The sequence below is a fragment of the Nocardia sp. CDC153 genome, assembly GCF_035818515.1.
GTDB lineage: Bacteria > Actinomycetota > Actinomycetes > Mycobacteriales > Mycobacteriaceae > Nocardia.
Window position 1 is genome coordinate 1,712,489 of the sequence record NZ_JAYKYU010000002.1, and the last position, 50,492, is coordinate 1,762,980.

Genomic DNA, 50,492 nt, shown 5'->3' on the forward strand with positions numbered 1-50,492 from the left:
CCAGGATGCGGTCGCACAGCGCGTCGGCCTCCTCCAGGTAGTGGGTGGTGAGCACGATGGTCGTGCCCTCATCCCGCAGCCGGCGGATGTGATCCCACAGATTGGCGCGGCTCTGCGGGTCCAGTCCCGTGGTGGGTTCGTCGAGGTAGATGAGCGTCGGCCGATGCACCAGCCCGAGCGCGATATCCACGCGCCGCCGCTGCCCGCCGGACAGCTGCGAGCATTTGCGCCGCTCCAGCCCGTCGAACTCCAGGGCCTTGGCCAGCTCGGCCGCATTGGCCTTGGCCTCGGCCTTCGACAACCCGAAAAGCCGTGCCTGCAATACCAATTCGTCCTCGACCAGCTCGAGTTCATTGGTCGATCCGCCCTGCGGCACATACCCGATGCGCGAGCGCACGGTCCGCGCCTCGCCCCGCAGATCCGCCCCGACCACGGTCGCTTCCCCGGCCGTGGGCGAGAGCAGGGTCGAGATCATCCGCAGCGTGGTGGTCTTCCCCGCCCCGTTGGGCCCGAGCAGCCCGATGATCTCCCCGTAGTGCACGTCGAAGTCGATACCGGTGACCGCTTGCACGTCACCGGTTTTGGTCTTGAATGTCCGGGCCAGACCACGGACCCGGATCACCGGATCGGTGGGTTCACCACGAACGGGTGATGTCGTTTCCACGCCACAACGGTAGAAACAACCTCCCTATTAGTCAAGCTTGATTATTCAGATTTGATCGCCACCCGTGGCGTGTGGATCAGCTGACCGGAGGCGGACCACCCCAGGTGTCCGACCACACATCCAGCTCGCCGCTCTCGATCCGCGCCAGGGTCCGGCGCGACCACTCCAGATCCGCCCGAATGTGATCCGAGGTCAACCGAATTCCATCGGCCGCGTGGTGCGGGATCGCCACCCGGGGGTCTCCGCTCCCGGCCAGAATCCGCTCGGCCTCCCGGTCGTAGCGCACCAGGTCGGACTCGAACTTCAGGATGCGCGCCCGCAGGGCCGCCACGACTTCCTCGCGCGGCGCGGACGGAAACAACGCCACCGGTGCGACATACGGATGCTTCGGCGAGTCCGTGTCGTACAGCGCCTCGCGCAACATCTCACCGAACTGCTTCTCCCCCTCCGCCGTCAGCCGATACGTGGTGCGCTCCGGCCGGGCCCGCTCCTGCCCCACCCCCTCCACCGAGATGAGCCCGTCGCGTTGCAACGTCTTCAACGCGCCATAGACCGAACCTGGTTTGACGTTCGCCCAATCGTCGGCCTGCCAGGACAGCAGTTCGCGGCGAACGTCATAGCCGTGCACGGGTTGCAGCATGCGCACCACCGCCAGCACCAGCAATCGAGTTGTAGGGACAGCCATGCTCGCAGGTTAACTCCCCCGGAAACAACGATGGGCTCCCCACGGTCCGTGGGGAGCCCATCCGAGTCGCGACGACGCTCAGGCCGCTCGGCGCGATTGCTCCAAAGGCTTTGCCGCCGGGGTCTTTTCGACCTCGTTGAAGCCGGGGCGGCCGCTGCCGATGAAGGCCACCAGCCAGGAGGCGACCGCGGCGAAGCGGTTGCGGAAGCCGACCAGGTAGAACAGGTGCACGGCGAGCCAGGTCACCCAGGCCAGCATGCCGGTGAACTTCACCTTGTCATTGATCTTGGTGACGGCACTGAAGCGGCTGATCACCGCCATCGAGCCCTTGTCCCAGTAGACGAACGGGGTGGCGGCGGGCTTCTTACCGCGAATGATGTCGGCCACGTGGCGGCCCTCCTGCATGGCCACCGGCGACTGGCCGGGGTAGCCGTTGAGGAAGGTCATATCGCCGATGGCGAAGATGTCGGCGTGCCCGCCGACCGTGCAGTCCGGGTTGATCAATAGTCGTCCGGCGCGGTCGGTCTCGCAGCCGGTGGCCTCCGCCAGAATCTTGGCGAACTCACCGGCGGCCACACCCGCCGACCACACCACCGTCTCGGCGGCGATGCCGCGCTCCACGCCGTCCTTGCTCTTGACGGTGACCTTGCCCGGCTCGATATCGGTCACGAAGGTGTCGACCAGCACCTCGACGCCGCTCTTCTCGAGCGACTGCTTCGAATACTCCGACAGCCGCCCGCCGAAGGGCGGCAGCACGACACCCGCGCCCTCGACGAGAGTGACCGTATCCTCCAGGTGGAAGTACCTTTTCGCGAGTTCCTTCAACTGGCCCGCGACCTCGACACCGGTCGCGCCCGCGCCGACCACCACGAAGCTGAGCAGGCGGCGGCGGGTCTCCGGGTCGGCGGTCTTGGCCTGCTCGAAGACGCGCTCGATCTGCGCGCGCAGGCGGCGGGCGTCGTCGATGGTCTTGAGCGAGAACGTCTTGTCCGCGAAATCGTCACGGCCGAAATAGGACTGGCTGGCGCCGGTGGCGGCGATGAGCTTGCCGTACCGAATCTTGCGCGGCCCCTCGGGGGTTTCGTAGGTGAGGATCGCGTTGGGAGCGTCGATCGCGGTCACCTTGCCCAGACGCGCCTCACCGTTCTTGTGCTTGCGGAGGATGTTCTGAATCGGAGGAGCGATCTCGTCGGAGGCCAGCACACCCGTCGCTACCTGGTAGAGCAACGGCTGGAAAAGATGCTCGGGGGTACCCGAGATGAGGACGTAGCGAACTCCCGACTTGTTCAGCTGCTTCGCGGCGGCCAGCCCGCCGAAGCCCGATCCGACGATGACGACATCGGCGGTTTCGATCTCCGCCTCCAGGTTGTACATGACTGCTCCCTTCTGTCATGACTAACCGTGATTCGGAACGCGGTTGTTCCAGGGGTCAGGGCGCATAATCAAGATGACTCTTATCTACATTGATCATGAATTGGAGAGATGCCGTGGAGCTGCGCCAACTGGCCTACTTCGTGGCGGTCTGCGAGGAGCTGAGCTTCAGCCGGGCCGCGAGCCGCTGTTTCATCTCGCAGTCGGCCATCAGCCACCAGATCGCCAGGCTGGAGCGGGACCTTGGCGTGCACCTCTTCGAACGCTCGACACGATCGGTCGTCCCCACCGACGCGACCACCCGGCTACTTCCCCTTGCGAAGCAAATGCTGAGCCTGGAATCGGCCATTCGCGCAGCTGTACGGGCCTCCGGGCCGCGAATTCGCTTGGCGGCGAATATGAGTTTCGCAACAAGATCGCTCTCCGCCATCGCCGGAGCACGCGAGGCGCATCCCGGCGCGGAGATCGAATTCGTCATCAAGCCCTTCCGGCAGCGCATTCAGGCCGTGGCCGACGGGGACTGTGATCTTGCTCTCATCCGGGGCAGTGTGGACCAGCCGGGGCTGACCGTCGAACAGCTCTGGGTCGAGGATCCGGTCATCGCCACCTCGACCATGCACCCGCTCGTGCGGCGCGGCGGCGATGTCACCCTCGCGGAATTGGGGTCCTATCCGCTGCTGCTGCCGCCGGAGTCGGAACAGATCCTGCTCCACAATGTCGTGCGCGCCGCGTTCTCCGACCTTCCCACCGGACCGGTCTTCGGCCCGCCCATCCCGCCCGACCACACCGCCACCATGGAGCTCATCAACCGCCCGGACGCCTGGACCATCCTCTACGCCGACAGCCAGACCGAGGGCATCGCCACCCTCCGCCTCAGCGGCCACCCCCTGCGCATCCCGGTCTCGGCGGTGACCCGCAGCGAGGGCCGCACCTCCCCCATCGTCACCACCCTCTTGGCCGCTCTGCGCTCTTCCTGACAGAGCCTGTCCCGCGGCAGGCTTCGACCGGCGGGCTCAGACCAGGGCCGTGGCGACCGCCAGGTGCAGGCGCAGTTCCTCGGGTTCCTCGTCTTCGAGGGCCCAGACGATTTCCTCCATCGACCGCATGAACGCCCATGCCCGGGCGCGGTCGGGTGAGATCTCCAGCGCGGCGGCGGTGCGCTCGACGGCGGCGTGCGCGTGATCGGGTGTCGGATCGCTCTGTACCTGAATCATGATCAGGAATCCGGCATCGAACGCGGCCTCGCCGAGGTACGCCTTCGGATCGATGAGCAGCCACGGTTCGCGTTCGGCCGCAACGATATTGCCGAGGTGAGTGTCGCGGTTGACCACCAGCAGGGGGCCGTCCGGCACCGACAGCTCGGCGCATCGCTGCGCGGCGCGATCGCGGAGTCGCGTCGAAATCACCTCGGCGACCTCGGGTTCCGGGTTGAGGAACAGCCGCTCCCACTCGGCCACCATGCCCGCGGCCGTGGGCAATTCGGGAAACCCGTCCGGCACCGCGGTCGGCTCTCGCCGCAACCGCCGATACAACCGGCACGCCTGCTCGACCTTCGCGATGTGCTCCGGCCGCCCCTCCAGACTCGGAAATCCGGGCTGGTACAACAGTTCCGTGCCGGGTCGCGCCCACTCCAACAGCATCGCCCCACTGCTGGAATCGAATTCGAACAGCCGGACCGCGCCGTCGCCGTCATAGCAGTACAGCCCGGTCGGCTCGCCGCAGTTCTCCTCGTCGACGACCGGCACCTTGAGCACCGCCACCGACCCGTCGGCCCGCCGCACCGGCGCGACCCACGAATGCGTGCCACCTCCGAAGCTGTCGCCGATGACCTCCAACTCCCAAGCCCCGCACAGCTTCTCCACCAGTCCCGGCAGTGCCGCCAGCCAGCTCGGCCCGCGCTCCCCGAAATTCGTCGCAATGGTCTCGGCCACCTCCGGCGGCAATGAGATCGGCATCGGCCCAGCCTGCCCCAACCCGTCGCGCGCGGGCAAACACCGTCAGTCGGGCTGGGCGGTTTCGGGCACCGGCGTCTCGTGGACGGTGCGCCACAGGTAGGTCCGGCCGTCGGTCACCAGCACGGCCGTGACCGTGCGCTTGCCGGTCTTCGACTCGCCGATGCGGTTCTCCGCCACGAACCGGACCACGATCAGCTGTCCGCTGCGGGCGATCTCCTGGATCTCGGAGACCTCGATCTCCACCCCCGCCAACGCGTTTCGCGCCGACCAGATCCCGGCCAGGAAGGTCTCGCGATCCACCGCCTGCCCGGTCGTCACCACCGAGGTGAACTGCTCGTCCAGCGCACCGGAGATCCGGTCGAACACCTTCGGCAGCGCGTCGGTGCCCAACCATTCGGCCAGATCGAAATGCAGGGCCGACACCAGCTCACCCACCGTGATCTGGCCCGTCTCATCCGTCTTCTCACTGGCGACCGGCTCGACCCGCCCACGCCGAGGATCGAATCGCCCACGCACGGCCAATAGCGTGCCAGACTTCGACGACGGCGCGCATCGCCCGTCTCAGAAATGCGAAAACTCGCCAAGTCTGTTGATGCCCGACGCAACAACAGATTTGGCGAGTCGAGGGTAACTCACCGGGTACGGGCTAACCCGACCCGGCAAGATCCCCAAGTCGGCGACGCAACGTGAGTTGCGCCTGACCGGTCCGCAAAAGGCGCGGAGAGGCGGGTTAGCCCTTGTGAGCCTTCACGGCCTCGGTGAGCTGCGGGGCGACGTTGAACAGGTCGCCGACGATGCCGTAGTCGCTGATCTCGAAGATCGGGGCCTCTTCGTCCTTGTTGACGGCCACGATGGTCTTCGAGGTCTGCATGCCGGCGCGGTGCTGGATCGCGCCGGAGATGCCCAGGGCGATGTACAGCTGCGGGGAGACCGTCTTACCGGTCTGGCCGACCTGGAACTGGCCCGGGTAGTAGCCGGAGTCGACGGCGGCACGCGAAGCGCCGACGGCGGCACCGAGGGCGTCGGCCAGCGGCTCGACGACCTTGCCGAAGTTGTCGGCCGAACCGACACCGCGGCCACCGGAGACCACGATCGCGGCCTCGGTCAGCTCCGGACGGTCGCCGCCCACGATCGGCTCACGCGAGACGACCTTGGTGACGCCCTCTTCCTGCGCGGGCAGCTCGACGGCGACCTTCTCACCGGCGGCGGCCTGCGGCGCGGCCTCGATCGCACCCGGACGCACCGAGATGACCGGGACATCGCCGGTGGCCTTGGCATCCACGGTGAACGCGCCACCGAAGATGGAGTGCTGCACCGAGCCGTCACCGTTCACGGCGATGGCGTCGATGAGCAGACCGGAACCGATGCGGGCGGCCAGGCGACCCGACACCTCCTTGCCCTCCGCGGTGGCGGCGACCAGGATCGCGGCCGGGGCGGCGGACTCGGACAGACCGGCGAGGACGTCGACCTTGGGGGTCACCAGGAAGCCCTCGGCGGCGTCGCCCTCGGCGACGTAGATCTTTTCGGCGCCGGCCGCGGCCAGCGCGTCACCCAGCTTGTCGGCGGTGCCGGGGGCGGCGACCACGACGGCGGCCGGGGTGCCCAGCGCGCGAGCGGCGGTGAGCAGTTCGGTGGTGACCTTCTTGGGCGCACCCTCGGCGTGCTCGACGAGCACCAAAACTTCTGCCATTGTTTCTCTCTCCTGAAAGTCGTTGGGCCCGGGGCGCTTAGATGATCTTCTGGCCGACCAGGTAGGTGGCGATCTGGTTGCCGCCCTCGCCCTCGTCCACGATCTTCTCGCCAGCGGTGCGCGCAGGCTTCGGAGTCACGCCGGTCACCTGGGTGCCGGCGTTCGCAACGCCCACGGTCTCCGGGTCCACGCCCAGATCGGCCAGGGTGAAGGTCTGAACTTCCTTCTTCTTGGCGGCCATGATGCCCTTGAAGGACGGGAAGCGCGGCTCGTTGATCTTCTCGGTCACCGAGACGATGGCCGGGAGGGTGGCCTCGAGCTTGAACACGCCCTCGTCGGTCTCGCGCTCACCGGCAATGCGCTCACCGTCGACGGTCAGCTTGCGCAGGTGGGTCAGCTGCGGCAGGCCCAGGTACTCGGCGATGATGGCCGGAACCGCACCGGCCCGACCGTCGGTGGCCTCGTTGCCCGCGATGACCAGTTCGATGCCCTCGATCTGGCCCAGCGCCGCGGCCAGGATGTAGGCGGTCTGCACGGCGTCCGAGCCGTGGATGGCCGGGTCGTTGATGTGGATGGCCTTGTCCGCGCCCATCGACAGGGCCTTGCGGATGGCCTCGGTGGCCCGGTCGGGGCCCGCCGCCAAGACGGTGACCTCGCCGCCCTGCGCCTCCTTGATCAACAGCGCCTCCTCGACGGCGCGCTCGTTGATCTCATCGAGGATGGCGTCGGCGGCCTCGCGGTCGAGGGTGTAGTCACCGCTGGTCAGCTTGCGCTCGGACCAGGTGTCGGGAACCTGCTTGATCAGTACGACGATGTTCGGCATTGGTCTTCGTCGACCTCCTGTTCTGGTGGCACTGGGTGTGGCGGTCGCACGAGTTCGTCACGTACGTCCACAAGTAGCTCGTTCGGGAGATTACCCTACGTTAAGTTACTCGTGGGTAACTTAGAGTGTGAGTTTCCGCATCGGTCGATCCGGTCGCGGGTGTGATATGCGCAACCGCTAACGTCGGAGCAATGAGCGAGGCCGTGAGTCCTGTTGAAAACCCCACCGATCCCCTGCCTTTGACCGGTGAGCGGACCGTGCCCGGCATCGCCGAGGAGAACTACTGGTTCCGGCGGCACGAGATCGCGTATGTGCGGATGCTCGAGCAGTGCGCGGGCAAGGTCGTGCTGGAGGCGGGCAGCGGAGAAGGCTACGGGGCCAACATGATCGCGGACGTCGCGGCGCAGGTCATCGGGCTGGACTACGACGACAGCGCGGTCGCGCACGTGCGCGCGAAGTACCCGCGGGTGGAGATGATCCAGGGCAATTTGGCCGAGCTGCCGCTGGACGACGCGTCGGTGGACGTTGTGGTGAACTTCCAAGTGATCGAGCACCTTTGGGATCAGGCGCAGTTCCTTCGGGAGTGCCGGCGAGTGCTGCGGCCGGGCGGGAAGCTGTTGATCAGCACGCCGAACCGGATCACCTTCTCGCCGGGGCGCGACACCCCGCTCAACCCTTTCCATACGCGTGAGCTGAATGCCGCGGAGATGACCGAGCTGCTCGTCGAGGCCGGTTTCGGCGTGGAATTGATGGCGGGCATCTTCCACGGGCCCGAACTCGTGGCGCTGGACCGGAAATGGGGCGGGTCGATCATCGACGCCCAGATCGAGCGGGCGCTCGCGGGTGAGCCGTGGCCCGCCGATCTCGCCGCGGATGTGGCCGCCGTGCGCATCGACGATTTCGAACTGCTCGCCGACTCCGAGCGCGATATCGATGCCAGCCTGGATCTGGTCGCCATCGCGGTGAAGCCGTGAGCGACAAGGTTTCTCCGGTGCCGGGCCAGTTCACGCTGGTCCTGCACTCGCACCTGCCGTGGCTGGCGCATCACGGGCGGTGGCCGGTCGGCGAGGAGTGGCTGTACCAGTCGTGGGCGGCGTCGTATCTGCCGGTCGCGAAGGTATTGAGAACCCTTGCGGCCGAGGGGCGTTCGCATCTGCTGAGCCTGGGCATCACGCCGGTGCTGGCGGCGCAGCTGGATGACCCGCACTGCCTGAAGGGCATGCATCACTGGCTGGGCAACTGGCGCTTGCGCGCGGACGAGGCGTCCATGGCGGGCAATACCGCCCTCGGCGGGCACGAACACCGGCTCGCCAGTGCGGCTTTGGACGATTTCGAGACGCGCTGGCGGCACGGGGCCTCGCCGGTGTGGCGGGAGCTCATCGACGCCGAGGCCATCGAACTGCTGGGCGGGCCGCTGTCGCATCCGTTCCAGCCGCTGCTGGACGCGCGCCTGCGGGAGTTCGAGCTCGTCGAGGGGCTGGCCGACGCGCAGGCGCGGTGGGGGCACACCCCCGCCGGGATCTGGGCTCCCGAGTGCGGATTCACGCCGGGGATGGAACAGACCTATAGCAAGGTCGGCATCACGCACTTCATGGTCGACGGTCCCGCGCTGCGCGGCGACACGACGCTCGGGCGACCCGTGTGGGATTCGGACGTGGTGGCTTTCGGCCGCGATCTGACGGTCAGCTACCGCGTCTGGTCGCCGAAATCCGGCTACCCGGGGCAGGCCTACTACCGTGATTTCCATCACTATGATCACGCCACCGGGCTCAAGCCCGCACGGGTCACGGGCAAGACCGTCGCCGGGCCCGACAAGGCCCCTTACGATCCCGAGCTCGCGGCGGCGGCCGTCGAGAAGGACGTCGCGGATTTCGTGGCGACCGTGCGCGAACGGTTGATCTCGGAGTCGGCGCGCATCGGCCGTCCGGCGCTGGTGGTGGCCGCGTTCGACACCGAATTGTTCGGGCACTGGTGGCACGAGGGTCCGCAGTGGCTCGAACAGGTGCTGCGCGCGCTGCCCGAGGCGGGGGTCACCGTCGGCACGCTGGCCGACGCGCGGGCCCGCGGCTACGTGGGCGAACACGTCGAATTGGCCGATTCCTCGTGGGGTTCGGGCAAGGACTGGCGGGTGTGGGCCGGGGATCAGGTCGCGGATCTGGTCGAGCTCAATGCCGAGGTGGTGCGGCTCGCGCTCGACACCCTCGACAAGATGCGCGTCGACGCGGGATCACTCGAGAAAAATAGGTACGGGTTGCGTGACACCGTCGCCGATCAACTGCTGCGCGAGGCGATTCTCGCCGTCTCCAGCGACTGGGCGTTCATGGTGTCCAAGGATTCCGCGGCCGGATACGCCCGCGACCGCGCCCACGAACACGCCCACGCGGTCCGCGAGATCGCGGCGGCGGTGGCCGCCGGGCAACTCGCCAAAGCGGGGCAGTTGGCGGCAGGATGGTACGCGGCCGACGGACTCTTCCCCGCGCTCGACGCGCGCAGGCTCGGCCCCGCTTCAGAAGGACCCGCATGAAGATCTTGATGGTGTCGTGGGAGTACCCACCCGTCGTCGTCGGTGGGCTGGGCCGCCACGTCCATCACCTGGCCGTCGAATTGGCCGCGGCCGGGCACGAAGTGGTCGTGCTGGCGCGCCGCCCGATGGGCACCGACGCCACCACCCACCCGACCCACTCGTTCATCGAGGAGGGGGTGCTGGTGGTGGCGGTCGCCGAGGATCCGCCCGCCTTCGACTTCGGCGAGGACATGCTGGCCTGGACGCTGGCCATGGGACACGCCATGGTTCGTGCCGGAATCGCGTTGGACAAGCCGGGCATCGGCGAGGGGTGGACGCCGGATGTGGTGCACGCCCACGACTGGCTGGTCGCGCACCCGGCCATCACCCTGGCCGAGTATTACGACGTGCCTTTGGTTTCCACCATTCACGCCACCGAGGCGGGGCGGCACAGCGGCTGGGTCTCGGGCCGGGTGAATCGGCAGGTGCATTCGGTCGAGTGGTGGCTGGCGCACGAATCCGACGCGCTCATCACGTGTTCGGAGTCCATGAAGGACGAGGTGCACCGGCTGTACGGGGCCGAGCGGGTGCCGATGACGGTGATCCGCAATGGCATCGACGTGGGTGCGTGGACCTTCCGTGAGCGCGCCCCGCGCTCGGGGCCGCCGCGACTGCTGTATGTCGGCCGGCTCGAATACGAGAAGGGCATCCAGGACGCGATCGCCGCCTTGCCGCGCATCCGGAAGCTGCACCCGGGCACCACGTTGACCATCGCCGGTGTCGGCACCCAATTCGATTGGCTGCGTGAGCGTGCCCGCGCGCATCGGGTGGCGCGGGCGGTCAATTTCGTCGGCAAGCTCGACCACACCGATCTGCTGGGTTGGCTGCACAGCGCCGACGCCATCGTGCTGCCCAGCCGCTACGAGCCCTTCGGCATCGTGGCCCTCGAGGCCGCCGCCGCGGGCACCCCGCTCATCACCTCCACGGCGGGCGGCCTCGGCGATCTCGTCACCGACGGTGTCACCGGCGCGTCCTTCGAACCCGCCGACGTGAACGGCGTTGTGGACGCGGTGATCTCGGTCCTCGACGACCCGGCCGCCGCCCAGGACCGCGCCTGGTCCGCCCGCGAACGCTTGACCGCCGATTTCGCTTGGGATGTGGTGGCGCAGGAAACCGCACTGGTCTACCAGGCGGCCAAGCGTCGCGTCCGGACGCCGCTGGGCCGTCCGGTCATCTCGGAACGCCCACTGCCGGAACGGGATCCGAACCAGCCGTACTGAGCGCCACACACCGGATCCGTCGGGATTCGCCAGGGACACCCTTTTGTCCTGAATTAGAACGTGTTCTAATTCAGGGATGGTGTCCCTGGTTCACGGCCATGCCGACCCGGCCTTTCGGTCCGTGCGCGAGATCTTCGAGGCGAGCTTCGCCGATGGTCAGAATCTCGGCGCGGGCGTCGCCGTCTTCGTGGACGGGCGTGCGGTGGTGGACCTTTGGGGCGGCATCGCCAATGCGAAGACCGGCCGCGCCTGGGAGCGGGACACCCTGTGCGTGAGCTTCTCCTCCACCAAGGCCGTCACGGCCACCGCCGCGCTACGGGTGGCCACCGATCACGGCATCTCGGTGGAGAAGCCGGTGGCGGATTGGTGGCCCGAATACGCACGCGCCGACAAGGATTCGACGACGCTGGCCGATTTCCTGACCCACAGCGCGGGACTGCCGGTCCTGGATCGGCCGGTCTCCGCGGCGGAGGCCGCCGAACCGGGACTCGTCGCCGGGCTGCTCGCCGCCCAGTCGCCCCTGTGGGAGCCGGGCACTCGCCACGGTTACCACGCCCTCACCTACGGCTGGCTGCTCGGCGAATTCATCGGCCGTCATACCGATTCCACGGTCGGTGACTACGTCCGTCGGGAGCTGGGACCGGACCTGCACATCGATGTTCCCGCCGAGCTGCTGGAAAGGGTTGCGCGCCTGACCTTTCCCGCTCCCGGTGAGCGGGAGTGGACCGGCGACCCCGACCCCATCTCCCCCGAATCGGTGCGCCGCATGGCTCGGGCCTTCCGCGATCCCGAGTCCCTCATTCTGCGCTCGACCGCCAATCCCCGTGCCGCGTACAACGATCCGGAAGTGCTCACCGGCGGCTGGCCCGCCACCGGCCTGGTCACCACGGCCCGCGCCCTCGCCGCCCACTACCGCGATCTGCTCGCTGGTGACCTGCTGCCCCGGCCGGTTCTGACCGACGCGATCCGCGAACGAGTCCGGGGCACCGACGAGGTCCTGGGTTCCACCTCCGCCTACGGACTCGGCTACGCCCTGCCCTCCGAGAACATGCTCGTCCCGGCCGTCGCCCGCCGCACGGCCTTCGGCCACCCCGGTGCGGGCGGCTCGATCGGCCTGGCCGACCCTCACCACCGCGTGGCCTTCGCTTTCATTCCCAACCTGCGCCGCGACTGGCTCGCCGGCGACCGCCGCGCGTACCGACTCCTCGAAGCCGTCTACGCCGCGCTGTAACCGTCAGTTGAAGGGGCAACCCGGATTCGGTGCGTCCTCGGACAGTGGGCTACCGGCGGGCAGCACGTAGAGCACATCGAGAATCTGGGGTTCCGTCCCCTCATTCCGCTCGAGGTGAATGTTCCCCATCCCGGCCCGCTCCACGAACGCCGCACCCGGTCCGCCGGTCTGATCGATCGCGCAATCCGACCCGTAATGGCTGATCTGCCCCTGCCGCACATAGGCGTACAGCGTTCCGTCGTGATAGTGCCATCCCGTGGAACCGCCCGGGGCGACGGTGATTTCACGCAGGATGTAGTCGGTGCCGCCAATGGTGGTCTGCGACAGGATTACCGCGGAAACCCCTTCCGGCGGCGTCGCATGGGCGGTCGCACCGACCGCTCCCACCAGCGCGATGGATGCCACACCTGTCACGACCGCTCGAAACCGGTAAGTCACCCGGCCCACGGTATCGCACACAGCCAATCCGCGTGCGCCAGCAGCTCGACGTCGCACCCGGAGGGCAGCGACAGCAGCAGCCCGCCCGCCGAAGTTCCGACAGGTAGCGAAATTCCGCAGGAGCCGAGGTAGCTGAGGAGCATCGTCGTGCGCAGCACGGCGGCATTCGCGCCGTCATAGGCGGCGGGGTCGCGGAGGTCGGCCAGATGCGGCGGCGGACGGCGCACGGTGGGACACAGCAGGGTCGCACCCTCGAGTTCGGCGGCGAACTGCTCGCGTAAGGCGCTCATCCGGGCGTAGACGGGAGCAATGGAATCCGCAGTGCTCGAGTTGCTTTCGAGTCGTCGCCGGGTGGCGGATTCGATCGGCAGGCTGGAGTCGAGACGGTGGCGATGCAGCAGGTACGCCTCCGCGCCCACGATGGTGCCCGCGCGATCCATGAGCGCCTGGGCGGCATGCAGCGACTCCAGGCGTCGAACCCGGATATCGGCTCCGGCACTGCGGATTTCGGCGAGCGCGGCCGCGAAATCGGCGGCGATACCGGGCGCGAGGTCCGCGGTCCATTCCCCCTCCGGCACGACGAATCGCCGCGGCGAGAGCTGTTCCTCGCGTCGGGCAGGCGCGAAAACCCGGTCGAGAGCGATGATGTCGTGCACCTCGGTGGCGAAGATGCCGACGCTGTCGAGCGTGGCGGACAGCGGAGCGAAGTCGTTCGGGCCGTATCGCCCGGGGCTGGCTCGATAGCCGATGACTCCGCAGTAGGCGGCGGGCACCCGGACCGACCCGGAGGTGTCGGTACCGACCGCCAGCGGGACGATGCCGCGCGCCACGGCCACCGCGGACCCCGAGGAGGAGCCGCCCGGAATCGACAGCGGATCAATGGGATTGGCGGGCGTCCCGAAGTGGGAGTTGATCCCGAGACCGGAGAAGGCGAATTCGCTCAGGTTGGTCTTGCCGATGGTGACCAATCCGGCGTCGTGGGCACGCCGAACCAGGCGGCCGTCCACCGCCGCTGGCGCGTCGTGCTGGTGGGCGGCCGAACCACTGGTCGTGACCGTGCCCTGGACATCGAAGACGTCCTTCCACGCGATCGGGATCCCGTCGAGCGGACCGCGCCGGGCGTCGCGCAGGCGGCGGCGATCGGCGGCATCGGCCTGATAGCGGGCCCGCTCGGCGGTGACGGTGAGCAGCACCGCGGCCGAATCCGGTTGCCGCGCACGGTCGATGGCGGCGGCGACCAGCCGGGCGGAGGTGGTCTCGCCCGCCGCGAGCGCCCGAGACATGGCGGTGACAGTGGTCATGGGCTCGACGCTACCGCTCGATATTCCCGTCTCGATATGGATGAAGCTCCATTGAAGGCGGCAAATAATGTGTGATCATCCATTTCGACCGGGCCGTCCCCTTGGGTTCACTGGCATCCATGACAGTGTTGAGCTATCCGGAGCCGGTCACCGTGCCGGCCAGGCAGGCGAGAGCGGTGACCCTGCGCGCCGGGCAGAGCGTGCGGATCACCGACGTCGCCGGCGGCCAGGTCGGTGATGTGTTCGCCTACAACGCCGATGACCTCAGCGAGCATCACAGCGCCGCGCACACCCGCACCCACACCGCGCGACTGTTCCCGGCGCTCGGGGAATCGTTCGTGACCAACCGCCGCCGGCCGATTCTGACCTATACGGCCGATACCTCCCCGGGCGTGCACGACATGCTGATCGCCGCCTGCGATCCGGAACGCTATGCCGCGTACGGGGATCCGGGGCACGCCAATTGCGCCGACAACCTGCGCCGGGCCGTGACGGAGCTGGGATACGCCGCGCCGCTGTTCGTTCCGCAGCCGATCAATGTGTTCATGCGCATTCCGGTGGCCGACGACCAGACGCTGAGCTGGCTCGAGGCCGCCACCGCACCCGGCGACAGCATCGACTTCCGGGCCGAAATGGACTGCCTGATAGTCGTTTCCGCCTGCCCGCAAGACCACAACCCGATCAATGGGGCCCGGCCGACGCCGCTGGCCCTGACCATCCTTCCAGCCAGCAGCGAGGAGAACCGCCGATGACCACCACCGAACTCGCCCACCCCGCGCTCGAGCCCTTCGCGCTCGCCACGCTCGAGCTGCGCAACCGCTTCGCCGTGGCGCCGATGACCAGGATCTCGGCCACCCCGGACGGCACACCCACCGAGCAGATGGCCGCGTACTACCGGGATTACGCGACCGGCGGATTCGGTCTCGTCATCACCGAGGGCATCTATCCGGATGCCGCGCACAGCCAGGGCTATTTCAACCAGCCCGGGCTGGTCACCGCGGCCCACATCGCGGGCTGGCGCGCCGTCGTCGACGCCGTGCACGCGGCCGGAGCGCCGATCGTCGCGCAACTCATGCACGCCGGCGCCATCTCCCAGGGCAATGCGCGCGGATTCGAGACCATCGGGCCCTCGGCGGTACGGCCGCGCGGTCGGATGATGGTCGACTACGGCGGTGTCGGCGGCGCCTGGAACGCACCCCGGGAGATGACCGCGGCCGATATCGACCAGGTCGTGGGCGGGTTCGTGGCGGCAGCCGAAAACGCGCGCGCGGCCGGGTTCGACGGTGTCGAGATCCACGCGGCGAACGGCTATCTCCTCGATCAGTTCCTGACCGACTACACCAACGAGCGCACCGACGAATACGGCGGTTCGGTGGAGAACCGCATCCGGCTCACCGCCCGGGTGCTGCACGCGATTCGAGCGGCCGTGGGTGACTTCCCCGTCGGAGTGCGGTTGTCGCAGACCAAGGTCAACGACTTCACCTATCGCTGGCCCGGCGGCGAGGCCGACGCGCGCGTCATCTTCGCGGCCTTGACCGAGGCGAGCTACCTGCACATCGCCAGCGAGGGCCGCGATTTCCTGGAGACCGCGAAACTCCCGAGCGGCACGACAGTCACCCAGCTGGCCCGGGAGGTGTCGGGCCGTCCGGTCATCGCCAATGGCGGCATGCACAATCTGCCCCAGGCCGCCGATGTGCTGACCGGCGGGCACGCCGACGTGCTGTCGCTGGGCACGGGCGCACTCGCCAATCCGGATCTGCCGCGCCGGGTCGAGGCCGGGGCCCCGCTGGCACCGTTCGATCATGAGATGCTGCACCCCATGGCGACTTTGGATTGCACCGCGGCCTGGCGCGAGCGCACCGGCGCATGAGCGCATCGTGGACCCGCGGCGCGGCCGCGGTGGCGACGCTGACCTTCGACGTGGACGCGGAGACGCCCATCTTCGCCGAGGGTCGGCGCTACGCCGAACATCCGATGGTGATGTCGCACCAGACCTACGGACCCGACGTGGGGGTACCGCGCATCCTCGACCTGCTCGACGAGATGGGCGTTCCCGCAACGTTCTTCGTGCCCGGCTGGGTCGCCGAGCACCGCCCGGGGCTGGCCGCGTCCATCGTCGAACGCGGGCACGAGGTCGCACACCACTCCTACAGTCACCGCCCGCCCACCTCGCTGCCCGCCGGTGCCGAGCGCGCCGATTTCGAACGCGCCCTGCGGGTTTTCCAGGCGCAGGGCATCGAGATCGCCGGGCACCGGGCCGCCATGTGGAGCGCCAGCCGTGAAACACCCTCCCTGATCGCGGAATTCGGCCTGTCCTACGACTCCTCGCTGATGGGCGACGATCGGCCCTATCACCTGGAAACCCCGCACGGCCCGGTGGTGGAACTGCCCGTGCACTGGTCGCTGGACGATTGGGAGCAGTACGCGTACCTGCCCGCGCCGCACATCGGCTCGGTCATCGAGTCGCCGGTCAAGGTGGAGGAGATGTGGCGGGCCGAACTCGATGGCATGCGGCACTACGGGTGCCTGTTCAACGTGTGCATGCATCCGTTCCTGACCGGTCGCCCGGGCCGAATGCTGGCCCTGCGCAAGCTGATCGCCTACGCCCAGGATCTCGGCGACGTCACCTTCGCCCGCTGCCGGGACGTGGCGGATTGGGCGAGGGGCGACACCGGCACCCCGGTCAGGCCGCTGCCGACCTACGACCTGGACGCGGCCGTCTATCCGGAATGAGCGGACGCGGCGGGACCGCCCGGTTCCGCCGCCAGCGCCAGGTACAGGTCGACCGTGTCTTCGAGACGGCCGACGTTGCGGCCGGTCAGCTCGGCGATCCGGGCCATGCGATTGCGCAGGGTGTTGACGTGCACGTGCAGGGCGGACGCGGTGACCGCCCACTGACCGTCATGCGCCAGGAAGGTCCGCAGGGTGTGCTCGAGGTCGGTGTGGGCCCGGGCGTCGTGCTCGCGGACCGCGCCCAGCACCTGTTCGGAAAACCGTTGCCGCACCGGCTCGTCGAGCAGGCCGAGCAGCATCCGGAAGGTCGCGATCTCGGCGAAGACGGCGGTGTCGGGGCCGGGCTGCGCCCGCAACACCTGGCACACCTCGCGGGCGCGGACCAGCGATTCCCGCAACCCGCCGGCCGTGGCGATATCACCGACGCCGATCACGACCCGGTGCGCGGGGCCCCGCCTGCCGACCTCGGCGGACAGGTCGCGGGCGAAGCGCGCCAACTCCTCGGCCGAGCGCTCCCACAGGCAGATCGACACCACGTCCCGGCTGCCCGCCGCGGTGAACACCGGGATGCCGTGCGTCGCGAAGAACGCGCCGACCGCATGGGCGATGTCCGCAGGCGGGATATCGGCGTCGGGTCCGGCCGCCGGCGCGGACACCAGCACACCCAGTGGCCGGTCCGGTGGGACACCGTAGGCGCGCAGCCGGCGGATCACCTCACCGCCGCTGCGCGGCCCGGACAGGATCATCTCCAGCAGTTCCGCGGCGAACCGCGCCTCGATCGCGTGCACGGCCTGCTGTTTGGTGACCTCGAGGCTCAGGAAGCGCGCCGCCTGCGCGAGCGCCTCGCGGTCGGCCGCCGACAGTGCCGCCGCCGGTTCCAGACAGTAGAGCCCGGCGTCGATCTCCCCCATCGCGCCCTCCACCAGGTACAGCACCGCCGGCCCGCGCCCCAGCAGATCGACCTCCAGCGGCGGGGGCACGCGATTGAGCGCGGCCGCGGCCAGCCGGACCTGCTCGTCGGTGGGCTCGCATCCGATACTGGCCAGCCGACGCCCCTTGCGGTCCACCACGAGCAGCGGCAATTCCGTTTCCCCGCGCAGGATTTCCAGGACACCCGCCGCGCCGCTGCCCCGGGACAGCGCGGTCGCCAGCGCGTCGCCCCGGTGCACGGTCGCGGTCAATTCCGCCTGCAGCACCTCGTTCTGGATGCGGGCGGCGGCACGGGTGAGCGCGGCGAAGGGCACGCCGATGCACAGCTCGATCAGTGGCAGCCGATGGGAAAGACACAGCGCGGCAAGCTCTTCCGGCAGTGACGGGGTTTGCGCCGTGAGCCCGAAGACCAGCCCCGCCGCACCGGCCCGCGCGAGCGCGGCCACGAATCGGTCCGCGGGCACCTGCGACAGCCACAGCCCGTTGGACAGCACGAGTTCGCCGGGCCGAACGTAGGGCGAGGGGTCGGCGAGCTCGGTGGTATGCAGCCAATGAATCTCCGCGTCCAGGGATTCGGCGAGTTCCGGCGTCACCACACGCAACCCGAGCGCCGTATCCGCGACAAGGCGATTGATCGTCAACACCTAGCGAAACCTACACGGCCAATGGGAAGGTGATGGATGAACATCCATCAGTCGGCCAATTTCTTCAGCGCCTTCTGGACGGTGAGGAACGTACGGGTGGTGATGTCCTTGCCGAGGGTTTTCTCCACGACGGCCATGAACCCCGTGGTGCTGGGATTGGTGTTGTCGATGATCGACAGCAGCGCTCCGGCTTCGGGATCGAAGCGGACTATGCGGACGGTGTTGGTGTCGTCGTCGGGGAATCGCGGGAGGGTTTCGGGGGTTTCGCGGACGAAGGTGACGGTCAGGTAGGTCTCGCGGCAGTGGGTCAGGCCCGCGAAGGGGTCGGAGTCGACCAGGGATTGGAGTTGGGCTCGGGTGCGGATCAATGTGCCACCCGGGATGCCCAGTTCGGAATTCAGCGCCTTCTGGATTTTGGATTCCAGGGCCGCGACCTTGGAGTCCTTGGCCTGGAAGGTGACGTTGCCGCTGGAGAGAAGGGTGCTCACCTTTTCGAAGCCCAGGCCCTCGAAGACGCCGCGGAGTTTCTCGTTGCGCATGTTGGGGTTGCTGGGCATGATCCCGCGCAGGAAGGCGGCGTAGCTGTGCATGGGCCGAACCTACCCGCGCGGGCGGACAGAATCAGGAAGCGGCGACGCCGTTCTTCTTGCGTTCGATGTCGGCGAGGGCGGCCAGGTGGGCGGCGCGTTTCTCGGCGGCGGAGTCCCAGGCGTCCTTGCGGTTCTTGACGACCTTGGCGGGAGCGCCGACGGCGATGGAGTAATCGGGGATGTCGCCCTTGACCACGGCGTGGGCGCCGAGCACGCAGCCGCGACCCACCCGGGTGGAGCGCAGGACGGTGACCTTGGCGGCGATCCAGGTGTCGGGGCCGATGCGGACCGGGGATTTCACGATGCCCTGGTCTTTGATGGGCATATTGATGTCGTCGGTGACGTGGTCGAAGTCGCAGATGTAGCACCAGTCGGCGACCAGGGTGGATTCGCCGATCTCGATATCGAGATAGGTGTTGACGACATTGTCCTTGCCGAACACCACCTTGTCGCCGATGCGCAGCGAACCCTCGTGGCAGCGAATGGCATTGCCGTCGCCGATGTGCACCCAGCGGCCGATCTCGAGCCGGCCCAACTCGGGGGTGGCGTGAATCTCGACATTGCGACCCAGGAACACCATGCCGCGCAACACCACATGCGGGTTGGCCAGCTTGAACTTGGCGAGTCGGTAGTAGCGCACCAGATACCAGGGCGTGTACGCGCGATTGGCGATGACCCATTTCAGCGATGCGGGCGTGAGGAACCGGGCCTGCTCCGGATCCCGGCGGCGCGAACCCCGCCAACGCGAGCGCAGCGGTGCGCCCCACATGCTCGTCACGAACTACTCCCTGTGTTCACCGGTCGTTTCAACGAGGGTATCCGTCCCCGTCGCAAGCCTTGAAAGTAGGCTGTGCTCCGGCTGAAGCGGCCCGGGGTAAATCTACAGACTTCCGTACTGGCAGAAGGGACACCAGCAGGTGCGAAACGGCAGGCGGCAGACCGGACGGGAACGACGCGTGCGCACGGGCGCCAAGGTGCTGGCTACCGCCGCCGCCGGACTATTCACCCTGACCGCGTGTTCGTACGGCAGCACGACCGTCGACAATATCGGCGTCGGACCGGGCAAGGGCTGGCCGCTGGCCTTTCGCGACGCCCACAACAGCGGGTCCAGCCCGGTGACCGGGTCGCGCAAGCTGGCACTGAATTGGTCTCGGCCGGTGGGCGGTCCGGTCGCGCAGCCGGTCATGGTGAGCGCCGACGGGCAGCTGTACGTCACCACCCGCATTCCGGGCTGCAACAGTGTCTCGTTCCAGATGCCGACCGGGCGCAAACGCTTCTGCAACACCATGGGCCCCAGCGCCATCTACGGCGGCTCCGCGGTGGACGGCAGCGGCAATGTGTATATCGGCGACGACGGCGCGGTGTACTCCTTCAACAATCTCGGGCAGCCCCGCTTCCGGACGCCCGCGGCCGGGACCCCGGTGTCGGTGCAGTTCACCGGCGACGGAAATGTCTTGTCGGTGACGCAGTCCGGGCAGATCGATGTGATGTCGCGGCAGACCGGCGATCGCCAGGTCCCGACCTTCCAGCTGCTCGGCGAGCCCGACTTCCTCGCCAACCCGTCGCTGAATCGGCCGCCGGACGGGCAGGGCCTGGAGGACTGCGCGGTCGGCGGGCCGCAGTGCCCGGTCGCGAATGTGTCTGCGGTGGACCAGAAGTCGGGACGCTTCTACGCGACCCTGTGGAAGCCGGGCGAGGGACAGGCCGCGCTGGTCGCGCTCACCTACAACGGCAAGGACGTACACGTCGACTGGGACGCGCGGATGCTCGACGAGGGCAGCGCCACCAGCCCGGCGCTGTCGGCGGACGGGTCCACGGTGTACGTGGGCGACAATACGAACCGGTTGATGGCCGTGGACGCCGCCACCGGGAAGACCAAATGGGTTCAGGACCTTGGTTTTCCGGCGCGCGGCGGGATCTCGGTGTCGGACGGTCTGTTGATCCCCGCGGGCGACGACGGTCATCTCGTCGCCCTGCGCGACAAGGGTGACAGCGCCGAGATCGCCTGGGAGCGCAAGGATCTGGAGCTGCGCGGGCGGCCGGTACAGACCGCGGGCGGCACCGGCTACACGGTCGCGCCGATCGGGGACAAGCTGACGCTGGTCACCTTCGACACGCGCTCGGGAGCGACGGTGCAGTCGAACGATCTGCCCGGCGCGGAGGGCACGACCGTCGGCACGGCGGTGGGCGACAAGGGCGAGGTCGTCGTCACCACCCGCATCGGCGAACTGTTCGTCTTCAAACCCGAGACGTAGCCGTCGGCAGCGGGATCAGCGCAAGGTCCGCGCGAAGGCGTCGACGTTCGCCGAGACCCGTTGCAGCAGGACCATCAGGGTGCGGTAGTCGTCGTCGGTGAGGCCCTCGGTGGCGGCCCTGCGTTGAATCTGGATGCGCTCGAACAGTTTCGCGTGCGCGTCCACGCCCTCGGGGGTCAGGGCGTAGGTTCCGGCGTCGTCCACCTCGACCCAGCCACGGGCGATGAGCACGCCGACATACGGTGCGGCCGTGGGGTCTTGGGCGTTCAGGAACGGCGACAGCGCGACGTCTAGAGCGGGCGCGTCGAGCGGGCCGCCGGAGAGCGTGTGGGTGATCTGCCAGTGGCGGCGCTGCAGGCCTTCCGTGGCGAGCAGGGCGACGAAGTTGTCCTCCAAGGTCTTGTCTATGTGTTTGAACCAGTAGCCCATCGGCTTGGGGGTCTCGGCCATGAGTGTCTCCAATCAGTTGTCACATTACATATAAATGTACTTTAGCAAGTAGTTGTACAATGACAAGGGTGAAGGACAACGACCCCGCGATCGTCGCCATCGAGCGCGCCATGGTGGCCATCCGACGCAGCCAAACCCGCCGGGCGCTCAACAAGTTCGCGGCCCGCGCGGGCGGGCCGGCCGTCGATCCGACCGTGTTCGGCGTACTGGACGCGGTCGAGGCACGCGACGGCGAGACCACGGTCAGCGATATCGCCACCGCGCTCGGCGTGGATCAGCCGCGCGCGAGTCGACTGGTGGCGCGGGCGGTCGCCGAGGGACTCCTGGAACGACGCGCCGATCAAGACGACGCACGACGGATACACCTGCACCTGACCGCCGCCGCCCGCACCGCGCTCGGCCGCGCGCACGCCAATCGTCAGGCCGTCTTCGAGGACGCCACGGCAACCTGGACGGACCGCGACCGAACCGAATTCGCCCGCCTGCTCACCAAATTCGTCGCCGACTTCGAGGCCACCACGGCCCGCGACTGAACTTCGCCACCGCGAGACCGCCCGTCAGGTGTTGTCGGGGCGCACGGAATCGAGAACGGTCGCCGCGCGCGTGAGCATGTCCATCAGGGACGCCAATTCGGCCGCGGTGAATTCGGCGGCCAGGGCGCGCTCCACCGGTACCGCGCGAGAGTCCGCCTCGCGCATGACTTTTCGGCCCGCGTCGGTGAGGCGGGTCTCGAGGACATTGCGATGCCAGGCGTGCGGGGTGCGCTCGATGAGGCCGCGATCGCGGAGATTGCCCAGGACGGTGTTCATGGTCGGCGCGGTGACGCCGCAGCGGCGAGCCAGTTCGGCGGCGGAAATGCCCGGATTCTCGCTGAGGACATAGAGGGCCGCGTACTGGGGAATGGTGACGCCCGCGGGCTTGAGCGCGGCGTTCTTCGCGCCCATGAGGGCCTGCTCGGCACGCTTGATGAAGGTTCCCAGGCGCTCTTCGACCGGCATCGACGTCACCCGAGCATGATAGCTCATTCAGTTGTTCGAATATTGACGACCATTAGAGTTCTAATCTATCTTCGTCCTCGCACACGCCGTCCCAAAGGAGCACACCCATGACCCACCCGGTCATCCCCGAGAAGTACACCGACCTGCTCACCCGCCCGCTGTTCGCGCACTTGGCGACACTGAATCCCGATGGGACGCCGCAGGTCACACCCATCTGGCAGCTCTGGGACGGCGAGTTCCTGCGCTTCACCACGACCACCACCCGGGCCAAACACCGCAACACCTCCCGCGATCCCCACGTGGCGGTGAGCATCAACGACCCCGAGGCCCCCTACCGCTACCTGGAGGTACGCGGCGTGATCGAGCGCATCGACGCGGACCCGCAGGGCGAATTCTTCGACGTCCTGGCCCAGCGCTACGGCCTCGCCTACGAGAAGCCGGTCGGCGACCACCCGGACCGCGTCGTGCTCGTCATGCGCCCGACGCGCGTCACCTACCAGGGCTGAACCAGGCCAGCGCCGATTTCGGGGGCGTGACCGTTCGCGGGTGGATGCCGTAGCGTCCCGTCCGGTGCGGCACAGTATCGACGCTACGGCGAGTTCGACGAATCCCGCCCTGGCGAACACGGTTTCCGGGCATATGGTGCGAATCGTGCTGGATGCCGCGGTGCGATCCGGCATCTCCGAGGCCGAGGCACTGCGAGTGGGGAATCTGGACCCGACACTGCTGTCCGACTACCGGATCCGGATTCCCTCGGCGAGCCAGTACCGGCTGTGGACGCTGATCCATCACGCCGTCGGCGACGAGTCGGGCGTGCGGGCCGCCGAGCTGGCCGAGCACGGGCGGTTGGACGTCTGGGACTACCTCTTCGGCTGTGCGCCGAATGTGGCCGAGGGATTTCACGACTGGTCCCGGTACGCCACCGCGGTCTGCGATCCGGCGTTGCGGGTGGAGGTCACCGAGCACGGTTCCGCGCTGACGGTCGATCTGCACGGCACCAACTACGGCGAAACCCGCACTGTCATCAATGAATTCGGGATCACCCTGGGCGTGCAGCGGGCACTGAGCGCCTTCGGCGACGCCGCCATCCCGGTGCGTGTGGACTTCGGGCATCGGGCACCGCGTCACCATCGGTATCTCCAGGATGCCCTGCGCACCACGGCGGTCCATTTCGACCAGCAGGGCGACCGCATCCACTACCGGATCGCGGGCGCGCGCGCCGACCGCCCGTACGATCCGACGCTGCGCCGCATCCTGCGCACCGCCGCGCAACACGCCATCGACGAGGCGCGGCCGGTGCCCGGATGGCTCGAATCCTTCCGCGCCACAGTGCGTATCGAGATGGAGCGGACGAGCGGGGCGCGGCTCGACGCCGTCGCCGCGCGGATGGGTTTGGGCGGCCGGACCCTGCAACGCCGTCTCGCCGATGCGGGCACCTCGTGGAGCGCGGAGCTCGCGTCGGTCCGGCGGGAACAGGTCACGGCACTGCTGCGCGACACCACGCTGACCGTGCACACGATCGCGCTGCGCACCGGCTACAGCGATGCTCGTGCGCTGAGCCGCGCCTTCGCTTCCTGGACCGGGTCGACGCCGGACGGCTATCGGCGCTCGCGCAGGAGCACGTAGCCGACCTGGCCACCCCAGAGGGTGAGCGTGTCGAACGCGATCCGTTCCGCGATTCCCGCCCCGAGCCCGAAATGGCCCGGCTCGAAGAGGAATACACCACCGATCAGCGAGATCACCGCCGCCGACACGGTGCCGCCGGCCAGGACGCGTCGTCTGCGGACCACCTCCGGCAGGACCAGTGCCATCCCCGCCAACTGCAGCAGCCATTGCAGCAGCGCGATCGTGTCGTGCACCTGGCCCCGGGTATCCCAGGGCGCCAAGCCGATTCCCGAGATCCCCAGCCCGGCGACGGCCAGCAGGACACAGCCGACCCGAAAGACACGACCGCCCGATACCGCCGCCCAGCCCAGCGCACCGGCGAAGGTCAGCAGCCCGGTGAGCACGAACATCACGTTCTGCGCCACGTGATCGGGCGAGCACACCGACCGCGAAACCCCGTCGCGATCGGTGTATTCGCCGCAGCGGGTGATGCCCAAATCGCTGATGTAGTTGTGCGACACGCTGTATCCCCCGGGCCAGCTGTGAGCGACGATCAGCGACACCGGGAAATACAGCAGCGTCAACAGCCAGCAGACCGCGGCGAGCCTGCGCGACCCCGCGCGATCGGACCGCGCCGGGCTCGATTCCACGGCCGAGGTGGACATGGTCAGAACATCGCGCCGTTGGCGCGGATGGTCTGGCCCGACACCCAGGCGGCCTCGGCGCTGACCAGCCACCCGACCACGGGCGCGGTGTCGGAAGGGAGTCCGAGCCGCCCGTGCGGATTGTGCAGTGCCGCCGCCGCAATGGATTCGGGGGTCTCCGCACCCCGGAAGAAGTCGTCGTCGACCGGCCCGGGAGCCACCGCGTTGACGGTGATGCCGCGCGCGCCGAGTTCCTTGGCCGCCGCGACCACCATGCGCTCGACGGCCGCCTTCGATCCCGAGTAGAGCCCGTAGGTGCCCGTCATGATCGAGGTGAGCGTGGTGGACAGCACGACATAGCGACCATCGTCTGCCATGTGCCGCGCGGAGGCCCGCAGGGTGTTGAACGCGGTCCGCGTATTGCGTCCGATCAGCTCGTCGAAGTCGTCGTCGGTGGTGTCGGCGATCGGCTTCTTGATGACGCGGCCCGGCACGTGCACCACGATGTCCAGCTTCCCGTGCCGCGCAACGATATCCGCGAACAGCGCGTCGACATCGGTCGCCGACGCGGCATCGGAGCGCACGACCTCGGCTGTCGCCCCGAGTTCCGCCAACGCCGCCAGCGTCCGCTCGGCCGCGGCCGCGTCGCCCTGGTAGGTGACGATCGTCGTCGCGCCGCGGGCCGCGATGTTCCGGGCGAATTCCGCACCCTGGTTCCGCGTGCCGCCGACGATCAGCGCGATCTTGCCAGCGAGGTCCCGAGTAATTTCCGGCATCAGTCGAATCCCTTTTCTCTCTTCGGTTCCGAGCCGCATCCATTCTGTGGTCGGCGGGATTCGAGAGACAGGACCGATCACGTCAATGAGTAACAGCGGATGCCATCGGCGTGGCACAGAGGAACACCGTGGCCGCCCGTCCGATTCGGGTCACGACCAGCGTATGCGGCTGGGAGCCCTTCGGTTTGAGGCGATTGCGCAACGCGTCGGGGTCGATATCGACGCCACGGGCCAGGATCTCGAGCGGGCCGCAGTCGCGGCGGTGCAACTCGGCGCGCAGGGCCTTCTCCCGGAACTCCATGCGGTCGAGGATGCGAAAGCCGCGCACGCCCTCGGGGACCTTGTCACCCGTCAGATAGGCGATGCGCGGATCCAGCTGCCACAGACCGTGTTTTGCGGCGTAGTGGCGGACCAGGCCCGCCCGGACCACCGCGCCGTCCGGATCGATGATCCACTCCCCCGGTTCCCGCTCTGGAATGTCGTCCGGGTCGGCATCGGTCAGCGTCCATGGCTCGGCGGTGGACGACAGCACGGTGGCCCTGCGAGTGACGCCGGGCGCTGCCAGGCCCGATGACCACAGGCACGCCTCCCGCACGGCCCCGTCGAGGGAGACCACCTCGACCTCGCCCGCCCAGGCGAGCTTGTCGAAATCCAGTCCGGGAGCGCACTTCACGGCGAGGTCGCGCCCGGCATACGCGGCCAGCAGATCCGGCAGTGGGGGTTGTAGTTTCGCCGGATCATGCGTCCGCTTTCCGTCCGCCCGCCGCGCGGGATCGGCGATCACCACGTCGGCGTTGCTCACCGGCACCAACGCATCGGCCTTGGCCAACAACACATTTCGGGTGCGAAGGTTGTGCGTCGCCATCGCGAGGCGGATGGGGTCGAGGTCGCTGCCGATCACCGCGGGGCAGACGCGGGCGAGTTCTGCGAGTTCCGCGCCTATGGAGCAGGTGATGTCGTGAACGGTCTTGCCCGCCAGGCGTTGTGCGCGATGCCGGGCCACCGCCGTGGGGGTCGCCTGCTGGAGGGCGTCGTCGGTGAAGAACCAGTCCTGCGCGCCTTCGAGTTTGGCGGTGGCGCGGCGGCGCAGGCGGACGGTTTCCACCAGGGCGGCGGCGTGGTCGCCGTGCACCCGGCGGATCTGTTCCAGATCCTTCAGCAGCGATGCCTGCGTCAACGCGAAATCGCCCACCTCGGCCAGGGCGGCCGCGCCGGGCGGGCTGGCGAGGTAGGCGATGTCGTCGTGAGAAAAGGTGTAGGCCACGGGGATTCGTGGGGTGGCCTACTTGGCGGCGGCGCCGGGCTTCACGCCGGTGATCATGGCGTTGTAGAAGAACTGGCGGGGCACCACGTGGCGCAGCACCTTCTCGTCGAGGGCCGAGAACGCCAGCCAGGCCTTGTACTGGGCCATGCGGTAGCGCCAGGTCAGCTTCTCGTCGGGCACCGCGGCCTCGAAGGTGCGCACCGGCCAGCCCCACAGGGCGGCGGCGAATTCCTCGGTCTTGGCCTGCACGTCGATGGCACCGGCGCTGGTGGCCATGCGCTCCAGGTCGGCCGGATCGAAGGTGTGCAGATCCACGACGGCCTCGAGCGCCGCGGCCCGGGAGGACTCGTCGAGTTCCTCCTGCGGGCGACGCCAGTCGCTCAGGAACGGCAGCTTGGTGACGTTGGTGGTGACCTTCCAGGTCAGCTGGCCGAGCTTGCGGGCGTAGAAGTTGCCGATGGTGGTCGGCTCACCCGCGAAGACGAAACGCCCGCCCGGCTTCAGCACGCGCAGGCACTCCTTGAGCGCCAGCTCCACATCCGGAATGTGGTGCAGCACCGCGTGACCCACGACCAGATCGAAGGTGTCGTCCTCGTACGGGATGGTCTCGGCGTCGGCGACCCGGCCGTCCACGTCCAGGCCCAGGTTCTGGCCATTGCGGGTGGCGACCTTGACCATGCCCGGCGACAGATCGGTGACCGAACCGCGCTTGGCCACCCCGGCCTGCATCAGGTTCAGCAGGAAGAAACCGGTGCCGCAACCCAGTTCCAGGGCGCGGTCGTAGGGCACCTCGGCGCTCGGGGCGACGGCGTCGAAACGACCGCGCGCGTACTCGATGCAGCGCTCGTCGTAGGAGATCGACCACTTGTCGTCGTAGGTCTCGGCCTCCCAGTCGTGGTACAGGACCTGGGCCAGCTTGTTGTCGCTATACGCGGCCTGGACCTCCGCCTCGGTGGCGTGCGGGTTCGGCGCGGGGTCTTCAGGACCAACTGTCATGCAGGGCAGCCTAATGAATACCCCGGTGAACGGTGTTATCGGGCCGCTTAACGGCCGGTGAACCGGGCCGCATCCGGACCATCGACCAAATAAGAACGTGTTCCAACCTGCTGATCTTCGGTGCCGAACAGCTCGGCCCATTCGCGGCGCGCGCGATCGTGGCCGTGCGTGCCCGCCTCGAAGACGCGTTTGGCCGCGGCCAGCGCCAGGCGCGGGGCACCGGTGAACTGCTTCGCCCAGCGCAGGGCGGCGGCGAAGACATCGTCGGGGGCGACCACCTCGTCGACCAGTCCCAGCGCCGCGGCCTCCTTCGGGTCCACGAAGCGGCCGCTGTAGACCAGATCCTTGGCGTGCGACGGGCCGATGAGCAGGCTCAGGCGGCGAATTCCGGCCAATGGGATCAGACCCGCCTTGATCTGCGGCAGGCCCAGTTTCACGTTGTCGCCGATGATGCGGCGGTCGGCGGCCAGCGCCAGTTCGAGACCGGCGCCGAGGGCATAGCCGCTGATGGCCGCGACGGTCGGCTGCGGCAGCCGGGCCAGGGAACTCAGCGCCGACTGGAAATCGGCGGCCATGGCCTGCGCCTGCTCGGGCACGAGCCGCGACAGCTCGGCCATGTCGTCACCCGCGGAGAAGACCCGCTCGTCGCCGTAGACCACCACGGCCGCGATCTCCGCATCCGCCGCGATCTCCGCGGCCGCGGCGGCCACCTCCAACGCCACCTGCAGATCGATCAGATTCAACGGCGGGCGGGCAATGCGCAGGACGGCAATGCGCTCCGCCACATCCCGGTCCACGGTCACGAATTCGGCCACAGCCGATCACCCTACTTCGGGCACCGGATATGGTGTCCCTCCGCCCGTGCGGGCGGTGCTCGAGCGTGGAGTTCTGATGCGTGAAATGTGGTGTCCCACCTGCGACCTGACCCTTCCGGAACCGGGTGGCGGGTGCCCGTCCTGCACGGCGGAGCCGGAGCGACCGGCGTCGTACTGGATCGGGGTTTTCCTGGCGGCACTCGCGCAGGTGGGGTTGCCGATCGCGATCGGGGTGGGGCTGGAAACCCACGTGGTGGCCGCGGGGGCCGCCCTCGGCATCGCGATCAGCGCGATCCTGTGGAGCCTGCTCTGGGCGGCGGGCACCACGCAGAACTAACTACGCACCGGCGGCTACTCCGGCCGCTGCGAGCCGCGAATGCGCGAATTGTCCGGCAGCTCGGCGAAGTAGCGGTCGGCGCGCGGGAAGGCCAGGGCCGGACCGCCGCCGGACGGGTCGTAGACCGGCATGATCGGCTCGATCACGCGCTCGGCCGCGAGAATCTCTGCGGTGGAGGCGAATTCGTTCAGCGCGGTGAGCTGTGCCCAGGTCGGCGGCAACAGCACGTCCAGGCCCTCGCGCCAGCGGTCGATGGCCTCGGCCGGGGTGCACCAGGTGACCACCTCGGCCTCGGAGGTCGCGCCGTCGGCCAGCTGACCCTCGGGCAGCACCGCGACGAAGAAGCGGGTGTCGTAGCGGCGCGGCTCGATGACCGGGGTGATCCAGTTGTCCCAGGGGCGCAGCAGATCCGCGCGCAGCACCAGGTTCTCGCGGGTGAGGAATTCGGCGAAGGACAGTTCGCGGCGTTCGAGCTGACCGCGGGCCGCCGCATGGACCGCGGTGTCGGAGACGACCGAGTCGGCGGTCGGTCCGGCGAGCAGCACGCCGCATTCCTCGAAGGTCTCGCGGACCGCCGCGCAGACCAGGGCCTGCGCGCGCCCGGCGTCGATGCCGAAACGCCCTGCCCACCAGGCCGGTTCGGGCCCGGCCCAGTCCAGGGCGATGGACGCGTCGGAGGGGTCGACGCCGCCGCCGGGGAAGACGGTCATGCCGGCGGCGAAGGCCATGCCGCCCACGCGACGCTGCAGGAAGACCTCGGGGCCGTGCGCACCGTCGCGCACCAGCATGACCGTAGAAGCGTCCTTGACGGGCGCGGCGGCGGGCTGGGATTCGGCTATTGCTTCGCTCACATTCGGACCATAACTGTTGCCTCGGCTAAGCGATACCACCGGTTTCGGATCGCGCGTGCCCGCCGCGTGTCAGTCCGTCAAATGGACTGATCCGACGCGGGTTTCGATGACCGCCTGACCGGAAGCGTCATGGCGGGTCCAGGTGCCCTCCACCTTGCCGGTGCGGTAGTCCTGCACCTGACTCACCACCGCCCCGGTGTCGTCGGTCCAGGTAACCAGGAAGATGCCTGCTTCGATCGGCTCGACCGCGACCGGCGTACTGGTCTGGCGTCCGGTGTCGGCCGCGGTGTAGGTGACCGTGCGCCCGTCCGTGGAGAACGTGATGGTCCCACCCGAACCGGTGTCATAGGTGAGCTGCACCGTCTTGCCGTTCAGATCCGAGGGCACCGCCGCCTTACCGAGCGTCTCCGCGGCGTGGGAGTTCGAAACCTTCTGGGCGGCCGGAGGATCGGCCACGCATCCGGTGGCGGCGACGGCGATCACCAGCAGCGCGATCGCACCGATGCTCCGGACCAACGTCCGCTCCCTCCGTACACGGCAGTTGCGGACAGTTTGCCCATAGCGGACTTCGGATGCAATCGCACCGCACCCGCGATTCGCGAGCCGATAGGCCGATTCCCAACGTGACAACTGATCTCGTTGCGCTGGGGGTACCTCGTCGGGTACCCCCAAAATCGTTTGGGCACCCAACCGTCGGCACGGGTGCCGGACCGTTAACGGCTCTTTGCCGCCCGCTAAAGTCGCGGGGAGGCGGGCCTGTGCCGGCCGAAACGTTGGCTGCGGCGGGCGAAGTAGCGGCCGTCGATGCGGTCCAGCTGAATCGATTGGCGGAAGGCCTCACTCAGGGTTTCCGAGGTGAGTACGTCGGTGAGCAGGCCCTGGGCCACCACGCTGCCCTCGTTGAGGAGCATGCCGTGGGTGAAGCCGGGTGGGATCTCCTCCACGTGGTGGGTGACCAGGACGGTGGCGGGGGCGTCCGGGTCGGCGGCGAGATCGCCGAGGCGCTCGACCAACTCCTCGCGCCCGCCCAGGTCCAGTCCGGCGGCGGGTTCGTCGAGCAGCAGCAGTTCCGGATCGGTCATGAGCGCGCGGGCGATGAGCACGCGCTTGCGCTCGCCCTCGGAGAGGGTGCCGTAGGTGCGGTCGGAAAGGTGTTCCGCGCCCAGGCTTTCCAGAATGTCGACGGCGCGGTCGGTGTCCATGTCGTCGTAGCGCTCGCGCCAGCGGCCCATGACCGCGTAGCCGGCCGACACCACCAGGTCGGCGACCTTCTCGTCGAGGGGCACGCGGCTGGCGACGGCGGCCGAGGACAGGCCGATGCGCGGGCGTAGTTCATTGATGTCGGTGCGACCCAGCGTCTCGCCGAGCAGGTTGGCGACGCCGGAGGTGGGATGCATCTCGGCGGCGGCCATGCGCAGCAGGGAGGTCTTCCCGGCCCCGTTGGGGCCGAGCACCACCCAGCGTTCGTCCAATTCCACCTGCCAGGTGACCGGACCGACCAAGGTGTGTCCGGAACGTCGGACGGTGACGTCGCTGAAATCGATGAGCAGATCGGGATCCGGTTGCGGCACGGGGTCCATCTTGGCCCACCGCCCTGGACGATCGTCAACGTGGTGGGAAAACTCGGCGCGTGTCACCCTCCGCGAAGCGGTACCGATAAGCGATTTCGTTTGCGCGAGTGTCGAATTCCGATAGTTCGCGCTCGGGGTCCGGCATTCCTCGGCGCCGGGCGTCGGCGCTCGTGGACCGGAACATGCGTGCCAGGATCAGTGCCGCCGGGACCGAGAGCACCGTCCACACGATGAGAACAACCAACAGTGTTGTCATGTCGTGGTTTCCTTCCGCGGAAACTCGTGAATCGATCCTTGCCCACCCCGCTGCGTAAGTCGATACGCACAACCCATATGGGCCAGTGCGCCGACCATTCGGTTCGCTACTGCGACATCCGAACTACGGCACCGCGATCACCGTCGTCGACCCCGGGGCCACCTCCGTGAAACCGGCATCGCGCACCGCCACCGCGCTGCTGTCGGCCACGCGTCCCAGCAGCTCCGCCCAGCGACCGGGTTCGGCCTCCGCCACGGTGCACCGGAACCCTTGCGCGGCCCAGGCATACGCCCGCCGCACCGACAACGCACCCGCCAGCAACATGCTGGCGTGCCCTACCTGTGCCGCGGCCTTACCTACAGTCATACCCAATTCCGCGTTCACCCACAGCACCGGATATTCCGGATCGATTGCGATCGGCTCGTCGTCGGGCAATTCGGTGCCGGAGATTTGGAGGCGCTTGATGCGCGGGTCGATATCACCGACCGGACCGGGCACCAGGGCCCGCGCCCGCGCGCCCGCGAATTCGACTGTCACGCCGTCGACCTCCTGCGCGGCGAGCCATTGCGCGCCCCGCGCGCGGCGGGCCACCTTGCGAATGCGCGACCGCTTCCAGGTCAGATAGCGCTCTTCCCATTCCCCGTCCGGGCCGACCCGTTCATCGAGGCACAGCGCCACCACCGACATGGCCGCCGCCGCCAGCAGCGCGCTGCGATTCGGCGGCTCGTCCTTGGGAATGTGCAGCACCATCTGCATCGCTTGCACGAGAGCCGGATCGGCGGGATCACCGCCCCCGCCGTAACCGCGGGCCAGCTCCGCGTGTCTGGCCACGAAACCGGCATCGATGGTGGATCCGACGCTCGACAAAACCACTCCTACGCGATGGTGCGACTAGTGAACCGTGAGGTTCAAGGTGAAGCGTTTGGCGGGCTCGACACCCTGCTCCCAGGCCCGCTCGTATGCCAGGTTCAACTTCGTCGAACCCGGGGCCGCGGCAACGAAGTTCAGCACCGATTTGCCGCCGACGCCGACCATGCCGTTGGGGTTCGGGTCCTGCTGGTATTCGGGTGAACCGTTCTGCTTGACCACGTTCTGATCCAGATCGGCGACCACCCAGGCGTATCCGGTGGTCGGGTTGGCGTCCAGGGTGACGATCAGTCCCTGTCCGACGGCCAGGCTCACGTCCTTGCCGTCGGAGTCCGCGCCCACCTTGACCGCCTCGTGCTGGTCCGAGGTGGCCTGCACCGCGGTGGTGACCGCGACGCTGGTGGCCGAGGGCGGCTTCGCCTGGTTCGGATTGGAATTCCCGCACCCGGCGACCGCCAGGCCCGCCATCACCAATACCAGCGGTATACGCACACGCACGGATGCTCCTTCGGATCGTGGCCGACGGTGACTGTTCGAGTACCGGCCCGACCACGGTACCGAGAGCGGAGCTGCGAGTGCCGCAACCGAACTGGACGCGTTGCGGGCTACTGCGGCAGCGCCATCTATTGCGGCAGGGGCACCCGTCGAATACCGCCGTCGCGGGCGTCGGCCGCCTCGACCTCGTCGCGGGTGACGCCGAGGATGAACAGCACCGCGTCCAGGAACGGATGCGAGAGCGCGGCATCGGCGACCTCGCGCAGGGCGGGCTTGGCATTGAAGGCGATGCCCAGTCCGGCCGCGTTCAGCATGTCGATATCGTTCGCGCCGTCGCCGACCGCGACGGTCTGTTCCATCGCCACGCCCGTCTCGGCCGCGAAGCGGCGCAGCGCAACGGCTTTCGCGGCCCGGTCCACGATCTCGCCGGTGACCGCGCCGGTCAGCTTGCCGTCGCGGATCTCGAGGGTGTTGGCCTGCACGAAGTCCAGTTCCAGCTCGTGCGCGAGCGGTTCGATGACCTGGCGGAAGCCGCCGGAGACAACGCCGCAGCGGAAGCCGAGGCGGCGCAGGGTGCGAATGGTGGTGCGCGCGCCCGGGGTCAGCTCGATCTGCTCGGCAACCTCGTCGATGACCGAGGCGTCCAGCCCGGCGAGGGTGGCCACGCGCTGGCGCAGGGATTCGGAGAAGTCGATCTCGCCGCGCATGGCGGCCTCGGTGACCTGGCGGACCTCGTCCTCGACACCGGCGTGGGCGGCCAGCATTTCGATGACCTCGCCCTGGATCAGAGTGGAGTCCACGTCGAACACGATGAGCCGCTTGGCCCGGCGCGCGAGCCCGGCGCGCTCGACGGCGACGTCCACGCTCTCCTTGGCGGCGACGGTCGCGAGGGCGGTGCGCAGCTCGGTCTCGGCCTCCGCGCCAGCCGTCGGCACGGTCACCATGAGTTCCAGACCCGTGACCGGGTAGTCGGCGATGCCGCGAATCGAGTCGATGTTCACCCGCTGCGCGGCCAGCTTGCGCGCGATGGCGCTGAAGGCGCGGGCGGTGACCGGCGAGCCGAGCACGACCACCGCGTGGGTGGACAGCTTCGCGCCCGAGACGGCGCTGGCCCCGATCTCCACGTCGACGTCCATGCCGATGGAGGCCATGGCGTCCTCGAGCTGATCCTGCAGGGCCTCGGGATCGGTGGGACACGACACCAGCACGCCCAGGGTGAGTCGTCCCCGGATGACGACCTGTTCCACGTCCAGCAGGCTGACCCCGTTATTGGCCAGGGCCGCGAGAAGTACCGACGTGACGCCCGGCTTGTCGGGTCCGGTGACCGTGACCAGAACCGTCGTGTCAGACGAACTCAAATCGATAACTCCCATCTCGGAAACGCATCGTCCATGCCTGCGATGCGCTGCTCATTCTGTCAGAACGACAATGGCGGCCGTCTTTCGACGGCCGCCATCGGCTTGTGCTCGGTTACCGCGAGCTAGTTGGAGATCTTCTCCAGTTCCTTCACGGTGTGGGACTTGGAGCCCCAGCCCACGTGGGCCTCGGCGCGCATGCGCTCGACCATGTGCGGGTAGTGCAGCTCGAACGCCGGACGCTCCGAACGGATGCGCGGCAGCTCGTAGAAGTTGTGCCGCGGCGGCGGGCAGGAGGTCGCCCACTCCAGCGAGTTGCCGTAGCCCCACGGATCGTCCACGGTCACGACCTCGCCGTAGCGGTAGGACTTGAAGACGTTCCAGATGAACGGCAGCATCGACGAACCCAGGATGAAGGCACCGATCGTGGAGATGGTGTTCAGGGTGGTGAAGCCGTCGCTGGGCAGGTAGTCGGCGTAGCGGCGCGGCATGCCCTGGTTACCCAGCCAGTGCTGCACCAGGAACGTGGTGTGGAAGCCCACGAAGGTGGCCCAGAAGTGCCACTTGCCCAGACGCTCGTCCATCATGCGGCCGGTCATCTTCGGGAACCAGAAGTAGATGCCCGCGAAGGTGGCGAACACGATGGTGCCGAAGAGCACGTAGTGGAAGTGCGCCACCACGAAGTAGGTGTCGGACACGTGGAAGTCCAGCGGCGGGGAGGCCAGGATGACGCCCGACAGACCACCGAAGAGGAAGGTCACCAGGAAGCCGACCGACCAGAGCATCGGGGTCTCGAAGGTGAGCTGACCGCGCCACATGGTGCCGATCCAGTTGAAGAACTTCACACCGGTCGGGACCGCGATGAGGAAGGTCATGAACGAGAAGTACGGCAGCAGAACGGCACCGGTGGCGTACATGTGGTGCGCCCACACCGCGATCGACAGCGCCGCGATACCCAGCGTCGCGTAGACCAGGGTGGTGTAGCCGAAGATCGGCTTGCGACTGAAGACCGGGAAGATCTCCGACACGATGCCGAAGAATGGCAGCGCGATGATGTACACCTCGGGGTGGCCGAAGTACCAGAACAGGTGCTGGTAGAGCAGCACACCGCCATTGGCCGGATCGTAGATGTGGCCGCCCAGGTGGCGGTCGTAGGCCAGGCCGAACAGGGCCGCGGTCAGCAGCGGGAAGGCCAGCAGCACCAGCACCGAGGTGACGGCGATGTTCCAGGTGAAGATCGGCATCCGGAACATGGTCATGCCCGGGCAGCGCAGGCAGACCACGGTGGTGAGCATATTGACGCCACCGAGGATGGTGCCCAGACCGGAGACGGCCAGACCCAGGATCCACAGGTCACCGCCGACGCCGGGCGAGTGCACGATGTCCGAGAGCGGGGCGTAGGCGGTCCAGCCGAAGTCGGCCGCGCCGCCGGGGGTGATGAAGCCCGCGGTCGCCATGGTGCCGCCGAACAGGTACAGCCAGTAGCTGAAGGCGTTCAGACGCGGGAACGCCACATCGGGCGCGCCGATCTGCAGCGGCAGGACGATGTTGGCGAAGCCGAACACGATCGCGGTCGCATAGAACAGCAGCATGATCGTGCCGTGCATGGTGAACAGCTGGTTGAACTGTTCCGGCGACAGGAACTGCATGCCCGGGCGCGCCAGCTCGGCGCGCATCAGCAGCGCCATGATGCCGCCGACGAGGAAGAAGGACATCGCGGTCACCAAGTACATGACGCCGAGAACCTTCGGGTCCGTCGTGGTGACCATCTTGTAGATGAACGATCCCTTCGGACCTGTCCTTTGCGGATAGGGCCGAGCCGCCTCCACAAGGCTGGCTGGCCGCGGTTCTACGGCAGTCACGAAACCTCCACAGGTATGCCATCGTTCGTACGCTGCTTCCGGCGTCCGGTTCGGCACATGACGAACGACGGTTGGCTTGCGCTGTGAGAGATCGTAAACCGTGTTCCGACGGCGCTCGCCACGGGTCCTACTCTGTGTCGTATTTCGACGGTGCGGAGCGCGGCTGTAGGCTGCCCCGCATGCCGGTGCGCGAGTCCGCTTCCACCCGAAACACGTTCGCCTCCACCTTCTCCCCTATGCGGCATTTGCGCAGTGTGGGATTGGTCTCGGCCGCGACGCTGCTGACGGTGGGCCTAGCCGCGGGATGCGGTAAGACCGACGACAACTCCGCCAATATCGTCCGCACCACCACGAACATCGCGGGCGCGGGCGTGGTCGGGATCGAGCGCGACACCTCCAAGGCGTGCCCGCTGCCGAGCAGCCCGGATTCCACTTCGGGGACAAAGACTGTCAATCACGCGTCGGGCACCTCGGAGGTCCCCGCGGATCCCAAGCGCATCGTGGTGCTGTCCACCTCGGCCCTCGACGCCACCTGCGCACTGGGCCTGTGGGAGCGCGTGGTCGGCGCGACCACCGTCGCGGGACCCACGCCGCAGCCGACCTACCTGGGCACCGGCGTCACCACGATTCCCGCGGTCGGCCTCGCGGACAGCCCCGACCCGGCGAAAATCGCGGAGCTGAAGCCAGATCTGATCATCGGCCCGGCGGCCGACGGCAATCGCTACGACGCGCTGAAGGCCATCGCCCCGACCGTGTTGGTGGGTGAGGAGAACGGCTGGCAGGCCACCTTCAGCGGCTTCGCGGAGGCCATGGATCGCAAGACCGCCGCGGCCAAGGCACTCGACGACTACCGCGCCGCGGCCAAGGACACCGGCATCGCGGCCAATGCCGCGCTGTCGCAGGCCTCGGTCATTCGCTTCGACGCCAACGCGATCGCGGTGCAGGGCGGCAATTCCTTCGCCGCCCAGGTGCTCGGCGACGCGGGCGTGCAACGCCCGCAGGCGCAGCGCGGCGACTCCTTCGAAGTGACGAGTCTCTCGACCGAGTCCGAGCGCAACAAGCTCGAGGGCGATGTCATCTTCCTCATGTTCGACGGGCCCGACGGCCTGAAATACGGCAAGTCCGTTATGCGCAGCGACAATTGGAAGAAGCTCGGCGCGGTCACCGACCGCCGCGAGTTCGCCGTCGAGGACGCCATCTGGCACGGCAGCGGTGTCACCGCCGCCCGCGCCCTCCTCGACGACCTGCGCGCCAACCTCAACGGTTACGTCGGCGATTGACGCGCCCCCGCGAAAAGCGAACGGCCCCGGACGGTTTCGTCCGGGGCCGGGCTCTATGTCAGGGCGTCAGAACTCCCAGTCCTCGTCCTCGGTGTTGACGGCCTTGCCGATGACGTAGCTCGAACCCGAGCCGGAGAAGAAGTCGTGGTTCTCGTCGGCATTGGGCGAAAGGGCCGACAGGATGGCCGGATTCACGTCGCACTCGTCCTTGGGGAACAGGCCCTCGTAGCCGAGGTTCATCAACGCCTTGTTGGCGTTGTAGCGCAGGAACTTCTTGACGTCCTCGGTGAGGCCGACCTCGTCGTAGAGGTCCTGGGTGTATTCGACCTCGTTCTCGTAGAGCTCGAAGAGCAGCTCGAAGGTGTAGGACTTGAGCTCCTCGCGCTCGGCTTCGGAGACCAGCTCGAGGCCCTTCTGGTACTTGTAGCCGATGTAGTAGCCGTGCACGGCCTCGTCGCGAATGATCAGGCGGATCATGTCGGCGGTGTTGGTGAGCTTGGCCCGCGAGGACCAGTGCATGGGCAGGTAGAAGCCGGAGTAGAACAGGAACGACTCGAGCAGGGTGGAGGCGACCTTGCGCTTGAGCGGGTCCTCGCCGTTGTAGTAGTCGAGCACGATCTCGGCCTTGCGCTGCAGGTTCCGGTTCTCCTCGGACCAGCGGAAGGCCTCGTCGATCTCGCGGGTGGAGCACAGCGTGGAGAAGATCGAGCTGTAACTCTTGGCGTGCACCGACTCCATGAAGGCGATATTGGTGAGCACCGCCTCCTCGTGCGGGGTCAGCGCGTCGGGAATGAGGCTGACCGCGCCGACCGTGCCCTGAATGGTGTCGAGCAGGGTGAGGCCGGTGAAGACCCGCATGGTGAGTTGCTTCTCATTGGCGGTCAACGTGTTCCACGACGGGATGTCGTTGGAGACCGGGACCTTCTCCGGCAACCAGAAGTTGCCGGTGAGCCGATCCCAGACCTCGGCATCCTTGTCGTCCTGCACGCGGTTCCAGTTGATCGCGGTTACTCGATCGATCAGCTTCACGCCCGTTCACACACCCTTCTCGGCTCCCGACGCCCTGCGAATTGCTCTTGCCCTGAACACTACTACTGGTGGGTGACATCCTTGTGCAGCACAAGAAGTTGTGTCTTCACGTGTCTTTCGACTGTCCTGCGGGAACGCTCGAAAGGTGTGGGCAACGACGCCACCGACTGGAGAAAATTACAGCGGTGCAATCCGTCACAGCCAGCCGGGGTCCGCGCGTGTCGACCCACATTCTTTCTGAGTGGATGCCGCGTTTGCTGATCAGATGCCGAGCACCAGTTTCGCGGTCGTGAAGTAGATGACCAGACCGGTGGCGTCCACCAGCGTGGTCACCATGGGCGCGGAGATCACCGCCGGATCGATGCGCAGCTTCTTGGCCAGCAGCGGCATGGTGCCGCCGATGGTGGCCGCCCAGCCGCAAATGATGACCAGCGCGATCCCCACCACCACAGCGATTTTCGCGCCCACGAACAGCGTGCCGATCACCATGCCGACCGCGGCCAGCATGCAGCCGAGCAGCAGACCGACCCGGCATTCGCGCCAGATCACCTTGAACAGATCCGAGACGCGCACCTCCCCGACCGCCAGCGCGCGCACGCACGTGGTGGCGGCCTGGGCCCCGGCATTGCCGCCCGAACCGATCAGCAGCGGAATGAACAGCGCCAGGTGCGCGGCCTGTTCGAGGGTGGGCTCGAAGAAGTTGGTAACGGTGACCGTGAGGGTCGCGGCGACCAGCAGGAGCAGCAGCCACAGCGCGCGGTAGCGGGCGAGCTGGAAGACGCCCGCGGCCATGTAGTGGCCCTGCCACGGGGTGGTGCCCGCCTGGCGAGCCATGTCCTCGGAGTCGGCGGCCTCGATGACCTCGACGGCGTCGTCGATGGTGAGCAGCCCGACCAGTCGGTCCTCGCTGTCCACCACCGGCAGATTGATCAGGTTCGCACCCTGCATGAGCCGCGCCGCCCTCTCCGCGGAATCGGTGGCCCGCACCGAGACCGGTTCGGCGGCAACCAGTTCCGCGATCATGGCGTCCGGGGAGCCGAGCACCAGATCGCGCAGTTCGACCACGCCGATCAGCCGTCGGCCCGCGTCCACCACCGGCAGCGTGTACACCGTCTCGGCGTTCGCGCCCTTGGCACGCACGGTCTGCAGCGCCTGCGCGACCGGCAGATTGCGCGGCAGCGCAACGACTTCGGGCGTCATGTAGAAGCCGACCGAACCCTCCGGATAGCCGAGCAGGGCCGCGGTCATGCGCCGCTCGTGCGGGCTGAGCCCGGCGAGGACCTTCTTGGCGACCTTGGCCGGGGCCTCGCGCAGCATGCGGGCGCGGTCGTCGGGGTCCATCTCCTCGACCAGTTCCCGGAAGCTGTGATCGCGCAGCCCGCTCAGCATCCGCTGCTGGTCGACCGGCTCGAGCTCCTCGAAAACGTCGAGGGCGCGGTCCTTGTCGAGCAGGCGGAAGGCCATGACGGCGCTGACCGCGTCCATGCGGGCCAGTTCGTCGGCGATGAGATGGGGCGCGTGGCTGTCGAGCCACTCCACGGCGGGGGTCAGGTGGTGACAGTCGACGATGTCGCGCAGGGAATCCCGTTCGGGATCGCGCGCGGCAGCGGGGACGATGGGTGGCAGATCGGTCTGCGTCATGGCGGAACCTCGGCCGGATGGCGAGTCAAGGGTGGATGGGCACCGGGAGCACACCGCGGGGCACCGCTCCGACCACCGCCGACTGGTTACCGACGGATTCGGGGGAGGATGCCACGCGGCCTTCGACTGGGAGGTTCACCACGCATGGACCTCACCCCCCTTCGAAAGCCGCCGTCGACAGAAACAACCTCGTTCAGAATACAGAGGGTCACCTAATTACGAATGGCCGAGCCCGGTACTAACCGGTACTAACCGGTGTCGCATGCGTGACACCTGCGTGGAATGCCCTCGACCGGGCGGCCGGTTCCGTGAGAGGGTCGTGCGGACGCGATCACCGGACCGGTCGCCGCCACATCATTTTTCGATCATTTTCGGTCCAGCGGCTCGTCACAGCCGTTGGGCAAGCGTCCGATATGCCTTACTCTCTGCCTCTGTGCGTGTTTTGGTGCTAGAGGACGACCACCAGCTCTGCCGTGAGGTAACCGATGGGTTGCGCTCGGCCGGGTTCGCGGTGGACCTCGCCCAGAGCATCGCCGACGCGGATTTCAAGATCGCCATCAATCGCTACGACTGCCTGGTGGTCGATCGCGGGCTGCCCGACGGCGACGGTCTGGATCTGGTCGCGGGTGCGCGCCACGCCGGGCACACCGTGCCCGCGCTCATGCTCACCGGCCGCGACGGTCTCGACGACCGGCTGGCCGGATTCGAGTCCGGCGCGGACGATTACCTGACCAAGCCCTTCGCGCTGCCGGAGCTGGTGATGCGGGTGCGGGCGCTGTGCCGTCGCCGCGAACAGCCCACCGCCTCGCGAATCACGGTGGCGGACATCGAGATCGATCTCATGCGGCGGCGCGTCACGCGCGGCGGCATCCTGCTGGCGCTCACACCCAAGGAGTTCGCGGTGCTCGAACTCATGGCGACCCGGCGCGGCAGCGTGGTGACCCGGACCGATCTCATCGAATGCTGCTGGGACGAAATGGCCGAGCCCGCGTCGAATGTCGTCGACGCGGTGGTGGCCAAATTGCGACGCAAGCTCGGGGAGCCGAATGTGATCGAGACCGTGCGCGGTACGGGGTTCCTGATCGCCGGTGTCGTCTCGTGAGCGCGCATCGCTCCCCCGCCGTCGCCCGGTTGAAGCGGGCACGGTGGTTCATGACCGCGCTGGTCACCGTGATCACGGCGGCCGCGGTGTCGGTGTTCGGGTTCGTGGCCGCGACCATCGACGCGCACGCGCGCCAGACCCGCGCCGACGATCAGGTCGAGCGGGTGTCGGGCGGCCTGGCGCGGGCGATCCAGCACGACGACAAACAGGTGCTGGACCTGTCGACCGTGATCGACGACGAGCTGGCCAAGGGGTCGACGGCGGTCGTGGTGGTGGTGCGCAAGCCGGGTGAGCCGTGGAAGCAGGCGCACACCTATCAGCGTTCGCTCATGCCCGACGACACCCAGATCGCCACGCTGGCAACGCAGATCGAGGATCACGCGGACGGCATTCTCTACCAGGGCAATCGGTACCGCGCCACCGATATCACCGGCCGTGCGGTGACCGTCGCGGGCGTGCCGGTGTTCTGGCAGGACTGGGACAATATCGTGGTCATCCTGGCCGGGACCGAGGCCACCGCCGACGCCGGACAGCATCGAACGCTGTTGTGGGAGATGGCGATCGGCGGCAGCCTGCTGGTGCTGCTGTCCGCGGCCGCGACCTATCTACTGTCGGGGCGCAGTCAACGCCAGGCGCTGCGCATGCTCGACGAGCACGAACAGTTCCTGGGCGATGCCGCGCACGAATTGCGCACGCCGCTCACGACTTTGAAGCTGCTCACCGAATCGAAGCCGAAGCCCGAGGAGGTGCAGCAGACCCTCGCGGAGGCGCGGCGACTGGCGGATCGCATGGCGCGCTTGGTGACCGGGCTGCTGGCCCGCGCGCGCATGCAGTCCGGGATCGCCGAACCCGAGCGCACCATGCTGCGGCTGGATCAGCTCGCCGAGGCGGTGGCCGAGGAGGCCGGGGACCCGCGCATCGTGGTGACCGCCCATCCGACCGTGGTGGTCGGCGATCCGCAGCTGCTGAGCCTGGCCATCCGGAACATGTTGGAGAACGGCCTGACTCACGGCGCGGTGAACCGGGCCGCGCCCGTCGAGGTGCATGTGGCCGAGGGCCGGGTCAGCATTCGCGATCACGGGCCGGGCGTGGACCCGGTCATGTCCGCCAGCCCCTTCAATCGCGGGGCCGCCGGACGCACCGGCCGCAATGGCATCGGCCTGGCCCTGGTCGCCTGGGTCGCCCAGGCCCACGGCGGCAACGCCTCCATCGAACCCGCGGTGGGCGGCGGCACCATCGCCACCCTGTGGCTGCCCCCGGCCGACATCACCGTCGGGACACCGGCCAACGCCCAGCGCTGATTCGGTTGGCGCTGATTCAGTTGGCGTCCAGGGGTTTCCGACCGCTGATCGGACCCCAGACCCCGATCAGCACGACCATCACCAGCAGGGCCACGGTGATGACGGTGAACACCGCCCCCGGCCCGCGATGGTCGAGCAGTGGCAGCAGCAGAAACGGCTGAATCGCCGTGGACAGCTTGGACAGCGAATAGGTCATGCCCGAGGCCGTGCCGCGCACGCTGGTCGGGAAGGACTCCGGCAGATAGGTGTGGATGGCGTCGGAGAACACATTGCTGGCCAGCGTGAACAGCCCGCCGGACACCAGGATCAGCGGCACGGCGGTGGCGAAACCGAAGACCAGACCGAACACCGCCATGAGCGCGGCGCTGCCCATCACCAGGTACTTGCGTTCGACGCGCTCCATGAGCGGGATGGCGATCAGCGAGCCGAGCGGATAGCCGAGGTAGGTGATGGCCAGATAGCCGAGGGAGTTCACCACCGTGAATCCCTTGTGCTGCAACACCAGGACGGCCAGGGTGCCGAAACCGTAGTAGCCGAAGACCTGCAGGATCATGACCGCCGAGAACAGCGTGGTGCGCCCGCGGAAGGGCCGCCGCAGAATCTCGGTGAACGGCACCCGCTCTCGCGTGCGCCCGGTCTCCGAGTTCCGCCCCGCCTCCCAGTGCGGCGACTCCGGCATGTGGCGGCGCGCCACGAACACCAGGGCCGCGCCCAGACCGCCGAGCACGAACAGCCAGCGCCAGCCCTCGATGCCGAAGGGCCGCAGCGGAACCAGCCAGCGGGCCAGGAATCCGACGGTCGGCACGGCGAGGAATCCAATGGTGTAGGCGATGGCGATCATGCGCCCGCGCACCCGGGCGGGCATTGTCTCGGATAGGTAGGTGTCGGACACCGTCATCTCCGCGCCGATGCCCAGCCCGGCCAGTACGCGGGTCGCCATGAGGAACCACACGTTCGGGCTGAACGCCCCGAGCAGGGTGAAGCCCGCGTACAGGCCGATGTTCACCATGAACATGCGTCGCCGCCCGAAGACGTCGGACAGCCGCCCGATCACCAACGCACCGAGGAACTGTCCGGCGAACGCCGAGGCCAGAATGCCGCTGAGCTGATACGTGGACAGGTGCAGTTGCTGCTTCAGCACGCCGGTGATGGTTCCGGCCAGGAACAGCTCGTACAGGTCGAAGAACAAACCCATCCCGACCAGCGCGACCAACCTGTAATGCACCGGCCCCAGAGGCTGTTCGTCCAGCCTGACGGTCCGCGTCTGACTGGCGTCACCGAATGTCGTCATCGATCACACATAGCACTGCCGCCGCGCGCGAGGCCATGGTTGCGTTCACGATAGGGCGGTGGAGATCGTGAGACCCGGGTTGGCGTCGTTGACCATCGTGCGGCACGGGGAGAGTGTGGCCAATCGGGCGCGGGTGGCGGCCGAGGGGTCGGATGTCGAGATGTTTCGGGCCGCACCGCGGGACGCGGATTCGCCGCTGTCGGAGGTGGGGCGGGGGCAGGCGGAGGCACTCGGGAAGCGGCTCGCGGCCGAGGGTTATCCGTTCGATCTGGTGCTGTCCTCGCCGTATGTCCGGGCCCGGGAGACGGCGCGCATCGCCCTCGAATTCCTGGAGTGTTCGCCGCCGCGCCTCGATGAGCGGTTGCGCGATCGGGAGACCGGAATCCTGTTCGGCCTCACCGAAACCGGGATTCGGCGGCGGCATCCGGTCGAGTACGCCGAGCAACAGCGCCTGGGCGGGTTCTACTACCGTCCGCCCGGCGGCGAGTCCTGGCCCGACGTCGCCTTGCGCCTGCGCAGCGTGCTGCGCGAATTGGACGGCCACGTCCTGGTTTTCGCGCACGACATCGTCATCGTGTTGACCCGCTACATCTTCGGCGACCTGGACGAGGCCGAACTGTCCGCGCAGACCGCCGCCCAGGTCCGCAACGCCTCCATAACCCGATGGGAGCGAGACGATTCCGGGTTGCGGCTGAGCATGTACAACGACGCCGCCCACCTGGGCTAGCGGCTAGCGCGGACGCGTCGGATCCACCGAGCCCAGCCGCCATTCCGCGCCCGCGGGCCAGTCGGTGCCGCGCGGCGGCCGCGGATCGTATTGGATGCCGCGGCGCACCCAGCGGGCGCGCTCGTCCCCGGCCAGGCGCTGGACCAGGTAGAGCGCCATATCGGTGCCGGCGGAGACGCCCGAGGAGGTGACGATGTCGCCGGAGTCCACGTAGCGGGCGTCGCGGTCGACGGCGATGGTCGGGTCGAGGTCGGCGAGGGCGTCGAGCGACCACCAATGCGTCGTGGCCGGGCGGTGCTGCAGCAGACCGGCGGCGGCCAGCACCAGCGCACCCGTGCAGACGCTGGTGATCAGCGGCACCCGATCGCGTTGCGCGCGAACCCAATCCAGCATCTGGCTGTCGTGCACCAGCGGGCGGGTGCCCTGTCCACCCGGGAAGACAAGAACATCCACGGCGGGCGCGGTGTCGAAGGAATGGTCCGGTGTCACTTTCAGGCCCTTGGCGCACTCCACGATGGCGCCGGTGCGGGAGAGGGTGAACGCCTGCCAGCCGTCCTCGGGCACCATGCGCGTCCAGAAGGACAGCACTTCCCAGGGCCCGACGAAGTCGAGTTCCTCGACCCCGTCGAACAGAACGATCCCGATCCCGCGCGTCGTCTCGGCCATGCTGTGATGCTTCCATCCGGTAGCTGTCGGTTGTCATTCGGGGCCCACCTGGCACATGTGAGAAGTCACAAGTTCGGCGGAATCGCATTACTGTGCTTCACAGGAGGAATCGAAGCGGCCGCTCGAATATGCGGCATGCGTTAGCGTTTCAAGTCCCGGAAGGGGCACGAGCCGGGGGTCGAAGGGAGTCACGGATGTCCGTGGGAATTCCGGCCCGGGCGGGGCTCACCGTCTCCGGCAGCCCGATATCGTCGCCGCTCAAGGATGTGCGCGGGCTCGCGCAGCATATGGTGGGGCATTTCGTCGAGACCGTCGCGCCCTGCGGGACGCTGCCGGGGGACGCGATTCACGGCGACGTCACGGCCATTACCCGCATATGCCTGGAATTGGCCGTCGGGATGCTGGACGGTCGCGATATTCCGGAGAAGACCAAACGCCTCGAGGAGGCCGCCGCGCAGTGGGCGCGCGAGGGCATACCCATCGACACCATCCACCACGCCATCCACGAGGGCTTCAAGATCGGCTCGGAACTGGTGATGGCCAATGCCATGTCCCGCCACCTGCGCCAGGAGGGCGTCGACGGCGACGCGACACTCGTGATCGCCGCCGCCGATATGGACAACATCATGGACGGGGCCAAGCTCGTGGTCGAGCTGCTGGACCGCATGACCTCCGCGGTGGCCATGGCCTACGTGCGCGAACTGCGGTCGGTGGTGAGCGAACACCACACCGCCGTCCACACCCTGACCTCGGCGCTGCTGGGCGGGCACAGCACCTCCACCATGGCCCGCGAATGCGGCATCGAGATCGCCGAGACGTATCACGTCCTGGCGCTTGCCATCCCGGAGCATCCCGAGGAGCACTCCCCCACCGTCGACGGCGCGGTGGTGGCGCGGCGCAAGCTGCGGCGCGTGCAGGCCGAGCTGGCCACGCGGTATCCCGACAAGGTGCTGTCGCTGTTGAGCGTGGACGGCGGGACGCTGCTGGTGCCGGTCACCGAGCTGGTGGACGAACAGCTCGACGAGTTGATCGAACAGCTGTCGCGAGCGGCCCGGGTGCCGATCACCGCGACGCTGGTTTCCGCCCCGCCGCAACAGATTCCGGACGCCGCGGACCAGGCGCACGAACTGCTGGACATCGTGCACCGACTACGACTGGTCCGCGGGCTGTTCCGCTTCGACGAGCTGGCGCTGGAGTACCAGCTCACCCGGCCCGGGCCGGGACGCGACCATTTGGGTTCGCTGCTCGATCCGCTCGATGAGCACCCCGAGCTGTTGGAGACCCTGCAGTCGCACATCAGCAACAACCTGAACCGGCAGCGCACGGCGCGAATGCTGCACGTGCACACCAATACCGTGGACTATCGACTCAAACGGATCGGACAGCTGACCGGCTTCGACCCCACCCAGGCGTCGGGGCTCTGGTATCTGCGGTCGGCACTGGTGGCACGGACCTACCAGGCCGGGTAATCGACCGAAAGTCGTTGATCCGCCGCATGATTCAGCAGTTCGTCGGCGCTGCCTCGCCACGCATGCGGGCATCGAGCCAGTTGAGCACGGACGGCAGGCCGAGCACGGCGGCCGTGAGGTGGTCGGGCACCGGCTCCTGCTCGCTCCACACCGGCGTGCCCGCCGCGCAGTAGCGGTGGATCGTGTCCACGATGGCGTCCACCGGCACCAGTCCGTCGATGGGTGAATGCCATTCGAACACCGGCATATTCGGGACGCCGGAATACAGCTGGAGGCTGTTGTCCTCCACCACCGAGCGGGCCACGGGGTCATCGGTCATGACCGTGGTCTTGGCGATGTCCAGCGCGCCCACGCCCGCACCCGCCGCCAGAATGTCGTTGGTACAGCTGTTGAGCAGCTTGTCGCGGATGGCCAGGCCACTGGCATTGAGCTGGTCGGTGATCGGAAAACGGTCCGGGTACTCGCGTTCGAGGCCCAGGCCCGCGGCGAGCGCCAGCCCGAACACCGGATGCCGGTTCATGCCCAGGGTTTCCAGCATGGAGACCAGGTTCATCGGCACCCCGCCCATGGCCGCGCCCGCGAGGTGCAGCTCGGGGGCGTAGGTGGGTGCGAGCGCCGCGGCCCAGGCGGTCGCCATGCCGCCGCCCGAGTATCCGGCCATCGCGACCGGGCTGTGCTCGACCTTCAGATCGGCGACGTGCTGGACGGCGCGAATGCCGTCGAGGGTGATCTGCCCGCCCAGTTTGGCCGCGCCATAGGCGAATCGGGGGCCGAGATGGTCGGGCAGGGCCATGCTCCAGCCGCGCTGCAGCAGGACGTTCCAGGCCGGGGCCTCGCGGACCATGAGGTTGGGGTCGGTGGTGTAGAGCACCCGCGAGACCGCGCACTGCGAGCCCAGGCCGTTGATGATCTGCTGCAGCGACAGCAGCGGGGCGTCCGGGCGGCGATCGTGCGGGGACAGGACCGTGGTGGTCGCCGCGATCGGCTTGCCCTCGGAGTCGGTGGAGCGGAACTTGATCAGCGTGACATCGGTGTTCGGGAAGATCGACAGCGCGGGCTGCGCGCGCACGGCCAGCACGTCGCCGGGTTGATGGGCGGCGAGGTCGGCGGGCGCGGCGTAGAAGGGGTCCGGATCCGGTGTGGGGAGCAGCGGTTGTGCGGCCGCCGATCCCGCGGCGATGGTGAACAGCATCGCGCCGATGACCGCGACGGGCACACGAATCCTCATGCCGGGCAGCGTAGAAAGCGCAGTGGGGCCGGACGAGAGCGACGCGCGAACATTCCGAACAATCACAATCGGTACGTGGGCGGATTGTGAGGGTTGTCAGGCGTCGGTCGGCTCGGCCGTCGCCCGAATCGTTTGAGGCATAACCTTTTCTGTTCCGACGAGTAACAACAAAACTCGCACGGCGCTTGTGAGATCTCCAAGCCGGTTTCTGAACACGTTCTCGCCCAGTTCGATCCGGTTACCGTCGGGTACAGAGATGCACGGTCGCCACAGCCGTCGGGCGTGCGTCTCCCACAACTCTAGGAGCAACGCATGACCGGCATCACCGAGGGCAAGGTCTTGTTCGACAGCGCGGGGGAGGCGCTCACGCACCGGGTCACCGTGTATCTCGGCGGGCCGGAGGACGGGGCGGAGCTCACCATGGAATACGCGGCGACCTGGCGGGAGGCGTCGGATTTCACGGTGGCGGCGGTACACGCCGGGCTGGCCGTGACGGTGGACGGGCGAATTCGGCCGGGACTGCGCCGACTACCGCGCTATGGCTTCCGGCATTGAGATAGGTTCGGCCGCAGCAATTTTCGGGCGATGCCGTCATCGCCCGAATGCGGTGGCGAGGGTGTCCCAGGCCGGGCCGAGCTGGGCGGAGAAGTCCTCCCAGGCGTGAATACCGGTGGGCTCGTAGTGCACCGTGGCGGGTATTCCCAAGTCGCTCAGGCGCTTCGCGAAGCGCTCGGTGCAGAACCGCGCCCCGGCCTCCAAAGGCACACCGCCACCGGCGGATTGGAGGGCGGCGACAACATCCGGAGATCGCAGCACCTCCGTCAGATCGGCCGCGCCGGGGACGCCGGAGGCGGCGGACAGATAGATCACGGTGCCGCGCAGGGCCTCCGCGCCCACCGTGCTGTCGTGGGTGAGCCAGTCGAAAGTGCCCGGCGGGCCCCACATCTTGACCACATTGCCGCCGCGCGAGGCCACGGTGAGGGCGGTGATCGCGCTGCCGGTGCCGTCCACGGTCGAATAACAGCCGCTCAGTCCGGCGACGGCCCGATACAGACCCGGGTGACGGTGGGCCAGCATCATCGCCCCCTGGGCGCCCATGGAGACTCCCGCGATGGCCCGTTGGCCGTCCGAATGGAGATACGGCTCGATGGCACCGGGCAATTCGCTGGTCAGGAAGGTGTCCCAGCGGTTCCAGCCGAGAGCGGCGTCCGGGTGTTCCCAGTCGGTGTACATGCTGCCGGTGGCCCCGGCAGGAAAGACGACGTCGACGGGTTTGTCGGCGAAGAAGTCGGCGGCGTGGCCCTTGGTCAGCCAGTCCGAGACGCCCTCGGCGTCGACACCGTCCAGGAGATAGAGGGTCGGGCGCGGGCCGCTACCCGAGCCGTGCAGCACGTCCAGGGTGACGGTACGACCCATGGCCGCCGACTCCACCTCCACGCGCTCCCAGCGCGGCCCGATCTGGTCGGAATGAACAACGCTCGTGCGCGGTGGAATTCGATCCGCCTCCGCATTCATCGGCAGGTTCGCGAGCAGCGCCAGCGCGGCCGCGATCACCGCCCCTGAACGCCATGTCCTTTTGTCCGACAATGCGACTCCTGACGCCGGGCACAAATATCCGAAGAACCCGCCGAGCGGCTGCGAGGTATCCGTTCGGCGGGTGTCTTCATCTGATGGGAATGCAGTGCTGTCCGCACCGGCCTAGTGTGAATAGAACAAACGTCCTCGGCATGCGGGGCAGGAGAGGACTCGGACTCACCTCCACAATGTGTGTCCCAGTGGGTTTTCCGGCGTTCGGATCGGCCGCGCAATTTCTTCGATCCGATATCCGAACACCGCGAGCGTAACCAGTTCGTGATGTCGGCCGACAGGGTCCGAAGCAGCTTCTGGAGAGTTCACAATCGCGGGCGGGCGGGCGTGGGACCGACCACAGCAGCGAATACGCGGGAGCCGCCGTCCGGCCGTCAATCCCCCGAAACGCGCTGTCAACCAATCGTTTTCCTCGCGAAAATTACGTTGACCAGGACATTTAGCGGCGTTTCGGTTGAGATCGAAGCCTTTGGCCTAGACCAACCAACGTCGGGTGCTGGCAACCGATTCGGTGCGATCGAGAGCAACGTCCCCGCGCACCCAACCCATCGCACCGGGCATCTCCGGCGGTCGCCGTTCGGTTTTGTGGGGCCTCACAATCGGCCTCTGCGTGGTGCAGCTAATCCGAGACCTCTCCCGAGGCACGGCCTCGACCCTCACCCTTCGGGAATTCGGCGTTGTTGTCGGCGCATTGCTCAGTTAATTGGTTGTGCGCCTGAGTAATTCGATTGGGATGTCTCGAAATATGTTGGAATACCGGACAATTCGGATTCCATTTCGGGTGTGATGGGCGTAAAATTGGGGTATGACCTGGGGTGGAGCGGTTTCCGAGAGCATCACGATCGCGCAAGCGGTCGCGATGCTCTCGGCCGCGACCGACGCCCTGCTCGCGAATTCGCTCGACGGTGTCAGCGATGACGAATTCATTGCGGTGAT

General features: G+C 67.8%; 51 protein-coding genes (1 of these 51 cut by a window edge). 19 read left to right on the forward strand and 32 right to left on the reverse strand.

The genetic code is table 11. From position 1 onward, the window contains the following. From VMT65_RS16515 to VMT65_RS16525, 3 genes are all read right to left on the reverse strand, one after another. Positions 1–664, reverse strand: partial view of an ATP-binding cassette domain-containing protein gene (locus tag VMT65_RS16515; RefSeq protein WP_326309077.1) — the 5' portion only. It extends 353 nt beyond the left edge of the window; the window shows 664 of its 1,017 coding nt (coding positions 1–664); the start codon lies at positions 662–664; the stop codon falls past the left edge of the window. A 76-nt stretch (positions 665–740) separates the two neighbouring features. Next, a complete protein-coding gene (locus VMT65_RS16520) occupies positions 741–1,349 on the reverse strand; it encodes a PadR family transcriptional regulator (protein WP_326309078.1) in 609 nt (202 codons plus the stop codon). Positions 1,350–1,427: 78 nt separating this feature from the next. Next, on the reverse strand, positions 1,428–2,723 hold the full coding sequence (locus tag VMT65_RS16525) for an NAD(P)/FAD-dependent oxidoreductase (protein ID WP_326309079.1): 1,296 nt from the start codon (positions 2,721–2,723) through the stop codon (positions 1,428–1,430). 113 nt (positions 2,724–2,836) lie between these two features. Here VMT65_RS16525 and VMT65_RS16530 point away from each other — a divergent pair, with 113 nt between their 5' ends. Beyond that, complete coding sequence (locus tag VMT65_RS16530; protein ID WP_442790258.1) at positions 2,837–3,697, forward strand: LysR family transcriptional regulator; 861 nt, start codon at positions 2,837–2,839, stop codon at positions 3,695–3,697. Between the two features lie 36 nt (positions 3,698–3,733). Here the strand turns inward: VMT65_RS16530 and VMT65_RS16535 are convergent, their stop codons facing one another. The 4 genes from VMT65_RS16535 to VMT65_RS16550 all read right to left on the reverse strand — a co-directional run bounded on the left by VMT65_RS16535 (position 3,734) and on the right by VMT65_RS16550 (position 7,188). Next, positions 3,734–4,675, reverse strand: a complete 942-nt coding sequence (locus tag VMT65_RS16535; RefSeq protein WP_326309081.1) for an aminoglycoside phosphotransferase family protein — start codon at positions 4,673–4,675, stop codon at positions 3,734–3,736. Positions 4,676–4,717: 42 nt separating this feature from the next. Beyond that, positions 4,718–5,191: a hypothetical protein gene (locus VMT65_RS16540; RefSeq protein WP_326309082.1), complete on the reverse strand. Its 474-nt coding sequence runs from the start codon at positions 5,189–5,191 to the stop codon at positions 4,718–4,720. A 214-nt stretch (positions 5,192–5,405) separates the two neighbouring features. Then, positions 5,406–6,365, reverse strand: a complete 960-nt coding sequence (locus VMT65_RS16545) for an electron transfer flavoprotein subunit alpha/FixB family protein (RefSeq protein ID WP_326309083.1) — start codon at positions 6,363–6,365, stop codon at positions 5,406–5,408. A 37-nt stretch (positions 6,366–6,402) separates the two neighbouring features. Continuing rightward, positions 6,403–7,188: an electron transfer flavoprotein subunit beta/FixA family protein gene (locus VMT65_RS16550; RefSeq protein ID WP_326309084.1), complete on the reverse strand. Its 786-nt coding sequence runs from the start codon at positions 7,186–7,188 to the stop codon at positions 6,403–6,405. Between the two features lie 191 nt (positions 7,189–7,379). Between VMT65_RS16550 and VMT65_RS16555 the strand changes: the two genes are divergently transcribed. The 4 genes from VMT65_RS16555 (at position 7,380) to VMT65_RS16570 (ending at position 12,202) form a co-directional block, all read left to right on the forward strand. Then, positions 7,380–8,162: a class I SAM-dependent methyltransferase gene (locus VMT65_RS16555; protein WP_326309085.1), complete on the forward strand. Its 783-nt coding sequence runs from the start codon at positions 7,380–7,382 to the stop codon at positions 8,160–8,162. Continuing rightward, the gene (locus VMT65_RS16560; RefSeq protein WP_326309086.1) at positions 8,159–9,712 is read left to right on the forward strand and encodes a glycoside hydrolase family 57 protein; all 1,554 of its coding nucleotides are present in this window, start codon (positions 8,159–8,161) and stop codon (positions 9,710–9,712) included. The genes VMT65_RS16555 and VMT65_RS16560 overlap by 4 nt, the downstream gene beginning before the upstream one ends. Then, positions 9,709–10,971, forward strand: coding sequence for a glycosyltransferase family 4 protein (locus VMT65_RS16565; RefSeq protein WP_326309087.1), 1,263 nt, complete (start codon positions 9,709–9,711; stop codon positions 10,969–10,971). The genes VMT65_RS16560 and VMT65_RS16565 overlap by 4 nt, the downstream gene beginning before the upstream one ends. Before the next feature lie 76 nt (positions 10,972–11,047). Beyond that, on the forward strand, positions 11,048–12,202 hold the full coding sequence (locus tag VMT65_RS16570) for a serine hydrolase domain-containing protein (protein ID WP_326309088.1): 1,155 nt from the start codon (positions 11,048–11,050) through the stop codon (positions 12,200–12,202). 3 nt (positions 12,203–12,205) lie between these two features. On the opposite strand, the gene VMT65_RS16575 is transcribed toward VMT65_RS16570, so the two are convergent. Both VMT65_RS16575 and VMT65_RS16580 read right to left on the reverse strand, forming a co-directional pair. Next, positions 12,206–12,616: a cupin domain-containing protein gene (locus VMT65_RS16575; RefSeq protein ID WP_326309089.1), complete on the reverse strand. Its 411-nt coding sequence runs from the start codon at positions 12,614–12,616 to the stop codon at positions 12,206–12,208. Positions 12,617–12,636: 20 nt separating this feature from the next. Beyond that, the gene (locus VMT65_RS16580) at positions 12,637–13,941 is read right to left on the reverse strand and encodes an amidase family protein (RefSeq protein WP_326309090.1); all 1,305 of its coding nucleotides are present in this window, start codon (positions 13,939–13,941) and stop codon (positions 12,637–12,639) included. A 119-nt stretch (positions 13,942–14,060) separates the two neighbouring features. Here VMT65_RS16580 and VMT65_RS16585 point away from each other — a divergent pair, with 119 nt between their 5' ends. The 3 genes from VMT65_RS16585 to VMT65_RS16595 are packed head-to-tail and all read left to right on the forward strand — an operon-like array spanning position 14,061 to position 16,674. Continuing rightward, the gene (locus VMT65_RS16585) at positions 14,061–14,693 is read left to right on the forward strand and encodes an urea carboxylase-associated family protein (RefSeq protein ID WP_326309091.1); all 633 of its coding nucleotides are present in this window, start codon (positions 14,061–14,063) and stop codon (positions 14,691–14,693) included. After that, positions 14,690–15,811, forward strand: a complete 1,122-nt coding sequence (locus VMT65_RS16590) for an NADH:flavin oxidoreductase (protein WP_326309092.1) — start codon at positions 14,690–14,692, stop codon at positions 15,809–15,811. The genes VMT65_RS16585 and VMT65_RS16590 overlap by 4 nt, the downstream gene beginning before the upstream one ends. Further along, the gene (locus VMT65_RS16595; RefSeq protein WP_326309093.1) at positions 15,808–16,674 is read left to right on the forward strand and encodes a polysaccharide deacetylase family protein; all 867 of its coding nucleotides are present in this window, start codon (positions 15,808–15,810) and stop codon (positions 16,672–16,674) included. The genes VMT65_RS16590 and VMT65_RS16595 overlap by 4 nt, the downstream gene beginning before the upstream one ends. On the opposite strand, the gene VMT65_RS16600 is transcribed toward VMT65_RS16595, so the two are convergent. Genes VMT65_RS16600 through VMT65_RS16610 form a run of 3 tightly spaced genes read right to left on the reverse strand, consistent with a single transcriptional unit; the run spans position 16,662 to position 19,607 of the window. Continuing rightward, positions 16,662–18,248, reverse strand: a complete 1,587-nt coding sequence (locus VMT65_RS16600; protein ID WP_326309094.1) for a helix-turn-helix domain-containing protein — start codon at positions 18,246–18,248, stop codon at positions 16,662–16,664. The two genes, VMT65_RS16595 and VMT65_RS16600, sit on opposite strands and share 13 nt — an antisense overlap. A 47-nt stretch (positions 18,249–18,295) precedes the next feature. Beyond that, on the reverse strand, positions 18,296–18,838 hold the full coding sequence (locus VMT65_RS16605) for a DUF1697 domain-containing protein (protein WP_326309095.1): 543 nt from the start codon (positions 18,836–18,838) through the stop codon (positions 18,296–18,298). A 31-nt stretch (positions 18,839–18,869) separates the two neighbouring features. Further along, on the reverse strand, positions 18,870–19,607 hold the full coding sequence (locus VMT65_RS16610) for an acyltransferase (RefSeq protein ID WP_326309203.1): 738 nt from the start codon (positions 19,605–19,607) through the stop codon (positions 18,870–18,872). A gap of 187 nt (positions 19,608–19,794) precedes the next feature. On the opposite strand from VMT65_RS16610, the gene VMT65_RS16615 reads away from it, so the two are divergent. Continuing rightward, complete coding sequence (locus VMT65_RS16615; RefSeq protein ID WP_326309096.1) at positions 19,795–21,093, forward strand: outer membrane protein assembly factor BamB family protein; 1,299 nt, start codon at positions 19,795–19,797, stop codon at positions 21,091–21,093. Between the two features lie 15 nt (positions 21,094–21,108). On the opposite strand, the gene VMT65_RS16620 is transcribed toward VMT65_RS16615, so the two are convergent. Then, a complete protein-coding gene (locus tag VMT65_RS16620; protein WP_326309097.1) occupies positions 21,109–21,543 on the reverse strand; it encodes a MarR family winged helix-turn-helix transcriptional regulator in 435 nt (144 codons plus the stop codon). A gap of 68 nt (positions 21,544–21,611) precedes the next feature. Here VMT65_RS16620 and VMT65_RS16625 point away from each other — a divergent pair, with 68 nt between their 5' ends. Continuing rightward, complete coding sequence (locus VMT65_RS16625) at positions 21,612–22,076, forward strand: MarR family winged helix-turn-helix transcriptional regulator (protein WP_326309098.1); 465 nt, start codon at positions 21,612–21,614, stop codon at positions 22,074–22,076. A gap of 24 nt (positions 22,077–22,100) precedes the next feature. On the opposite strand, the gene VMT65_RS16630 is transcribed toward VMT65_RS16625, so the two are convergent. Then, on the reverse strand, positions 22,101–22,541 hold the full coding sequence (locus VMT65_RS16630) for a MarR family winged helix-turn-helix transcriptional regulator (RefSeq protein ID WP_326309204.1): 441 nt from the start codon (positions 22,539–22,541) through the stop codon (positions 22,101–22,103). A 107-nt stretch (positions 22,542–22,648) separates the two neighbouring features. On the opposite strand from VMT65_RS16630, the gene VMT65_RS16635 reads away from it, so the two are divergent. Beyond that, on the forward strand, positions 22,649–23,047 hold the full coding sequence (locus tag VMT65_RS16635; RefSeq protein WP_326309099.1) for a PPOX class F420-dependent oxidoreductase: 399 nt from the start codon (positions 22,649–22,651) through the stop codon (positions 23,045–23,047). 64 nt (positions 23,048–23,111) lie between these two features. Then, positions 23,112–24,167 carry a helix-turn-helix domain-containing protein gene (locus VMT65_RS16640; RefSeq protein WP_326309100.1) on the forward strand — a complete coding sequence of 352 codons (1,056 nt, stop codon included), beginning with the start codon at positions 23,112–23,114 and terminating at the stop codon, positions 24,165–24,167. Here the strand turns inward: VMT65_RS16640 and VMT65_RS16645 are convergent. The 5 genes from VMT65_RS16645 to VMT65_RS16665 all read right to left on the reverse strand — a co-directional run bounded on the left by VMT65_RS16645 (position 24,140) and on the right by VMT65_RS16665 (position 28,641). Further along, complete coding sequence (locus VMT65_RS16645; RefSeq protein ID WP_326309101.1) at positions 24,140–24,811, reverse strand: DUF998 domain-containing protein; 672 nt, start codon at positions 24,809–24,811, stop codon at positions 24,140–24,142. The two genes, VMT65_RS16640 and VMT65_RS16645, sit on opposite strands and share 28 nt — an antisense overlap. 2 nt (positions 24,812–24,813) lie before the next feature. After that, positions 24,814–25,566, reverse strand: coding sequence for an SDR family oxidoreductase (locus VMT65_RS16650; RefSeq protein WP_326309102.1), 753 nt, complete (start codon positions 25,564–25,566; stop codon positions 24,814–24,816). A gap of 82 nt (positions 25,567–25,648) precedes the next feature. After that, entirely contained in the window at positions 25,649–26,830 is a 1,182-nt protein-coding gene (locus VMT65_RS16655; protein ID WP_326309103.1) for a class I SAM-dependent methyltransferase, read from the reverse strand. An 18-nt stretch (positions 26,831–26,848) separates the two neighbouring features. Further along, a complete protein-coding gene (locus tag VMT65_RS16660) occupies positions 26,849–27,826 on the reverse strand; it encodes a class I SAM-dependent methyltransferase (RefSeq protein WP_326309104.1) in 978 nt (325 codons plus the stop codon). 47 nt (positions 27,827–27,873) lie between these two features. Further along, positions 27,874–28,641 carry an enoyl-CoA hydratase-related protein gene (locus VMT65_RS16665; RefSeq protein ID WP_326309105.1) on the reverse strand — a complete coding sequence of 256 codons (768 nt, stop codon included), beginning with the start codon at positions 28,639–28,641 and terminating at the stop codon, positions 27,874–27,876. Between the two features lie 76 nt (positions 28,642–28,717). Here VMT65_RS16665 and VMT65_RS16670 point away from each other — a divergent pair, with 76 nt between their 5' ends. Continuing rightward, positions 28,718–28,978 (forward strand): hypothetical protein, encoded by a 261-nt coding sequence (locus tag VMT65_RS16670; RefSeq protein WP_326309106.1) that lies wholly within the window; start codon positions 28,718–28,720, stop codon positions 28,976–28,978. Between the two features lie 14 nt (positions 28,979–28,992). On the opposite strand, the gene VMT65_RS16675 is transcribed toward VMT65_RS16670, so the two are convergent. The 7 genes from VMT65_RS16675 to ctaD all read right to left on the reverse strand — a co-directional run bounded on the left by VMT65_RS16675 (position 28,993) and on the right by ctaD (position 36,235). Then, positions 28,993–29,766, reverse strand: coding sequence for an NUDIX hydrolase (locus tag VMT65_RS16675; RefSeq protein WP_326309205.1), 774 nt, complete (start codon positions 29,764–29,766; stop codon positions 28,993–28,995). Between the two features lie 132 nt (positions 29,767–29,898). Continuing rightward, complete coding sequence (locus VMT65_RS16680) at positions 29,899–30,345, reverse strand: MoaF-related domain-containing protein (protein ID WP_326309107.1); 447 nt, start codon at positions 30,343–30,345, stop codon at positions 29,899–29,901. Between the two features lie 218 nt (positions 30,346–30,563). Beyond that, positions 30,564–31,409, reverse strand: coding sequence for an ABC transporter ATP-binding protein (locus VMT65_RS16685; protein ID WP_326309108.1), 846 nt, complete (start codon positions 31,407–31,409; stop codon positions 30,564–30,566). A 370-nt stretch (positions 31,410–31,779) separates the two neighbouring features. After that, entirely contained in the window at positions 31,780–32,523 is a 744-nt protein-coding gene (locus tag VMT65_RS16690) for an aminoacyl-tRNA hydrolase (RefSeq protein ID WP_326309109.1), read from the reverse strand. A gap of 24 nt (positions 32,524–32,547) precedes the next feature. Beyond that, positions 32,548–33,021 carry a protease inhibitor I42 family protein gene (locus VMT65_RS16695; RefSeq protein WP_326309110.1) on the reverse strand — a complete coding sequence of 158 codons (474 nt, stop codon included), beginning with the start codon at positions 33,019–33,021 and terminating at the stop codon, positions 32,548–32,550. Positions 33,022–33,146: 125 nt separating this feature from the next. Further along, positions 33,147–34,376: a phosphoserine phosphatase SerB gene (gene serB / locus VMT65_RS16700; RefSeq protein WP_326309111.1), complete on the reverse strand. Its 1,230-nt coding sequence runs from the start codon at positions 34,374–34,376 to the stop codon at positions 33,147–33,149. A gap of 122 nt (positions 34,377–34,498) precedes the next feature. Further along, positions 34,499–36,235 carry an aa3-type cytochrome oxidase subunit I gene (ctaD, locus tag VMT65_RS16705; RefSeq protein WP_326309112.1) on the reverse strand — a complete coding sequence of 579 codons (1,737 nt, stop codon included), beginning with the start codon at positions 36,233–36,235 and terminating at the stop codon, positions 34,499–34,501. 179 nt (positions 36,236–36,414) lie between these two features. Here ctaD and VMT65_RS16710 point away from each other — a divergent pair, with 179 nt between their 5' ends. After that, the gene (locus VMT65_RS16710) at positions 36,415–37,515 is read left to right on the forward strand and encodes an ABC transporter substrate-binding protein (RefSeq protein WP_442790234.1); all 1,101 of its coding nucleotides are present in this window, start codon (positions 36,415–36,417) and stop codon (positions 37,513–37,515) included. 66 nt (positions 37,516–37,581) lie between these two features. Here VMT65_RS16710 and nrdF read toward each other — a convergent pair whose 3' ends face one another. Together nrdF and mgtE are read right to left on the reverse strand one after the other, a co-directional pair. Beyond that, the gene (nrdF, locus tag VMT65_RS16715; RefSeq protein ID WP_326309113.1) at positions 37,582–38,544 is read right to left on the reverse strand and encodes a class 1b ribonucleoside-diphosphate reductase subunit beta; all 963 of its coding nucleotides are present in this window, start codon (positions 38,542–38,544) and stop codon (positions 37,582–37,584) included. A 261-nt stretch (positions 38,545–38,805) separates the two neighbouring features. Beyond that, positions 38,806–40,185 carry a magnesium transporter gene (gene mgtE / locus VMT65_RS16720; protein WP_326309114.1) on the reverse strand — a complete coding sequence of 460 codons (1,380 nt, stop codon included), beginning with the start codon at positions 40,183–40,185 and terminating at the stop codon, positions 38,806–38,808. A 433-nt stretch (positions 40,186–40,618) separates the two neighbouring features. Between mgtE and VMT65_RS16725 the strand changes: the two genes are divergently transcribed. Together VMT65_RS16725 and VMT65_RS16730 are read left to right on the forward strand one after the other, a co-directional pair. Continuing rightward, positions 40,619–41,287: a response regulator transcription factor gene (locus VMT65_RS16725; RefSeq protein WP_326309115.1), complete on the forward strand. Its 669-nt coding sequence runs from the start codon at positions 40,619–40,621 to the stop codon at positions 41,285–41,287. Next, positions 41,284–42,588 carry a sensor histidine kinase gene (locus VMT65_RS16730; protein ID WP_326309116.1) on the forward strand — a complete coding sequence of 435 codons (1,305 nt, stop codon included), beginning with the start codon at positions 41,284–41,286 and terminating at the stop codon, positions 42,586–42,588. Before VMT65_RS16725 ends, VMT65_RS16730 begins: the two co-directional genes overlap by 4 nt. A gap of 16 nt (positions 42,589–42,604) precedes the next feature. Here VMT65_RS16730 and VMT65_RS16735 read toward each other — a convergent pair whose 3' ends face one another. Next, entirely contained in the window at positions 42,605–43,879 is a 1,275-nt protein-coding gene (locus tag VMT65_RS16735; RefSeq protein ID WP_326309117.1) for an MFS transporter, read from the reverse strand. A gap of 58 nt (positions 43,880–43,937) precedes the next feature. On the opposite strand from VMT65_RS16735, the gene VMT65_RS16740 reads away from it, so the two are divergent. Next, on the forward strand, positions 43,938–44,606 hold the full coding sequence (locus tag VMT65_RS16740) for a histidine phosphatase family protein (protein WP_326309118.1): 669 nt from the start codon (positions 43,938–43,940) through the stop codon (positions 44,604–44,606). A gap of 3 nt (positions 44,607–44,609) precedes the next feature. Here VMT65_RS16740 and VMT65_RS16745 read toward each other — a convergent pair whose 3' ends face one another. Further along, a complete protein-coding gene (locus VMT65_RS16745; protein WP_326309119.1) occupies positions 44,610–45,272 on the reverse strand; it encodes a DJ-1/PfpI family protein in 663 nt (220 codons plus the stop codon). A 194-nt stretch (positions 45,273–45,466) separates the two neighbouring features. Between VMT65_RS16745 and VMT65_RS16750 the strand changes: the two genes are divergently transcribed. After that, entirely contained in the window at positions 45,467–46,741 is a 1,275-nt protein-coding gene (locus VMT65_RS16750) for a PucR family transcriptional regulator (protein WP_326309120.1), read from the forward strand. Between the two features lie 31 nt (positions 46,742–46,772). On the opposite strand, the gene VMT65_RS16755 is transcribed toward VMT65_RS16750, so the two are convergent. Next, positions 46,773–47,969: a lipase family protein gene (locus tag VMT65_RS16755; protein ID WP_326309121.1), complete on the reverse strand. Its 1,197-nt coding sequence runs from the start codon at positions 47,967–47,969 to the stop codon at positions 46,773–46,775. Positions 47,970–48,281: 312 nt separating this feature from the next. On the opposite strand from VMT65_RS16755, the gene VMT65_RS16760 reads away from it, so the two are divergent. After that, positions 48,282–48,524 carry a hypothetical protein gene (locus tag VMT65_RS16760; protein ID WP_326309122.1) on the forward strand — a complete coding sequence of 81 codons (243 nt, stop codon included), beginning with the start codon at positions 48,282–48,284 and terminating at the stop codon, positions 48,522–48,524. Between the two features lie 36 nt (positions 48,525–48,560). Here the strand turns inward: VMT65_RS16760 and VMT65_RS16765 are convergent, their stop codons facing one another. Further along, positions 48,561–49,556, reverse strand: a complete 996-nt coding sequence (locus tag VMT65_RS16765) for an alpha/beta hydrolase (protein ID WP_326309123.1) — start codon at positions 49,554–49,556, stop codon at positions 48,561–48,563. Positions 49,557–50,492 lie beyond the last annotated feature (936 nt).

What these genes read in the sequence shown, in the direction of transcription:
- VMT65_RS16520 (WP_326309078.1), bottom strand. Translation starts at nt 1,349, where the DNA reads ATGGCTGTCCCTACAACTCGATTGCTGGTGCTGGCGGTGGTGCGCATG.
- VMT65_RS16525 (WP_326309079.1), bottom strand. Translation starts at nt 2,723, where the DNA reads ATGTACAACCTGGAGGCGGAGATCGAAACCGCCGATGTCGTCATCGTC.
- VMT65_RS16535 (WP_326309081.1), bottom strand. Translation starts at nt 4,675, where the DNA reads ATGCCGATCTCATTGCCGCCGGAGGTGGCCGAGACCATTGCGACGAAT.
- VMT65_RS16545 (WP_326309083.1), bottom strand. Translation starts at nt 6,365, where the DNA reads ATGGCAGAAGTTTTGGTGCTCGTCGAGCACGCCGAGGGTGCGCCCAAG.
- VMT65_RS16550 (WP_326309084.1), bottom strand. Translation starts at nt 7,188, where the DNA reads ATGCCGAACATCGTCGTACTGATCAAGCAGGTTCCCGACACCTGGTCC.
- VMT65_RS16555 (WP_326309085.1), top strand. Translation starts at nt 7,380, where the DNA reads ATGAGCGAGGCCGTGAGTCCTGTTGAAAACCCCACCGATCCCCTGCCT.
- VMT65_RS16565 (WP_326309087.1), top strand. Translation starts at nt 9,709, where the DNA reads ATGAAGATCTTGATGGTGTCGTGGGAGTACCCACCCGTCGTCGTCGGT.
- VMT65_RS16570 (WP_326309088.1), top strand. Translation starts at nt 11,048, where the DNA reads ATGGTGTCCCTGGTTCACGGCCATGCCGACCCGGCCTTTCGGTCCGTG.
- VMT65_RS16580 (WP_326309090.1), bottom strand. Translation starts at nt 13,941, where the DNA reads ATGACCACTGTCACCGCCATGTCTCGGGCGCTCGCGGCGGGCGAGACC.
- VMT65_RS16585 (WP_326309091.1), top strand. Translation starts at nt 14,061, where the DNA reads ATGACAGTGTTGAGCTATCCGGAGCCGGTCACCGTGCCGGCCAGGCAG.
- VMT65_RS16590 (WP_326309092.1), top strand. Translation starts at nt 14,690, where the DNA reads ATGACCACCACCGAACTCGCCCACCCCGCGCTCGAGCCCTTCGCGCTC.
- VMT65_RS16595 (WP_326309093.1), top strand. Translation starts at nt 15,808, where the DNA reads ATGAGCGCATCGTGGACCCGCGGCGCGGCCGCGGTGGCGACGCTGACC.
- VMT65_RS16605 (WP_326309095.1), bottom strand. Translation starts at nt 18,838, where the DNA reads ATGCACAGCTACGCCGCCTTCCTGCGCGGGATCATGCCCAGCAACCCC.
- VMT65_RS16610 (WP_326309203.1), bottom strand. Translation starts at nt 19,607, where the DNA reads ATGTGGGGCGCACCGCTGCGCTCGCGTTGGCGGGGTTCGCGCCGCCGG.
- VMT65_RS16620 (WP_326309097.1), bottom strand. Translation starts at nt 21,543, where the DNA reads ATGGCCGAGACCCCCAAGCCGATGGGCTACTGGTTCAAACACATAGAC.
- VMT65_RS16630 (WP_326309204.1), bottom strand. Translation starts at nt 22,541, where the DNA reads ATGCCGGTCGAAGAGCGCCTGGGAACCTTCATCAAGCGTGCCGAGCAG.
- VMT65_RS16635 (WP_326309099.1), top strand. Translation starts at nt 22,649, where the DNA reads ATGACCCACCCGGTCATCCCCGAGAAGTACACCGACCTGCTCACCCGC.
- VMT65_RS16645 (WP_326309101.1), bottom strand. Translation starts at nt 24,811, where the DNA reads ATGTCCACCTCGGCCGTGGAATCGAGCCCGGCGCGGTCCGATCGCGCG.
- VMT65_RS16650 (WP_326309102.1), bottom strand. Translation starts at nt 25,566, where the DNA reads ATGCCGGAAATTACTCGGGACCTCGCTGGCAAGATCGCGCTGATCGTC.
- VMT65_RS16660 (WP_326309104.1), bottom strand. Translation starts at nt 27,826, where the DNA reads ATGACAGTTGGTCCTGAAGACCCCGCGCCGAACCCGCACGCCACCGAG.
- VMT65_RS16670 (WP_326309106.1), top strand. Translation starts at nt 28,718, where the DNA reads ATGCGTGAAATGTGGTGTCCCACCTGCGACCTGACCCTTCCGGAACCG.
- VMT65_RS16675 (WP_326309205.1), bottom strand. Translation starts at nt 29,766, where the DNA reads ATGCTGGTGCGCGACGGTGCGCACGGCCCCGAGGTCTTCCTGCAGCGT.
- VMT65_RS16685 (WP_326309108.1), bottom strand. Translation starts at nt 31,409, where the DNA reads ATGGACCCCGTGCCGCAACCGGATCCCGATCTGCTCATCGATTTCAGC.
- VMT65_RS16710 (WP_442790234.1), top strand. Translation starts at nt 36,415, where the DNA reads ATGCCGGTGCGCGAGTCCGCTTCCACCCGAAACACGTTCGCCTCCACC.
- mgtE (WP_326309114.1), bottom strand. Translation starts at nt 40,185, where the DNA reads ATGACGCAGACCGATCTGCCACCCATCGTCCCCGCTGCCGCGCGCGAT.
- VMT65_RS16735 (WP_326309117.1), bottom strand. Translation starts at nt 43,879, where the DNA reads ATGACGACATTCGGTGACGCCAGTCAGACGCGGACCGTCAGGCTGGAC.
- VMT65_RS16745 (WP_326309119.1), bottom strand. Translation starts at nt 45,272, where the DNA reads ATGGCCGAGACGACGCGCGGGATCGGGATCGTTCTGTTCGACGGGGTC.
- VMT65_RS16750 (WP_326309120.1), top strand. Translation starts at nt 45,467, where the DNA reads ATGTCCGTGGGAATTCCGGCCCGGGCGGGGCTCACCGTCTCCGGCAGC.
- VMT65_RS16755 (WP_326309121.1), bottom strand. Translation starts at nt 47,969, where the DNA reads ATGAGGATTCGTGTGCCCGTCGCGGTCATCGGCGCGATGCTGTTCACC.
- VMT65_RS16760 (WP_326309122.1), top strand. Translation starts at nt 48,282, where the DNA reads ATGACCGGCATCACCGAGGGCAAGGTCTTGTTCGACAGCGCGGGGGAG.